Here is a 55,430-nt window from a genome sequence, read left to right as displayed (position 1 = left end):
TGACGTCGGTCTTGACGTCCTCGAGGGCCACTGAATCGTCGCCGCCGAGCAGTCCCGTACAGCCAGCCATCGAGGCCATCGCGCCCGTTGCAGCCCCTGCCTTCATGAAATCCCGCCTGGGAATACGGTCGAACAGCGGGTCACGCTCCGAATCCGCGTCGAGCGTCGATTCGGTGGGGCTGTTCGTCTCGGTCGATCGGTCGTCGGAATCGTTGGGTCGGGTCATTGTCCTGTCGAAGTTCGTCCGCAGTCGCCACGCGACGTGTGATCCGGGATTGCAGGCACCAACCTGCGATCCCGCTCGTTACGATTCGCCCTCGAGGGTCCACCCTAATAGGAGAGAGATGACTTCCTGCGGACTGGAAAGGAGGGTGAACGTGTTCGGCGAAAGCTAGTAACGGACTACTCGACAGGTATGATTCCGTATAGAACAGTAATGAATTTATGTCCCGAAGTCACCGCTCGAGCGGCGATCCGCTCGCGAAGACGGTAGCGCGCGACGGAGACGCGAAAACAGCGACGGTCGAACGCGACGGCTCCCGGATACTACTGGATCGCAGTCGATACGAAGCCGGTCGCGAGTGTAGGGCCGTCACCTGCGGAGACGATCGTCGACATGCGATCGGCTTCACGTCGTTCTGTCCAGCAGTATTACTCCGGACGGAACACGCGATACGCGCCCTGACCGATCGCCACGGGCTTCGTCTCGCCGTCCGGAGCCGTGCTCTCGACGGTGATCTCGCTGACGCCGACGCTGCCGCCGACCCGGATCACGTCCGCGGTCGCCACGAGATCCGCCGTCGCCGGCCGGAGGTAGTTGACGTTCAGGTTGATCGTCGCGATCCGCACGTCGAAGGGGTCGTCCATCGCCGTCCGGAGCACGAGCCCGCCGACGGTGTCGATGAGCGTCGCCGCGACGCCGCCGTGGAGGTCCCCCTGCTCGTCGGCGTCGGCGCTCGGGCGGATGTTCGTCAATTTCTCGTCGTAAGGAATCGACATCGTCATCGTCCCGTCGCCGACGTTGTCGACGTTCGTGCCGAGCCACGAGAGGAACTCCTGGTTCTCCTCGAGGAAATACTGGAGCATGCTCTCGAGGTCGTCGAACTCGTCAACCGCGTCCATCGTCGGCCGCTCCTCGGTCATAGCCACCCGTCTCTCGGCGACGGTCTTGACGGCTGCGTTTCCTGGCGTGTCCGTTGTCAAGCGTTTGTTCGCTCGAAGACGGAGGAGCGAACGGCTCTCTCTTTCCGTGTGAACGTGTCCGATCGGGGATCCCTTCGGAACAGGGCGAATCGGATACCTGATTACGCATCGGACGCCCAGCAGTGGAAATCGACAGTCCGTTCGTCGATGTTCTCTCCATCGACCGTCGTTGCGACGGCCGTATAACGACCGTGTAGCGGCTTTTCTCCGAGGTGGACGCTGTACGTTTCGCGGGTCCCGGTATCGTCGCGCGAGTGGTTTTCGGGGATCGGAACCGAACTAACGAGGTTCCGGTCAGCGTCGTAGAGTCTGACGATATCGACGTTCCTCTCGGTCACGTTCGATCGATAGAGTGTAACGTCGAACACCGCGTCGCCGTCCCCTGTCGGACTCGCACCGATCTCTCCGATGACTGAATGATTACCACCCGATTTGTAAAACATTTCACAATCACCAGCTTTGCCCGATTCCGTGACTCCGGAAGTCATCGAACACCCTGCAAGGGTAGCGAGTACGGCGATCAGTACCACGAGAGAGACGCCCGTTTTATTTCGTGATTCCATTATTGATTTATAGTTTGTTGCCGTTTTCGAGCGGGTCGAGCGCTCCGTTCTACTCATGACCGTATCGTCACGGAAGCCCGATATAGCCGCCATCCAGCGAGCGTCGCCACGTCGCGTCGATCCCTCCTGCGGTCGATACAACGCACGTACCATTGATCTCCTGTGTCCCCTCGTAATCACCGATCCACTCGACCGCAAACGAGTCTATATCGAAACCGGTCTTTTGCCGATGAGGCCGAACCGTGTCTTCGTTCAGGACGAACGACCCGGAGATACCGGCGGACGCACCCGCGCCACCCGACGTTTCACCGCTGACCTGCGCACCGACGTCGACGGTCATTCCATTCTTTGACTTGTCTCCGCCCGGGTCGTAGCTCTCGAGGTCGGCGATTCCCAGATCCATCTGCGACCAAAAGTTCTCGATATTACCCGTACGCTCATCCGTAGGAGATTGTTGATACTGCTGAGCGGTCGCTGTGAAGTCAAAGAGGACAAGGGCACCGCGTCAGCGGTGCCCGACACGAATGATTCCACTCGATGTGTTTGGGTCGGAATCGGTCGCAGCGGACCTGTTGCAGCAGGTTCGCTGGCGTGACGGTGTTACCTGTCCCCGCTGCCGTTCTGACCGTACGGTCAGAAACGGCAGCTACAGAGAGTTCCAACGGTATCTCTGTAAGGATTGCGACCGCACGTTCAACGACAAGACGGGCACGATTTTCGCTCACTCGAAGGTTGCACTCCGCCGGTGGCTGTTCTCGATCTACGCGTTTCTCCGGTTTAACACGAGTCTCCGACAACTCCAGTGCGAAATCGAGGTCACACATAAAACGATGCACCGGCGCATCGAGCGCTTCGCCAGAGCGCTCGATGCGCCCTCTCTCGATCTTGTCGGCCCAGTCGAAATCGATGAAGTGTACGTTTCTGCCGGGAAGAAAGGCCGCGAGCGCGACCAGGAGTCGCGCTCGCGTGGCCTGTCCACGCGTGGGCGAGGTTCATATGACGGCGACAAGCCACCCGTGTTCATTCTCGCTGATCGCGGCACAGGACAGCGGTACGTAATCCCAGCGAAAGCCGCCAACGAGTCGACGATTCGACTCCTCTTGGCAGACCGCCAAGAGGAGTCGTTGACTGTCTATACTGACGGCTTTCGAGCGTACGAGCCACTCGAAGCGGACGACGCATTCACCCGTGAATACGTCGTCCACGGTGACGGTGAATACGCCGACGAAGAGGTCCACGTCAATACCTGCGAGAGCCACGCGTCGCTGACGCGACGGTGGCTCTCGCCGCATCGAGGTATCTCGAAAGATAAGCTGACACAGTATCTCAGAGCGTTCCAGCTTCGCCGAGAACTATATCGAAAACCGGGACGAGACGCACTCAAACACGCTATTCGAGCAACACTCTGAAATCAACAATGAACTACGCAAGAGCGTTACCCGTATAATGAGAGTGGTCTTGCGATCGGGCGGACATCCACATCCAGTACATGTAGTACTCGTCTCCCTCTTCGTTGTAGACTCCAGTTTTATATCGTGCGGCGTAACAATCCGCTTCAACGACGGTCCCGCCGCCCGGACTCTTCACTTTTAACGTGTCCCTATCCGACCACTTGATTTCGCCTGGATCTGTCGCAGGATTCTTCCCCGCTATTTCGACGTCGTCGGACTGCAACGATGCAGGAACGATCGCACTATCTGATCGCGTATTTCGAGGAACGAGGTCGAGAGCTTTTCGATCCCCGTACTTGTCCGCCATTTCGATCATGAATTCCCTGTGTTCCTCGTCGGACATCCCGTCGTCCGTTTCGTCGATCCGTGTCGCCCGTGTTATTGGACCATCATCCGCGGAACCCGCCGCTGGAGCACTGTCGGCAGTCACCGATTGAGAGGTGAGTCCGAACCCACAGAGACCGAGACCCAGAGTTTTGAGAGCGGGACGTCGACCGAGTCCGTTCGGTTTTCCATCAGACATCGCGATAAGATATTAGTCAATTGTAGTATTGATCTTACCTATAGAATTACGAATCAGAATATTCGACGGTACTTTTAATACGGAATCTATCGTGCGAGTGGCTCGGTCGATACTTCCATCTCACGAAACGATACTGGAGGACAGAGAGATCGCATAACAGGGATCAGAAGGGCAGATATCCGGTTATCGGCACCGAAGAAAGAGAGGCACTGGAAGAAGAGATCCGTCTGAGCTACGGTTCCTGTCGAAACGAAAGAACGGGGCTACTCAAAGAGCCTCTATCGAGCGAATCCGCACCCGAACCCCCTCCCCAGGTTCGAACGACCGATCCGGGCAGATCAGTTTCGCGCCGAACTCGCCGTCTCGAGCACAGAACAGCGACAGTCCGGTAATCGGCTCGTCGTTTGCCGTCACGGTCACGTCGTCCCACGCGATCGTTCGGCCGGCCGCGACGCCGAGGCGGTCCCCGTTCAGCGAGACGACGCTCTCGTCGGTGCCCGCCTGCTCGAGGGAACCGTCACGCGCGAGCAATCCGCCACCATCGTAGTGTGGGAGGCCGCCGTCTACGACGCCGCCCCCGTCGGCTCCCACACCGACGAACGCCGCGCCGGGGTTCGGATGTGCCGGTGCGTCGAGTACCGCGTAGGTGTCCCCGGTCGAGACGACGCGGCCGGTGCCGTCCCACTCGAGTGGCCGTATCGACACGCCGAGTTCGATCGGCAGCGAGTCGGACGCGCGGTAGGGGTTCTGATCGGGGCCGCGAACGCCGACGTGGAGGTGATTGTCGACCCAGGGTGCGAAAAAGCCCGCCCGGATAAGCCGGCCCAGCGAGTCACCCCGTTCGACGTGCTCCCCGACCTCGACCGAGGGCTCGACGTGGAGGATCCTGACCGTCAATCCGTCGAGCGGGTCGGGACTCGAGGGCTCGAGCAGGATGAGGTGGTCGTGTTCGGGCGCGTAGGGCTTCGGCGGTGCGCGAACGGTACGGGTTTCGCGGACGATGCCGGAGACCGGGCTCGGCGCGACGGTGGTCCGGCCATCGACGAGGGTGCCCGGATACAGATCGATCGCACAGCCGCCGTCGTGGGCGGGATACGGCGAGTTGTAGAGCGAGAACCGCTCGTAGCGCGCCAGTACGGACTCGGGAAGAGTGACGGCCATCGATTACCGTAGTCTGGGTAGCGAGAGCGTTTAGATGCACTGGGTCGAACGTCCGGTATGCGTGTATTTCGCGGGCGGGCCCCGTCTATCGAGCGCGATCGCGAGGCCAGCCGAACGTTGCTCTCGATCGCCGCCGACGGCGAACCCGCCGTCCGCGTCTGGACGCCACACCGCCAGGTCGCGTTCGGTCGGCGGGACACCCGTCTCGAAGGCTACCACCGCGCCCGCGAGGCCGCACGCGAGCGCGGGTTTCCGCCGATCGAGCGCGACGTCGGCGGTCGAGCGGTCGCCTACGACGGCGAAACGACGCTGGCGTTCGCTCGCGCCGAACCGATAGCGGATCTCCGTACCGGCTCGACCGAACGGTACGAGCGCGCCACGACCGCCCTCGAGGGGGCGCTTCGATCCCTCGGGCTCGAACCGATCCGCGGCGAGCCCGAGGAGGCGTTCTGTCCCGGGACGCACTCGCTGTCGGTGACGGACGCGACCGCCGACGGCGGGCGACGGCGGAAGGTCGTCGGGCTCGCCCAGCGCGTCCGACAGGACGCCGCCCTCGTCGCGGGTATCGTCCTCGTCGCCAACCGCGAGGCGGTGACGGGGGTTCTCGAGGGCGTCTACGATTCGCTCGCGGTGCCACTGGACGCAGCGACGGTCGGCACCGTCGCGGACGCGGGCGGTCCCTCCGAGCCCGCGGCCGTCCGATCGACCATCGAGAACGCCCTGATCGGCGACGCGACCGACGTGTCGGCCGAACGCATCGACGGCGAGTAACGACCGAGAGTGTTTTCGACGCGTGGACCGGTGATGTGGCATGGGAGAGAGATACGACAGCGTCCGGGAACTCGCGACCGTCGCTGACTCCCGCGTCGACGCCGAGCGAGCGCCGGTGGTCGTCATCGCGGGCTGTGGAGCGGGGACGACCGTGGCACAGCTACGCGAGTACGACGTGGACGCGTACGGCTTCGACTCGTCGCCGACGGTTCTGGAGACGGCACCGTCGCCGGTCCGAGAGCGGCTGCTCGAGGCCGATCTCCGCGACGAGGACCTCGTCGCGTCGTTGCGCGAGGCGTTCGGAATCGACGAGATCGACGTCTTCGTGACGGAGAGTCTACTCTCCTTCCTGACAATCGAGGAAGCGACGACGGCACTGGCCCGAATCCGGGAGACGGACGGGGTCGGGACGCTGGTCCACCAGGTCCGGATAGACCCGCCCGTGGCGGCCCAGGAGGGGGAGATCGACGTGACGATCATGCCGCCCGCGGAGTGGCAAGCGGCGTGTGATCCCGACGGCGAAGACGTCTGGCGCGACCCGATGGAACGGCTGGATCTGCCGCCCGACGGGACCGACGTGAGGTAACGTTTTTCCGCTCCGCGCCGTCGGACTCGAGTATGGAACACCGAACGCGACCGGTGCGATCGGAGGCTCGTCGATGACGGCGGACGCCCCGGAGACGACGGACCCGCTCTGGGAGGAACTCCTCGCGGACGCGAGATCGATCGCCGAGGAGTACCGCGAGGACGGCTGGGACGCCGTCGTCCTCGAGCCGACGGCCGTCTCGCCGGTCGAGCAGGACGAACGGGTCGGGCTCGACGTCACAGTCAGTGCAGCGGAGTACGATATCGTCGCGGAGCTCGTCGAAGCGGGCGAGGTCACGATCACGGCAGCCGACGTCTACTACCGCCCGCCCGCCGAAACGGGGAGCGATCGACGGGTCGCGCTGACGGTCGAACGCGACGACGCGGCCGAGACGGCGATCTTCGTTCCGCTCACGTACGATCTGGCGGCGTGTCGATCGGTCTTCGAGACGGCGCTCCTCGAGGAAGAACTCCTGACCCACGTGACGACCCAGTCGACCGACCAGTGGGTGAGTTTCTCCCACGACGATCCGTCTCTGTTCCTCGAGGAGTCGGACGTTCGGGCGTGGGGTCCGGACGACGAGTGAGGCCGGTTACTCGTCGGTCCGGAAGGAGAGATCCAGCGACGGTGCCGAGTGGGTGAGCGACCCCATCGAAATCACGTCGACGCCGGTGGCAGCGTAGTCGGGAACGTCCGCGACGGTGATCCCGCCGCTGGCTTCGACCAGCACGCCCTCGTAGTCGGCGAGCTCGGCGACTGCTCGCCGGGTGTCCCCGGGCGACATGTTATCGAGCAAGACGACGTCGGCACCGGCAGCGGCCGCCCGCGGCGCATCCGCGACGGTCTCGACCTCCACGTCGATCTTCGTCGCGAACGAGGTCCGCTCCTGGAAGCGTTCGATCGCGTCCTCGAGCCCCATCTCGGCGATGTGGTTGTCCTTGACCATCACCATGTGGGAGAGGTCAAGCCGGTGGGTGTCGCCGCCGCCCGCGACGACGGCGCGCTTCTCGAGGCCACGCAGACCCGGGGTAGTCTTCCTGGTCGCGGCGATCGAGACGGCCTCGGATTCGGCCCTGGCCGCGTCGACGGCTGTCCGCGTCCGGGTCGCGATCCCCGACGCGTGGCCCGCGAGATTCACGGCGACGCGCTCGCCGCGGAGGACCTCGCGTGCTGTCCCCTCGACCCGGAGCACGTCGTCGCCGGGTTCGACGGCGGTGCCGTCCTCGAGCCGATCGGTCACGGTCACGTCGAGATACTCGAAGACGGCCGTCGCGGCCTCGAGGCCGGCGACGACCCCCGAGTCCTTCGCGACGAGCCTGCCGGTCGTCTCGCCGGGGACCTGATTCGTCACGTCGTGGTGGCCGACGTCCTCGCGGAGCCAGCGTTCGACCTGTGCGTCGGTGATCATAGCTGTGTCAATCGTCCGCCGGCGATTCGGGCACCGACTCGTCGGCGTCGGTCGCGACGTAGTGACAGCCCACGGACTCGGTGTTCTCGCTGGCCGCCCGCGCGATCAGCAATGCGACGACGCTGGCGTTTCGAAGTTCGTAGAGGTCCCGCGCCGTCCGGGTCCGGATGTAGGCGTCGACCTCGCCCTTGAGCCGCCGGAGGACGCTACTCGCGCGAGCGATCTCCTCGGGATCGCGCTCGAGGCCCAGATACTCGTCCGTCGTTTGCGTGAGTCGGGTGAACTTCTCGGCGGCGAAGCGCTCGGGGAGAGTGGGGTCCCGGTTGGAGAGTTCGGGAGCCTCGACGGCCTCGGCCTCGAAACCGGTCGCATCTTCGCCGGCGCGGAGCCCCCAGACGAGTCCCTCGAGCAGGCTGGTACTGGCCAGTCGGTTCGCGCCGTGGACGCCGGTCCGGGCGCACTCGCCGACGGCGTAGAGCCGATCGAGCGAGGTGCGACCGCGGTCGTCGACGTCGATCCCACCACACAGGAAGTGCTCGCAGGGAGCGACCGGGATCTCGTCGCCCTCGAAACCTCGGTCGCGGCACTTCTCCGCGATGGCGGGATACTCGGCCGCGAACTCGAGGGGACTCACGTCCAGGACGACCTCGCCCGTTTCCTCGCGCTCGGTTTCGACCGCGCGGGCGACGACGTCCCGCGGTGCGAGATCACCCTGTGGGTGATAGTCCGCCATGAACTGTTCGCCGTCGCCGTTTCGCAACACTGCACCCTCCCCGCGGAGGGCTTCCGAGAGCAGGAAGGGATCGTCGCCGGCGTAGGCGGTCGGATGGAACTGGACGTACTCCATGTCCGCGACATCCGCGCCCGCGAGCGCGGCCATGGCGATGCCGTCGCCGGTCGCATCGTCGGGGTTCGTCGATCGCCCGTAGAGCGCGCCGACGCCGCCGGTCGCGAGGACGGTCGCACCCGCGTAGATCGGGTGCCCGTCGGACTCCTCGTCGCTGACGACACCGTGGACGCGTCCCTCCGCCGTGATCAACTCGAGGGCGGCGGTGTCCTGCCGGACCTCGATGCGCTCGTGGTCGTCGACGTAGTTCAGGAACGGCCGCAGGATGTGTGTCCCGGTCGCGGCGTCGACGTGGAGGATTCGGTACTCGGAGTGTGCCGCTTCGCGCGTGTAGTCGAACGCCCCATCGTCGGCCTCGTCGAACCCGACCTCGAGGGTGTCGACGAGCACGTCTTCGACGGCGTCGTCGGCCTCGGCGACGAGGGTATCGACAGCGTCCGGATCGGCAGTGCCGTCGCTGGCGTCGATGATGTCTTCCTTGAGCGACTCCGGATTCCCGCGCGTCGTCGAGATGCCGCCCTGGGCCCAGTCGGTGCTGGCGTCGTCGGGTTTCGTCGCTTTCGTCAGCAAGAGCACGTCTGCACCGTCTCTGGCGGCCGCGAGTGCGGCCGCACAGCCCGCGATGCCGCTGCCGACGACGAGAACGTCTGCGGTCTCGCCGTCGGTCGTCGTCGCCGTGCTGGTGTCTGTTTCGGTCATCGTTAGATCTCGAGCATGCGGTCGAGCGCGACACCCGCGAGTTCCTTCTCCTCGGGTGCGACCTCGATCACGTTGTGTTCGCGTCCCTCCGCGAGTTCCTCGAGCACCCAGGTCAGGTAGTTGGGGTCGATCTGGCGCATGGCGTTGCAGTCCATGCAGGCGTCGCCACAGAGGGGCACGACGTTCACCTCGGGGTGCCAACGCTGGAGGTGGTTCGTGAGGTGGATCTCGGTGCCGATGGCCCACGTTTCGCCGGGGTCGGCGTTTGCGACGGTCTCGCAGATCGTCGCGGTCGAACCCGCCACGTCCGCCGCTTCGACGACCTCGCGACGACACTCGGGGTGGACGATGACGTTCGCATCCGGGTTGTCCGCCCGGACCTGTTCGATGTGGTCCTCGCGGAACCGCTCGTGGACCTGGCAGTAGCCGTCCCAGAGGATGATGTCGCTTTCAGCGACCTCGTCGGCGTCTTTCCCCTCGGGGTCCCACGGGTCCCACTCGGCGATCTCGTCTTCCATCTCGAGCCGGTGGGCCGTGTTCTCCCCGAGGTGCTTGTCGGGGAGAAAGAGGACCTTGTCACCCTCGTCGAAGGCGTACTCGAACGCCTCGTGGGCGTTCGAGGAGGTACAGACGAGCCCGCCCTGGCTCGCACAGAAGGCCTTCAGGTCCGCGTAGGAGTTCATGTAGGTGATCGGGATGATATCGGCGTCGGGCGCGGCCGCCGTGATCTCGGCCCACGCGCTGTCGACCTGCAGGGCCTCGGCCATGCCGGCCATCGGACACGACGCCTCCATGCTCGGGAGGATCACGGACTGGTCGTCGTCCGTAATGATGTCCGCGCTCTCGGCCATGAACGTGACCCCGCCGAAGATCACGTACTCGGCGTCGGCCTCAGCGGCCTCCTTCGAGAGCTGGTAGGAGTCACCGATGAAGTCGGCGTGCTCGACGATCTCCCGTCGCTGGTAGTTGTGCCCCAGGATGACGACGTCGTCGCCGAGTTCCTCGAGCGCCGCCTCGATGCGTTCGGTCCGTTCGTCTTCCTCGAGCTCCCGGTACCTCGATGGGAGTTGCTCGAGGGTGTCGTATTTGAACAGACTCAGATCAGTTTCCAGCTCCGCCGTTTCCATTTTGACCATCTTACGTCACCAGTGGCTGTTTGCATATCAGTGGCGACTATTGAATAACTTTTTCCTTCGAAAAAGGATACTGGGGGAATACCATCGACGTATACAACGACCGAAAACCAATTGTCGGTTGTTCGTCGGAACCGATGAGTTCCGAACACAGACAGTCAGGACTCCGGTCAGTGGAGCCCTTTTCGCTGGGATTCGTAGCAGTAGTATGGCGCTCGAAGAGGCCTTCTCGAACTTCACGCGACGGGACTGGGAGCGCGAATCGATCGCGGGAACGGTTCGACTCGCAATCATCGGGGTCGGCGGCTTCGCATGCCAGCGTGCGCTGCCCGCGATCCACAACGGAAACTACTGCGAGCCGACAGTACTGGTCACGAGCTCCCCCGATCGCGCGACTGACGTCGCCGAGGAGTACGACGTCCCACACGTCATCGATTACGACGCGTTCCTCGCGGGCACCCATACGGACGCCTACGACAGCGTCTACGTCGCGACGCCGAACGCCTTCCACAGCCAGTACGCGACCGCGGCAGCCGACTTCGGAAAACACGTCATCTGCGAAAAACCGCTCGAGACGACCGCCGAGCGCGCTCGGGAGGTCGTCGACGCCTGCACCACGGCCGGCGTGACGCTGATGACCGCCTATCGGCTCCAGACCGAGCCGACGGTTCGCCGGACGCGAGAACTCGTCCGCGAGGGCGCGATCGGTGACGTCGTGCAAGTCCACGGCAGTTTCTCACACCCGCTTCTCGAGACCGCGAGCCCCGACACGTGGCGGCTCGATCCCGACCTCGCCGGTGGCGGCGCACTGGTCGACCTCGGGGTCTATCCCCTCAATACGATTCGCTTCCTCCTCGACTGTGAGCCGACGGGCGTGTACGCGACCACCACCTCGAGTGGCGGTCCCTTCACGGGGATCGACGAGCACGTCGCGTTGCAACTCGAGTACGAGACCGGCGCAACCGCCTCGTGTACGGCCAGTTTCGACGCTCACGCCCGGAGCGCCCTCGAGTTGGTCGGCACCCAGGGCATGATCGACATCGAGTCGCCCTTCGGCGGCGTCGTCCCCCAGGAGATCGTCGTCGAAAGCGGCGACGTCCGGATGGAGTACACCGGCCCGACCATCGACGAGGTCTGCGAGGAGTTCGACTACTTCGGCTACTGCGTGCTCACCGGCACCGACCCCGAGCCCGACGGCGAGGACGGCCTCGCGGACTTACACGCTATCGAAGCCGCATACGAATCGGCCGAGACGAGGTGTCGGGTCGCGCTCGACTGACGTTCGATCCCGTTCGGCCATAGTCTGGGTCCTGAGAATCGTTCCGAGAGACATCTCGAGTGAGTCGATAGAGAGGCGAGAGAACGAAGCGGGCGATCACTCCGGAGACAGTGACAAAACGGGATCAGAGAGTGAAACGCGAGAAAAGCCTAGGCCGGGATTTGAACCCGGGCTCTCGTCCTTACCAAGGACGCGCTTTACCCAAGCACTCTCTGGCCTATTTTCGGGCAGGTATTGCCGGAGAGTGCGCCACTTCGGCCCTTCTTATGATATTATAGTAACTGTACTTTTATAAAATGTGGGGTGGGAGCAGTGTATGTCGAGTCAAGACCAATCCGTTTCCCTAACTTTCAAGATTGATTTGGCCTCGTTCGGCTGTTTCTGGTGATATGACCAGCGCCCACCGTGACTACCTATGTGGTTGCCACCGACGAAAGGGATTCATTCGTTGAGAGTGACGGTCCGTATATGACCGACGGGAATCCCGATATTCGACTACCTGACGACGAGGACGAGGTGATAGAGATTGCGGAAGCAGAGACGGACGAAGAGAAGACGCTGGCTGTCGCACAGGCTCGCCTGATTGGCGACTTGTAGCAGGTAGACACTCGAGTTCACCTACTTCAATTATTTAAACACGGTACCAATATCTCGGTTAGATTTGGCCCCGAAAATCGGACATTCAGAGAGAGCGCGAGAGGGGGTCAGGGGGTCCGGGTTCATCAGGAGGCTATCCCATCTACGACTCGAGTGGTCCCATTCGACCGCCCACGATAACCCCCTGATCCCCCACCCCGGCCAGACCCCCGCCTCTCCTACCCCTATCAGCCTACCCGATCCCCGAGGGGTACCCATTGGCCCTGCTTCTGTAGAGCGCTCACAGGGTGCTGGTACGAGTGTGTAGATAGATAAGTTCGGGTCGGCTGACCCCAACCCGACTAACGCCGACCCCCGTCCTCACCGAGAGCCAGTCCCAACTACCAGTTACCCCATTGGACACCCCGGCAGACCCACTCCCCCACCCCTACGGGGTCCCCCCTGTCCCACGACGGCGTCAGCAGTCACAGGGATACAGTAAGATGATCCCTATGATGGGCAAACGTGTAAGACGACCAAGTCCCTTGCCGGGACGGCACCCACTACAGAGGTTGTGCTAACAAACGTTGCTGACTATTAGCGATGGGAGGGGTCGAAGAACCAGAAAGCTCCTGCTCGGCGGGTGGGTTTCGAGCGGAGAATATCCGCAGAGAGTGCCAAACCAATTTTACCAATTCGGGGTTTAGAGGTTGACTGACTCGACACTTTCGCGGTCAGCTTGGTCGAGACGATGTTTCCCTCCCGATGGTGGGGAAAGGTTCATCAGCATAGTTCCAGTCAACGTGTCTGACCTACAGCGGCATTTGTGCTACCTCGAGCGGACCCTCATTCGTAGTTAGTAGTGGTCGCGGTCTTCAAGCGGGACGCTATGTGGATGATCTATCCTTGTGTTAGTGGTAGGTCGTCGTTTGTGTAGTCTCTATAACGTTATAGACGTAGTATGAGGGACGACCCTCGACACTACGTAGGACAACAGTGAGATAGTACGATAGGGTCGTCTGTCGTCCCTATACTATATGAAGAGTAGAACGAACGATACTCTTCGTTCTATAGACTGTATAGGACGAACAACTACGACTACTGTAGAAGAGAGAAAGGGAAAACATACGAAAGGGATAGAGTGTTGCTGTAGTTGTTCTAAACGAACAGCAGAGAAAGACGAGATAGATAGAAGACAAGGGCACTACCAGTCTAACGGGTTAGTAGTATCCCCGGCGTCACCGTCGTCGGCGTCCGAATCAGTATCTTCACCGTCAGTTCCGTCTTGACTCTTGTTCTTCGATGGTTCAGAAGATTCACCAGAGGATGACACAGAACTATTGGACTCCGACCAGTCATTAGAGACGACGCTGGCATGGGTAGAGTCGGAGCGAATCGAACCCTGTAGTTTCAGGGACCCTCTTGGGATGTATCCGCCGACCCCGGTGATACGTTCGCCAGAGAAGTTGTGTGGCGCTACCTTTCTGCCACCTTCAACACGGAGTTCCGTCGGCCAGAAATTGCTCCGTCGCAGGAGACGCCGACATGGTCCACGAATCTCCGAATAGACCCACACGACAGGGTCGTCGTATGGAACTGACTCCGGTAGTGGTTCACCGGCTTTCGACCAGCGAATCTGCATTTCCTTTTCGAGCGGCTCGAGGTCGTTGTCTTCGCCAACAGCCGCACACAGTTCGTCTCGATTGAACTCTTCGTCACTCATTGGTATGATTCGTCGTTGGGGTCGTTCGAGCGCTCGATTCTGGTAGGGATCGCTTGGCTGTACCTGCTTGACTTCCGCGAGGTGTTCTGTATTTCATTGTGTGAACATGGAAACTGCCGAGAGCCGTCCCCAACGGTTTTGATTCCCTACCCGGTAGAACCAGATAGAGAGTCCGGGGGAACTCGGCTCTCACTTGCTCGACGCCGAAACCGGGACCGTCCCCTGTAAGGTTGGCCCGGCGGCGTCGTCCTTTGCTGTCGAATCTCTCGATTAGTAGCTCACATAGCAATTAAGACTATGGAGACACGGGCACATAAGTATTATCAATATACTGATATGTATATCAGCGGAATTTCCGGGGATTCTTTCTGATAGGGATATTGGCGTGACCGCCGCTAATTTGTCTCTTCCTGTACCGCAGACTGGCCAATAGGGGTATTGAGAGTGGGGCACCAGCCAAGTCAAAACACTCACAGATCTAACCTTGCAGTCCTATAGATTCACGTTCAGTCGTGCTATCGCTATTACTCGTTTCCCAATCTTTAACGTGGTTTGATTGGTTGGCTTGAAACATCCCTTCGGAGAACATCATATGCCACCTGCTACAACATCTACCCCGCAAACCGAGTTCGTTCAGGAAGCCTTCGAGACGACGGTCGAAGACGAAGACGAGATACGGCTTCTCGAGGCTATTGATGACGCTGTATCCCGTCTTCGGGAACAGATAGACGACGATACGCTGGAAAACATCCTACGGGCCGACGCCGGATCGTATCGCCTTCGGAGCGACATGACTCGAGACGGGCTTCAACCCGAACCCTTCACCCAACAGGCGGTTATCGAACCACTGCTTTCGGAGTTGGGGGCTGCGTTGAATCACTAGACGGCGTCGGGGAAGGTCAGTAAATCGAAGGAGTTGAAGCGGGAAAATTTGGTTGTCCATGACACAAATCTCCCGCTTCACCGAGCGTTGCGTCTCGATTGCACAAAGAGTTACGGGTGAACGAGGCGAATCCGCTGCCCCAACTGGTGGCGGCGGATTCGCCGACTATGCCCTCATTTCGCTGCATTGCCTCCGGATTTACCTCGATACGTCCTACCGGATGACGATCGATCTGTTGAAGGAAATGCCGCAAATAACAGGGGAGATCGGCCTTGACGTGGCCGATCTCCCCGCTCCATCTACGCTGTGTAAGGCGTTTGATCGGATCGAAATGGGTGTCTGTCGAGTGCTACTGCGCCAGTCGGCGCAGTTGCACGACACCTCTGAACACGCTGCTATCGACGCAACATTCTACGAACGTGATCGTGCGAGCCGCCACTACTGCCACCGAACAAATTACCGCGTTCAAACGCTCAAAGTCACAAAACTCGTCGATACAGCAACGCAAGCTGTTCTCGATCTTCACTGCTCGACGACGTTAGAAGGAAGCGACGCAGACCTCGCCGAGCAGATCGCCCGCCGGAACGCGGGCGATCTGCGATCCCTTGCCGCTGACAAGGGCTACGATAAGCAAGCGCTCCGCGACCAGCTCCGCAAACTCGACATTCGCCCGCTGATCAAACACCGGATCTTCGCTCCCTACGATCACGCTCACAACGCCCGTATTGACGACGATCGGTACGCTCAGCGGTCAATGACTGAAACAGTGAACTCCGCAATCAAGCGCTCGCTCGGCTACGCCGTGCGAGCGCGTACTTGGTATCGAGAGTTCCGTGAAATTACCCTGATGTGTGTCGTCTATAACATCAAGCGGGCCGTCAAACAGTGAAATCCACCGCTGTATGGCGATTCAACACAGCCGAGTTGGGCCACTCGTTCGACACCGAAGCAGGCGGTCTTTCTGGTGGGCGGACGATGGTCGCGGACTACACTGTCTCCCTACGCGACTACGATACCGATTCGACTCGGCTCCTTATCGAAGCCGAGCCGGTCAACAAGGATCTGGACAGCCGTGAACACGGTATCGGACAGGTTCGTGACTGGTTGAGTCAGCGCGAGTTCGAGTCCGACTTTGGATTCGCTACCGATGGTCTTCGGTGGGCGTTCGTCCGGTACGATCCTGATTCGTACAGCCACAACGTTATCGAAGAAGTAGACCTTCAGCCTGTCTTTCTCGCGCTCTTCGAGAATCAGGTCGGGACGCGGGACCCCGTCGAGGAAGCCGTCTTCGACGCTGATCGAGAACGAGTCGCTCGGCTTCTACGTACCTTCGAGTTCGGGAACTTCGTTTCCATCGCTGTCGAGGCTCGGCAGGTAATCAAGCGGACTCAAGAGGAAATCACTGACGAGTTCTACGACGACTACATTCGCTACGTCTTCGGGATCGTAGACGAGAACGAAGAGACGCCGCGCTCGCTGATTGGCGATGGCGTGGTCAAACCCGACGGTGCCACCGAAGACGACGCTCGATTGTTCGCCGTCGAGTTGATGAATCGTCTCGTGTTCATCAAGTTCCTCGAAGACAAGGAACTCGTTGACCCCGATCTTCTGCTGACGCTCAAGGATACCTACGAGGACGGGATGTACACCGGGTCGCTCTACGACGAGTTCGTCAAGCCGCTGTTCTACGACGTGATGAACGAGAAGCCCGACCAGCGGCCCTCGACGGTCCAAAACATCGACGTTTTCGAGGACATTCCGTACCTTAACGGTGGGCTGTTCCGTCCGTCTCTTGGCGACGACGAGTTCGATGAAGAGGACTTCGACGTGCGGAACTCGGTACTGAAATCCATCATCGACCTGCTGGAACGCTACAGTTTCTCCGCAGGTGGCTCTCCGACCGATCTTGACCCGAGTGTCCTCGGGAACGTCTTCGAGAAGACTATCAACTACATCACCAGCGACAACGCGGACAACAACAAGGAACTCGGAGCCTACTACACACCGAGCGAAATAACACGATTCAGCGCCGAAGAGACGGTTCGACCGGCGCTTCTGGATCGCTTCGGTCGCGTGCTGGTCGAAGAGCGTGGGTGGCCCGAGCCGGAAGTCGAGAACTATGATTCGGTGTATTCGCTCATTGAGGATCTGCCGGGCAACTGGAGCCTGATTAGTACCCTTCTCGCAGAGGTAGACGAGTTCCGTGTCGTGGACCCTGCCTGCGGGAGTGGACACTTCCTCACGTCGGTCCTCGAAGAAATCGTCAACGTCCGCAAGGCGTTGTACGCACAGAACGAGAACTACCCACAGGAGTACCGGCTGAAGAAGACGACGGTACTGAACAACATCTACGGTGTGGACCTGATGGGATCTGCCGTCGAAATCGGGAAACTCCGGCTGTGGCTTTCCATCATTTCCGAGTTAGACGAGGATGTAGTGGACGATCTTGACGACGACGAGCTTGCTCTACCAAACATCGTCTTCAACCTGCGGGAAGGGAACAGCCTCATTGGCTACACTGGCTTCCCCGAGACGACTGACGACGGAGAATACACACTCGGGAGTTTCACCGAAGACAGTGTTCGGGACCGGTATCAGGGGATCATAGACGAAATCGAAAACCACGAACAAGCGCTGGACACCGAAGTTGCCGAAGAACACCGACAGAAGGCATTCGAGAAACTACGCGAGGCCCGTGAAGACCTGATAGATGACATTCACCGTGATTTCCAAGAAGCGGGTGTGGACGAAATCACTCCACAGGAGGTCGCGGAGATGAACCCCTTCAATTGGGTGTTGGAGTTTGCAGAGGTATATGCTGAAGGCGGATTTGATGTGGTTGTCGGGAATCCTCCGTGGGACCGACTGAAACCTCTTCGAGATGATTATTTCGCACGGTATTACCCTACTTTCCGAACTCTGCCACCAGATGAGAAAGACCAGAAGCAGGAAGAGTTATTGAATGATGATAGGATTGCGGAGGGATGGAATGAATATCTTGAGAACATGGAAAAAAGATCGGAATACTTCAAAAATAGTTCCGAGTATTCACTTCAGAGGCCAGAGATTGACGGCCGGGTGAAGCCAAATCCGAATGATCTCTCGGCATTATTTTTAGAACGGGTTTTCAATATTGCAGACAGTAGTTCACATATAGCACAGGTTCTCCCCGGCGCAGTGTTCAACGGAGCATCATGCAAAGACTTACGGAGTCATCTCCTTGACAACACACGACTCAAAGCGTTACCCATCTTCGAGAATCACGGTATCTTTGACCAGATTCATGGACAATACAAATTTGGAGTTCCCGTCTTTGAGAATCAAGGTTCAACTGATGACGTAACCGGAATCTATCAGGAGGGGAATGTTGAGATACTCCAGACATTTGAGAGAGACGCGATCGACATTCCGAAGAAAGTTCTCGAATCATATTCACCGGAAGCTCGTATCTTCCCATATATCGAGTCAGAGGAGAAATTGGAAGTTATCAAGACCCTAATTGAAAAACCGCCTTTAGGAGATAAGACTGCCTCAAATTGGTATATGGAGCCGTATCAAGGGCTTCGTCGGACAAGCGATTCTGACAGATTTGTTGATGAATCAGAGGGCGAATATCCCGTCTACGGTGGTAGCAATATATATCAATTCTCATATAATAATAAATTCTTTGAAGATATAGATTCACCTGAATTCTGGAGCGTTGAAGAGGAGACTAACCCGGAAAAGAGCGCCAAGCAACGTATGCGTGAAAAGACAGTAGGGGACCTAAAGAAAGCTATTTATGAAGAATTTGATGGATCTGGTTCGCAGAAAAGCTTTGTCAATAACTTACTGGAAGAACATCGTGGAAGATCCTTGAGTAAAAAAGACGTTCTCCTTGATAGTACAGAAGCTCGAATTGTATTGCGAGATATTACAAATTCCACAAACGAGCGGACACTCATTTCTACAGTTCTTCCTGAAGGAATTGTCTGTCATAATACCCTCCGAACAGTTCGCAATTATCAGATTGAACCCTTTGAGGAAGGACTAACAGAAGATCCATTACACAGCTTCTACCAGCGGATATTCACAGATAAAGAGCTATTTGTCGGGGTTGGTCTGCTTAATTCTCTTCCCTTTGACTATCTTATCCGAACCAAGGTGGACACCCATATTGTCACCTACAAGTTTAAAGAAACGCAAATGCCTCACCTTTCAGAGGGGGATGAGTGGTTTGACTATATCTGGAAGCGAGCCGCTCGACTCAACTGCTACGGTGAGCAGTTCGAGGAAATTCGCGACCGGCTCGGTGGTATCGACCCGGCAACTGACATGGACGAACGGCGGGAAGTTCAAGCTGAACTCGACGCCGCCGCGTTCCATGCCTATGGACTCGACCGCGACCAGACCGAGTTCGTCCTCGACGACTTCCACCGAGTACAGAACCCGCGCCTGATGGACGAAGATTACTTCGAGACAGTCTTGGAGAAGTACGACGAGTTGTCGTAACGTTATAGCTGCTGAATCCGGTCGTAGAAGACCTCGTGGAACTTCTCACCGTGTTCAACCATCCAATCGAGGTATTCATCCCATTGGTCTTGGTCCGTCACATCAGCGGACTTCGTGACCACAATCCGACTTCGCTTCTTCCCTGAACGTGTTTCCTCTGGTTCGTTCCACGTTAGTTCTCGGTCAAATTCGGACTCGATCTGTTGGGATTGCTCGATCAACTCTCGATACGCTTCGGCGTCGTCTCGGATCACAAGCCCGGTCCCGAGTTCGTTGTCGCGCGAGTTGATGGTGAACTGAAGTTCGAAGCCCGCTTTTCCAATCGGGTTGTTGTAGTAGTATTCCGGGTACGGTTTCCGTGCGCTCAAGGGAGTATCGCGGTCCTCGATCCGATCCCGAAACTCGGTCCAAAACTCTTCCTGCAATGTCTCCGTCTCGGTCAGCTCACCCTCTGATCGTTTGGCCTTCTCCTTCCACTCGCTCGGTTCTGCAACAGGATTGAGCCGGACAGCAGGATCGGAATTACCTATTTTCCATACTTCGAGGCGGATAGCAAACAGGTCTACGCCCTCACGACTGTTCTCGTTGAGCCATTGCATCGCATCTCGGTGTTCGTCGTAGAATCGAGGCGCTATCCACACGATAATGTCCGCGTCAACACCGGAGGCGTAGGCAATAGACTTCCCCAAGTGGTCATGATCCGAGGGGTTCAGTTGATTCTCGATAACGACGTTTCGGTTATCGTCTACGACCTCTGCGAGAATATCGACGTTGTAACGTCCAACGCTCTTCTCTTCCTCGATTATCTCGAGGTCCAACCCTAACGAGTCTTCCAACTTGGAAACGCCCTCTGCGCGGATTTCATCTGCTATCCACGGAGTGAACTCTTGCGCCTCATGCTCCCAATACTCGCGTGCTTCTTGGGCTTCAAGCGAAGCAAATTCGGGCATACCGGGAACCAATAACCGGTCTGTCAAAAAACTGCCTACTATTCTTCGGGCCGACTTCGATCCACCGTAGTCACACCGACGAGTCGATTACGCCAGACAACTGCCTCGATGACGACTTCATCGGCTCCGTCAGTCGGTAGATCGATACTCGTCTGGCCGCAGTCGGTACACGATACCCGCCGGACGATCCACCCGTCGCCATCGTAGTGCGTGGCGTAGGCGACCGCTTTGTCACCCGTTCGGATTCCTTTGTTGCACGAGTCGCAGGTGGTACCCGTCTTCTCTCCGTTGAGTGCTTTTGCCGGAGGAAGTTTCGTCATTCGGAATCACCCGGAAGATCGCGCTGACCATCCCGATAGCAGTCGAAGCACGGGAAGTCGTGGTCGTCACACCAGCACTCGTTCTCGTTGGTGTCCTCGGTAGCGAACGAGTCGAGCGTCACACCACCGTCGGCGCGAACGGACCGCTCCCGGCTGGCCGCTTCGAGGACTGGTTCTCGAATAGCGACCGCGATCATGTGCTTGCACGGACCCGACTGGTATTCGAAGGCCGGACAGGTGCAATCGCTCGGTATACCGCCCTCGACATGGACGGTATAGGTGTGGTCGTCAGCGTCCTCGTGGGAGCCGTTGACTACCTCTACGTCGCCGTCTCCGAGCAGCGCAAACGAGAACGCTTCCCACTGCGCTCGCTTCTCGACTGCCACGTCGGCGTCAAGTACGTCCACCACATTGGTAGGGGAAATCGCCGCCATCGTTATCCCTCGATGTAGGTGACGAACTCGTTCCCGCACTCGGTACAACGATGGGTGTACGTCACGAACTCGCTGTAGCCGACCGACTTGCTCGTCTGAATGGCTTCGACGCCACAGGCACACGGCGATCCGGAATCCAGATGGAATCCCGGTAGTTCTCGAAGTGTCTGCTGTTCGGTACGCTCTTGACTCTCGGCGTGCGTAGTTGGCATTGGTCTTCCCTCTGAAGGCCACCGCTCGCGTGTCTCCAGCACGCGGGCTTTTCGACGCGAGTTAAGCCCGAGAAGCGGTTGCCCTCTATTGTATAATAGGGGCTGTAGCATTATTATTTTTAGGAATTATAGTTCTATAGATAATGCATGGGGAGTATTCTATTTGTCTCATATAGCCGCTCAATGCCGTTGAGGCGGATCAGGAAATCCGATGATCAAGACACTCGCTTGAACGGCAACCGCACTCACGAGCCACTCACATCGCTCTCGCGGTCGTTGGCGACAAGGACACCTCCGGAAGTTGCAGTAGAAGAGTTCTCTTTCCGGTTTAGGGAACGAACATGGTCAGTCCTCGTCCGGCTCGAGTTCTGCGGCGTCAAGATCGCCGTCGAGATACTGTTGGCCTCGTTCCGAAAGTGTGTACACTCCGTTTCCGAGGTGCCGAACCAGTCCGTAGTTCAGGAGGATCTTGGCTCGTTGTGTGATATACGACCGACTGAACCGCACAAGGCCGCTGTCAGCCATTTCCTTCGGCGTTCCTGTCTCATTCTCCGCGAGGTATTCGAGGATTCGGTCATCACAGATTACCATGAAGTCACCCGATAATCGCATAAGAGGATGAAACGCGCCGTTGAGTGGTGATACCGCCGAATAGTGTAGTTTCAAACTCAAAGTTGGATACCAAACTTTGATAATCCAATAACTCACTACTACGAACTGGTATGGAACTAAATCGAAGACGATACCTCGGGAGTCTCGGAACGACTGCTACCGTCCTCGCCCTCGCGGGCTGTACCAGCGACGAAAGTGATTCAGACGAAGGAAACGCCAACGGAAACAGCGGTGACAGCGATACCAGCGACTCCGGAAACAATAACGGAGACAACAACGGCGGCGACACCAACACCGGAGACAACGGTGACGACAACCAGTCGGACGTAGAGATTCTCGACCACGAGTTCTACGAGGAAGAATTTCAGTCGGGTGTCCGTGGCACTGCTATCAACAACGCTGGCAGGGAACTCTCATACGTCGAAGCGACCGCGACGTTCCTCGACGCCGATGGGACGCAGATCGGTGAAGGACTCGACAACGTGAACGACCTCGCGGCTGGTCGTGAATGGGAGTTCGACTGTATGTACACGAGCCAAGACGCGAGCCGTATCGAAGAGTACGAAGTCGAAGTCTCGGTCGGGTTCTGACCACCAATTCCAATTAGAGAAATGAAGCGGACGAAAGCGCTCGGGATGTTCGTCGGTGTTTCGCTCCCGAGTCTGTTCATGTTGCTCGTCTCGTTCGACGCGCCGCTCGTCACCGGAACAGATGTGTTTCTCATTTCGTTCCTACAGGTGGTATTCGTCGGCGCGTTCATCGGGTATGCCTACCGACAGGCGTCGTGATTGATAGTAGAACGCTCGAGCGAAACGTATCGGCTTTCGAAATAGAGACGACTACCCACTACGGGCTGACTCGTGGAACGAGCGCCCTGACTGGAACTCGGTGAGTTCGGAAATTCGCTCTTCGAGTGCCTCGATTTCTTCGCGGAGTTCCTCGGCCTCTTCTCCCTCGGTCGCCGCGAGTTGATCCTTGAGGCCCTGTAGGCGCGTCTCTTTCCGGTCCTCGTCCACGTCAGCCTTCCGAACGTATTCACTCTCTTCGACCTCATACACATCGCTCTCGGACAGTTCAGTCACCTCGAGTGCTTCGTCTACCTTGTTCGAATCCACAGTGGTCAGCCGCTCGCGCTCGATACCAGCGGACTCGAAGGCGTTCAGTACCGTCTCGTCGTCCTTGAGCGACCGGTTCCGACGACTCGTCCGTTGGACTGACCCGAACTGTCCGGATACCGGCTGGTCATGGTGGAGTCGGTCGAGAAGGACACTACGCACCTCTTGGCGTAGATCGTTGGCGTTCCGCTGTACGTCCGACAAGAGCGTGTAGAGGTTCACCAGTGCGGGCGTTTCCACGTCTTCGAGCGTGGTCACGTCGTGGCGCTCGAGGGCGTCTATCAGCAACAGAGCGTCCGCATACACGTCTACATCCGGCTCTTCCCGCTCTTGATCGCCGTCGTCGGTGTTCTCGGTCGCGTCCACCAGTGGCGAGCCTGTCAGCGTTTCACTCTCTGTAAGCGTTCCCACACGGTCGTCTACCTCGAAGCGTGGGTGTAGGGACAGCACGGTCGCGTAGGGTTCGGCGTCCGGGGGAAGCCGATCAAGGTCGAACTCACCATGTGCGTTTTGAATACGCCGATGGAGCGTCTCGAACTGGTCGCGCTGTAGAGGAATCGTCTCGTCATCGTGCCGGTACTGAATCAGGACACGAGGTTCCTGTACGTCAGTGACGCCGAAGGCCTTGCGCGAGAGTGGGGTGACGAGGGTCGCATCAGAGGGGAGTTCTTCGACGTTCTCGAGAAGGTTGTGCCACGTCGTGCCGAAGGTCATACAAGTGAGTACGGACGAGCGGAATAAAACGTTCAGGTGGGTGATTCCGTCTACCAGATTTGCTCTACAGCACTATTCCGCGTCTCTGCATCCGAATGAAGATACTTCATAGTCGTGTTCAGACTCTTGTGGCGCAGTTGCTCTTTTGCGTGGTGAGGACCCACGTGGTTCGCCCAATAGGTCGCCACACCGTGCCGGATAGAGTACCACGAAATCTCCTTATGCTCGGGGATCGGAACGTTCCCACTCTCGATCACTCGATGAAGGAGCGCATTGCAGGACTTGGAACTGTACGGTGACGATTTCTGCGTCAGCCACAACTCGTCCCTGTCCTCGTACTTGTCCAGCGACGCCCGTTCATCGAGCCATCGCTTCAGAGCCTTCGCAGTTCGACCCTTGATCGCACAGTTCCAGTGTGCCTCATTCTTCGTAGACTCGTCCTTGGGGATGTTCAACTCGTTGTCTTCGAGGTTCACCCACGACACCTTTGCCCGCCCAACCTCAATGGGACGTAATCCAGTGTCGAGAGTGACCGCAATCATAGACGGGTACTTCCACGAGTTCGCTTCTTTGAACTCCGCCGGACCGACCTTCTCTTTCGGGATACCAAGCCGCTGTGCGACGAAGGCCTTCAGTTGACTACGTTCATCAGGCGAGACGGAGTGGTAACTTTTGACTGACGAGTGTTCGAGCGCCGCTTGATACAGCGGCTCGAACGTACTACGACGAAGGTAGTCTCGTTCGTCTCCGTTGGACTGCGAGAGTTCTACGTCGAGTTCCCACTCGTAATCCGTTCCCCGGACGTGGTTACTGAAGCGGAAGTACCGCTTAATGTCCTTGGCGTGGTGGAGAACGGTCGAGTCGATCATCCCGTCCGACTGGTCGAGGACTCGAACGAACTTGTCTGCGTGGTCGGGCGTGAACTGCGTGGTGTACTGGTTCTCGTACCGCCAGAGCCAGCGGAAGGCCGTTTCGAGTTTGTAGTGGGTGGATTCGAGCGTGGAGCGAGCAAGTCCCTCGTGCTTCTCGGGGTTCTTCCCGTAGTTAGCGAGCCACGACAGCAGTTCACGCTTGAAGTCACGGTAGTCGTCTACCATGTTCAGCCCGAACTCTTGCAGGTCGCGCTTCGAGCGCTCGCTAACCAACGGATAATCGAACTCGCAGTCCTCGGGCGCGGGCGGAACCTCCGTGGACATGGTATCACCACTGCCGAGGTTATCGAGTGGGTCAGTCCGGTTCATCGAGAACGCTCACCCCCCGAATCGCCGGACGGCGTAACGTCTGACGTTATGGTGTCCTGACAGCTATACGAATCGCAAGACGGCGACGGGGTTCCCGTGTAGTGAAACGTAACGTTCCTGCGTTTCATTTGTTCTCTCCAAAGAAGGGCGTAAAATGGACGGAGAGGCGCTGAAACGCGCGGAAGCCTAGGCCGGGATTTGAACCCGGGCTCTCGTCCTTACCAAGGACGCGCTTTACCGCTAAGCTACCCAGGCGCGTACTTCTTCGTTGACCGGAGATGTCTTTATGGGTTTCGATTCGAGTGGGCCATGCGTCGGTCTGTCGCGGTCCCCTCCCGCGGTCGTCGCGGCCGGTCAGGGATCCGTCGCCGACGTCGCCCGATCGGTCGGTTGCTCCTCGAGGGACTGCTCTCGGATCGAGGGCTCGAGGTCGACGAGCGAGCCTTCGACTGGCGGGAACGAGGTGCCAACGGTCTCGGCGAGGGCCTCGGCGATGGCGAGCAGCCGTGGCGAGGGGGTTTCGCCGACGGCGACGGCCCCGGTGAGGACGGCGAGTTCGATCACGTCGCGCTCGAGGTTGGCGTCGAGCGACCCGGGCTCGACGCTGTCGGCCCCGATTCCGGTTGCGGATTCGGTTTCGCCGTCGTAGTCGGCAGGATCCGTCTCGAGCCCGCTGTCGGCGGCGTGTTCGCTGCGACGGGTCTGATCGCGACCGAACGACTGGACGGTGCGGACGGCTTTGTCGGCGGCGTCAGTACGGGCCAGCAGGTAGAACCCACGAGCCACGAGGATGTCGGCGGCGAGGATCGCGAGATCGCCGTCGCTGGCGTCGGCATCGGTCGCCGACCAGGGCTCGTCGTGGGCGAGCGACCGCGTCAGTCGCAACCCCTCGTAGATGAGCTGGACGCCAGCCGCGTGGGTGGCGATCTCGTCTGCCCCGCGACCGACGTCGTCGTCGCGATCGGCGGCCGTCTGCGTTCGATCCGGATCGACATCGAAGTCGTCGTCAAGTAACTGATCGTCCTCGAGCACCCGTCGCTCGGCTGCCATCATCGCAGCGCTCTCGAGCGTGAGCGTGGCGGGGACCATCGATGCCCGATCGAGGGTAGATTCGATATAGTCGTGTAGCTGTGGTGGTTCGACGTCCGCGACGGCCTCGGCGGCGGCACGCCGACAACTGTCGGCCTTCTCCATTAGCGGGGGGTTACGACGGGGGAGGCAAAGACCTTTGGAAACGCCCGGTCGACTGCTGACATGATCGACGTCGACGCCGACGGACCGATTCGCACCGTGACGATGGACCGCCCCGACGCGCGCAACGCGCTGACGGTCGACGGACTCGGGGCCCTCGAGCGGGCGGTCGACGACGCCGAGGAGCCCGTGATCTATCTTCGTGGCCGTGGCCCGGCGTTCTCCGCGGGTGCCGATCTGAACGCGGTCGCAGCGCTCGAGGGGGATCGCGACCGCGCTGCGGAGTTCGCGCGCCTGGGCCAGCGCGTGGCTCGAACGATCGAAGACTCGCCGGCGGTCGTCGTGGCGGGGATCGACGGCCCCGCACGCGGGGGCGGCCTCGAACTCGCGCTGGCCTGTGACGTGCGGGTCGGAACGCCCGAGTCGACCTACGGCGAACCGGGAGTTAGCTTCGGCCTGTTCGGTGCCTGGGGCGGAACCGCTCGGTTGCCGCGCGTGCTGGGCGAGGGCGACGCCCTCGAGTTCGCGCTGTCGGGACGGTCGATCGACGCCGAGGAAGCGCTTCGGATCGGGCTGATTTCGCGTCTCGAGGACGACCCACGGTCCGTCGCCGAGGAGATCGCGGGGAACGCTGCGGATACACTCGGCGTCCTGAAACACCGGATCCGTGACGGAAGCGAGCGCGCCATCCAGGAACGACGCGAAGCAGCCGCCTTCGCCGACCTCGTCGCCGCTCACGCCGACGATATCGACGCGTTGCTCGAGTAAGCGACATCGCTCGAGTACCCGTCCCGGAATGGTTTTTGAAAAGTAATTTATTGAATGACAGCTACGGGGTGGGTATGCCCGGCCCAGTGTTTCTGGACGCCGACCGCGTAACGCTCCGACCGGTCGAGGAGGAGGATCTCGAATTCCTGCAAGCGCGGGTCAACGATCCGACGATCTGGCGGTCGATCGGACGATCCAGACCCCTCAACGGCGAGCAGGAACGCGAGTTCTTCGAGAACGTGATCTGTGGCGACGACACTGTAGATCTGCTGATCGTCGCCGATTCGACGCCGATCGGAACGATCGGTCTCTTCGAATTCGACTGGGAGGCCCGGACCGCCGAGATCGGGTACTGGATCGCACCCGACCACCACGAACAGGGGTACGGCACCGAAGCGACGGAACGTGTCGTCCGGTACGCCTTCGACCAGCTCGGTCTCCATCGGATCTCTGCCCACGTGTTCGAGTTCAACGAGCCGTCACAGCGGCTTCTCGAGGCACTCGGGTTCACGCGAGAGGGCGTTCATCGCGATAGCGAGTTCGTCGATGGCGAGTACCAGGACGTCTACTGGTACGGCCTGCTCGAGGACGAGTGGCGAGAACGAGCGGATTGACGCGAGGGTGGCGATTACTCGAGCGACGGCGGTGCCGGCGGGACCGTTCGTTTGTGTTCGCTTCGCTCGTACATGCCGCGGACCCGTTCGACGGTCGCTTCGTCGACCTCGAGTAGCCGGCAGGTCGCGGCGACCGAGAGCGGGCCGTCGATGTGGGCGGCCAGGATCGAGTCGAGGGTGTCGTAGCTGATCCCCAGTTCGTCCTCGTCGGTCTGGTCGGCCCACAGCTCCGCAGTCGCGGTTTTGGCTGCCAACTCCTCGGGAACGCCGACGTGACGGGCGAGCTGGCGGACCTGCCCCTTGTAGAGGTTCCCGATCGGGTGGCAGTCGACGGCTCCGTCGCCGTACTTGGTGAAGTAGCCAACCGCAGCCTCGCTGCGGTTGCCGGTTCCCAGAACCAGTCGCTGTTCGTGGTTGGCGACGAGATAGTTCAGCACGGCCCGGAGGCGAGCGCGTGCGTTGCCGACCGCCTCGCGGTCGCCCTCGGCCTCCGGATACGCCGCCAGCAGCGAATCCACGAGCGGTTCGATCTCGATCACGTCGTAGCCAATCTCGAGGTCCTGGGCGACCCGCTCGGCGTCGCTCATGTTCCCCTCGCTGCTGACGGTCGCCGGCAGGACGAGGCCGTGGAGGTTCTCGGCCCCGAGAGCCTCGACGGCGAGGGTCGCGGTCAGCGTGCTGTCGATCCCTCCAGAGAGGCCGAGAACGGCACCCTCGGCACCCGCGGCGTCGATCTGTTCGCGAATGAAGCCGGTAATGTGTTCGCGCCGCTGCTCGAGTTCCGCCTCCGAAAACCGAAGGTCGATCATGGAGGCTACTAGGGGCGGCGAGACCTAATAGCCTCCCCTCACCGGAAAAAACTGACCGGACGGTCGATTTGGGCGGTCGTTCGCGGACGGAGGGGAAGCCACCCGTCTCAATCGACGACTCGCAGGCGAGTTCCGATCGCCGGGACGTGGGCGAACTCGAGAGCGCTACGTTCAAGTGCAATCGGGAGGTATGCACGACTGTCGACGTGCGCCGGTGGTGAGCGAATCGAGGGGATTTGCGAACGACGGCGCGAGCGAACGCAGTAGGTGTGCGCCGGTGGTGAACAAATCCGACGGATTTGCGAACGACGGCGCGAGCGAACGCAGTAGGTGTGCGCCGGTGGTGAACAAATCCGACGGATTTGTGAACGACGGCGCGAGCGAACGCAGTGAGTGAGCGCCGGTGGTCTAGTGGTAGGACATGAGCTTCCCAAGCTCATAGCCCGGGTTCAATTCCCGGCCGGCGCATTCCGGAGTCGTTCTTCCAGTGAGAGTCGTCCCTGACGGCAGAGGTCCCAGACGCAGACCGTTCGTAGTCGTGGATCCCGCCGAGACGAGGATTCGACGTGGAGCGTCCTCGCAGCGGCGTTCATCAACCGTTATACGGTGATCGTCTGTAGTGGACGAAAATGGGAGCCACATCCGGGAGCGACACGGGCCTATTACGGCGACTGTTTCTGTCGTTGAGTCTCGCCCTCGCCTGTATCCACCTGTATCTGGCCGTTTTCGTGTCGCCGATGGCGACCGGATCCGCGCTCCAGTTTGGCCTCATCGGAGTGGCCCTCCTCGTTGGCCCAGTCGTCTCCAGGACGCGATACTGGCATCCGATTCTCTATCTTCTCGGGACGGGCTTTGCGTTCTATCTCGGTGTGTTGTGGCTGTTGGGTGGAATGGCATACCCCCTCATCGGCGCGATTACTGGCGTGACGGCAACAGCGTTCGCTCTCCTCGGACTGTTCCTGTTCGTCCGCACGGAGGCGCGTCTCGCTTCGCCGTAGCGTGCGGTCTCGAACAGCTAGTTCTCACTACTCACCGGAAAAGAACGACGGGAAAAGATACCGGCGATGAATCCGGATCGGGCCCGGTCAGTGCCCCTGATCGTGGGGGTTCAGTGCCGTCCCGTAGTTCTCGGCGTGGTCGGTGTACTCGATGAACCGCGGGGCGTCGGGATCGAAGGGCCGCTCGAGGCTCTCGAAGGCCTTCTTCTTGTCCCAGCCCTGGAGTTTGCCGACCGCCGACTTGTCCTCTAAGTCGTGGTAGTCGAGGTTCGGCTCGGTGAGTTCCCAGGCCTTCATCCCCTGCTCGGTCCGGATAATGACGCTCGAGTACTCGTCGCTCGAGCCGACGGAGCCGACGGTGATGTCCGAACAGAAGCCGGTGAAGTCGGCACACTCGTCACAGCCCTTGAGCGCGGCGTCGTGGAAGTTCTCGATGTCCTCCTCGACGATCATCTCGCCGTCGTGGTCGTAGACCATCATCTTGCCGTCGAGGACGTCCATCTTGCCGATCTCCGCGGGTGAGATGCCACGTTGCTCCTCTAGCTGCTCGCCCATGAGGCTGTGGTAGTTGAAGTTCTTGGTACACATCAGCGCGATCGTGTAATCGACCGCGCGGATACCCTCGTCCTGGGCCTGGTAGTCCCACTCGAAGTCCTGCAGGGCGCGGATGCCCTCGATCTCACAGGGCGTGCCGACGATGGCCAGTGAGAGGTCCTCCCAGTCCTTGTCGGGGAGTTTGTGTTCCCACTGTTCGAGGTCGAGGTTGCCCAGCGCGAGCGTCTGGTTGTAGACGGTGCCGGCGTTTGCGATGAGGTCCTCGGTCGTCGTGGCGAGGTAGCTCTCGGCCTTCCAGGCTTCGTCTTCGCTCTCGGTCGCGACAAGCGCGCCGTCGATCTCGCCTTCCTCGAGCAGCGTCGCGAGGACGCCGGTGACGACGCCGCCGTCCTGGGCCTCGTCGGTCCAGTCGTCCTCGACCTTCGCGGAGAACTCCGTGATCGGGTCGCCCGCGCCCTTGACGTTGTCCTCGCCGCCGGTGATCTTCCACTGGCGCTCGTAGCGCATCCCGCCGCGGGGACAGAAGTCCCAACACATCGAACAGCCGGTACACATCTTGACCAGTTCCGGCAGGCCGTCGTCGCCGACGCCGATCGAGTCCGACGGACAGGCGGCGACGCAGGTCCCACACTGGATACACCGTCCCTCGTCGATGACCGCCTCGTCCAGTTCCATGAACCAGGTCTTCTCATCCGGCGTCTCGATGTCGTTCATCCGCGAGCGGATCGAGTACTCGGGCGTCTCGAGGTCGACCCCGTCCGGAATTCCGACGCGAGTGTCGGGGGCGTCGTCGTAGACGTCCTGACTGACGTTCTCGGCGGGCTCGGTGAACTCGAGGTCGCCGAGTTCGCCCATCTCGTCGACGTTGGCGACGCCGGCACCGTCCGTGGCGACGGGCTTCGTTTCCGGTTCGGCGTCGGTACCGGTCTGCTCGCCGCAGGTGCAGGTGTTCGGCGAGCAGCTATCGCCCTCGGCGTTCGCGCCGCCGTCGGTCGCGATAGCGCCCTCTCGAGCGTGGTCCGTGTTCTCCCGGGAACGGGACGCGCCGCCCTCGGCGTCGGGGACGACGACGGCGTCGTCATCGTCGTCCGACGACGGCACGTGGGGGAAACGCTGTTCGTCCTCGCCGTTAATCCCCATGGGCAACACCCCGTGCGACCGGCGCGTCGGCCCCTTGCATGATCGATCGCAGCTCGGCGTTGTCGACGCCACGACACCACTCGTAGAACTTCTCGCCCTCGTCGCGATCCTCGCTGTAGGCCTCGAACAACTGCTCTAAGGCCGGGATCACGGAATCGGCGGGGACGGCGCTCTCGACCCAGTCGAGGAACTCGTTGTCGGCACCCAGCGAGCCGCCGAGACCGAAGTCCATTCCCTCGACGATGTCGTCGCCGTCCTCGAGCTTGACCGTCTCGCCGCGGAAGCCGATGTCGGCGATCTGGGGCTGGGCACACGACGCGGAGCAGCCGGACATGTGCATCCGGATGGCCTCGATGTCGTCGGGGACGTCGATGCGGTCGTCGAGTTCGCGAGCCCAGCGCTTGGTTCGCTTTTTCGTCTCGATGATGGCGTAGTTACAGAACTCGTTGCCGGTACAGCCGACTGCGCCCCGCGAGAACGGCCCCGGATCGGGGCTGTACTCCTGAGCGAACGGCTCCGCCAGCAGGTCGTCGACGTTCTCGTCGGGGATGTGGGTGATGAGGAAGTTCTGGTCCGTCGCGAGGCGGACGGAAGCGTCCTCGGTCCCGTACGTCTCGGCAGCGCGGGCCGCCGCGGCGAACTCGTCGCCGCCCATGCGGCCGGCGATCACGTTGAAGCCGACGTAGTTGAGCCCGTCCTGTTTCTGCTCGTGGACGCCGACGTGGTCGCCCTGATAGCCGACGGTCAGGTTCTGGCCGCCGGTCGGCAGGTCGACGGTACAGCGGTCGCGGACGGCCTCCTCGAACTTCTCGGCCCCCAGCTGCTCGACGAGATACCGCATGCGACAGACGCCGCGGTTGTTCCGGTCACCCAGTTCCTTGAACGTCTGGGCGACGGCGCGACAGAACTCGACGGCGTCCTCGGGCCTGATGAAGGCGTCGAGTTCGGAGCCCATCCGCGGGCCGTCGGAGAGGCCGCCGCCGACGCGGGCGTGGAAGCCGTAGAGGGACTCGCCACCGTCGGACGAGTCCGACGAGCCTCCGGCTTCGCCGGAGACGCCGATCTCCTTTTTTGCGGGGACGAGTCCAACGTCGTTGATCTGGGACTGGGCGCAGTCGTGGGCACAGCCCGTGATCGTGATCTTGAACTTCCGGGGGAGGTTGGCGTACTCGCGGTTCTCGGTGAAGAAGTCCGAGACCGCCTCGATGACCGGCTGCGCGTTGAAACACTCGTGGTCGTCGAGGCCGGCCGCGGGGCAGCCGAGGACGTTTCGGGCCGAGTCACCGCAGCCCTGGACCGTCGTCAGGCCGACCTCGTCGTAGCGGTCCCACATCTCGGGCACGTCCTCGACGCGGATCCAGTGTTTCTGGATGTCCTGTCGGGTCGTGATGTCGAGGTAGGCGTCGCCCCAGAGTTCGTTCTGTTCCTCGCCGCCGTACTCCTCGGGGGCGACCGCGAGGTCGTCGGTGACCTCGCCGATCACTTCGGCCTGCTCGGGCGTGAGCTTCCCGCCCGGCACCTTGGTCCGGATCATGAAGTAGCCCTCCTGCTTCTGGGCGTACATGCCGGCCCACTTCAGCCGCTCCCACTCGCCGCCGCCGGCACGATCCTCGATTTCCTCGAAGGAGAGTTCCTCGTCGGCGTAGTCGTAGACGTCGTCGACGACGTCGAGGGGATGTTTCTCCTGTTTGTGTTCTTCGACTGTATTCACACGAACCACCTCTGCGTTCGGACGGCAGCGAACGAACCGACACGTGCCGTCTGTCGCAGATGCTTTTGAAGAGCCATTGTTTAACGGGTAATGCAACCCCACACCTATACGCCTCCGTAACTCGGCGAATCATGACGTGGGTCGGCCCCACCAGTAAATATTGCCACAAGGTTCGGCGACCGATCACGAAACCAGTCGGGAATCGTCGACGGGACGCCATTAGACGCCGGTTACGGTCGAGACCGACGATCGAAGCGTCGGTAATGAAGGCAATTATACCCGGTACCGAGTGACCGACGCGAGTCCACGACGGGCCAGTGCTTCGAGACGGGTGGACGACCAGAGACCGGCGGCCACCAACAGCGCCCACGGGAAACGTTAGCCGAAACAGGCGACGAGTTCCCCCCGCGTTCGCGGATCGGGAACGAACGTCAGCTCCTCGGCGACGCCGCTGTATCGAGCCCGAAAAACCGACCGGTCATCGACGTAGTAGGTCGTACGGATGTCCCACTGCACACGTGAGTCCCGGGGGGACTGTCGTGTGCCGGTCGTCAGATCGTAGCGGAGTGCCACCAGGACGGCATCGGCGTTGGCGGTCGAGCCGACCGCAGCCGTTCGATAGTCGACCCGTCGAAGCTCGACGATTCGCGCCGCGGACCGATACCGCTCGATGAACGCGTTCCGTCGATACGCCCGCTCGAACGCGAGAACGTACTGGCTCGCAGCCGAGACCTGCACCGACGCTGGTGAACAGTCCGGCCGATCGGAGTCCCCATCCGAGCGCGTCGCCGACGAACGGTTCGATGGGGGACGCTGTCCCTCGAAACAGGACTGCGACGGCGGTGTGGGATACTCCAGGGGCTCGAGTGCGTCCGCATCGTCCGGTGGGTCCGGCTCGGGCCGAGTGACATCGCGACACTCGTACCAGTCCGCAGGGACGGTCCCCGACTCGAGGAGCCGCTCGCTCGGATCGCTCGCACCGTACTCGAAACCGCCCGTCGTGACCGCGATAGACGTCGCAATAGAGGCGAGGAGGGCGCGTCGGGAACGAAGGCGGCTCATACGCAAACGTCTCAAAGAAACAATAAGTGTCTTCTGCAATAATTGGAAATCCGACGTGGCGACGGCCGCCTACTCGTCGGCCAACAGCCGCTCGACCATCTCGTCGGGATCGAACCGCTCGAGGTCGTCGTACCCCTGCCCGACACCGAGAAACAGGATCGGCTTCCCGGTGACGTGAGCGACCGAGATCGCCGCACCGCCGTTGGAGTCGGCGTCGGCTTTCGTCAGGATGGCACCGTCGATTTCCGCGGCCTCGTCGAACTCGCGGGCGCGGTTGACCGCGTCCTGTCCGGCCACGGCCTCGTCGACGAACAGCGTCATGTCGGGATCGACGACGCGACCGATCTTCTCGAGTTGGTCCATCAACCCCTCGTTGGTGTGGAGTCGGCCCGCCGTATCGCCGAGGACGATATCGACGTCGTTTGCCTCCGCGTACTCGACGGCATCGTACAACACCGCAGCGGGATCGCCACCCTGTTCGTGGCTGATACACTTCGTTCCCAGGGCGTCGGCGTGTTCCTGGATCTGCTCGTTGGCACCCGCACGGTACGTATCGCCGTTTGCCATCACCGTCGAGTAGCCCCGTTCCTCGAAGTAGCGGCTCATCTTGGCGATCGAGGTGGTCTTCCCGACCCCGTTGACACCGGTGAAGATAATGGTGACCGGCCTGTCCTCGACGGCGATGCGCTCGTCGAAGTCGAACTGGCCGACGCTGATCACGTCGTAGATCGCGTTGTGTAGCGCCTCCTCGACGACCTCGCCGGTCGAGGTCGTGAAGGTCCGCGTCTCGCCGACCAGTTCGTCGCGGATGTTGTCGAGGATCTCCTCGGCGACGCCCATCTCGACATCGCTCGAGAGCAACGCCATCTCGAGTTCGTGGAGGGGCCCCTCGAGGTCCTCCTCCTCGATGACGAACTTCCCTTTGACGAGGGACTTGGCCTTCGTGCCGAACCCGGTCGAGTTGCCGTCGTCGGCGTCGTCTCCCTCGTCCTCGTCGACGGGCGATTCCTCGGTACCGGCCGCCACGTCGACCGGTTCCTCGCCCGGAGTTGCCTCAGGGGCCTGCGCTTCCTCGGGAGTCGTCTCGTCCGAGTCCGACTCGGGGTCGTCCGAGGACCCCGTAAAGAGGGATCTGGCCTTGGCTCCGAAGCCGGTCCGTCCGCCGTCGTCGGCGTCGTCTCCCTCGTCCTCGTCGGCAGGCGATTCCTCGTCACCGGCCGCCGTCTCGGTCGGCTCCTCGGCGGACCTCGGTTCGTCCGTGACCGAATCGGCGTCGTCGGAGTCGGAATCGGTCGCCGGCTCCTGTCCGGCGGCGTCGGCCGCGTCCGCAGTGGCGGACTCGGTCGTTGCCCCTTGCTTCGATTCCGCGTCCGGCTCTCGGTCCGCGTCCGGCTCCACCGCAGCGGACGCCGAGGCTGCCGTCTCGGCGGCCGCCGTTTCGGGGGTAGTATCGGTTGCTTCCGCAGCCGTCGCCTCCGTCGGCGTTGCGTCGGGGTCGACCGCCTCCATCTCTTCGTCCTCGAGTTCGTCCTCGTCGACCTCCTCGACGTTCTCTTCGGCGGCCTCTTCGGCGTCTTTCCGGAAGCTCCCGAGCTTATCCTTCAGGTTGTCGAACATGGTATCGATAAGACTGCCTGCGCCGCGTTACTCGTCGGGCTGACCCTGACCCATCCCCTGCATCTGCTGTTGCATCGCCTGCTGTTGGAGCTGCTGGGCCTGCTGCTCGAGTTCGCTGCTCTCGGTCTCGAGTTCGGCGATCTCCTCGTTGAGCTCGTCGATCTGGTCGTCGAGGTGCTCTTTCTTGTTCTCGAGGGCATCGACGGCGTCGTCCTCCTCGAACTCCGCGGCGTAGTCGGCACCGAGGTCGACGATCACTTCGTCGATGTTCTCGATCGTCGTTCGGAGATACGCGCCGCCGCCAAGCGGCATCTGGACGGTCGAGCCGGTCTCGAGCGTGTCGAGGGCTTCGATGGCCTCGTCGACCTCGGTCTTTTCCTGCTGGATTGCCTCGACGTTCGTCTGCAGGGCCTCGATCTGTTCTTCGATCTCCTGGAGTTCCTGGGAGAGCTGCTGGAGTTGCTGTTGACTCATTGCTGGGATACCTCCTCGAGTTCGATCTCGCTGCGCTTGAGCCCGTGCTGGCTGCCGAACTGGCAGAAGGTGTGTTCGCGGGCGACGTTCTCGTTTTCGGCGTCGATCGTCGTCTCGAACTCCGCGAACCCGTCGCGGCTCTTGAACCGACCACTGACCGTAAATTGACTCATACCTCTCCATCCGGCAGGCAGTCGGAAGAATCTTCCCTTCCCATTCGAGCGGGTGCAACCGCCGGGACGGACGACGAGACGTGCTGTCACCCTCGAATCACCCACCGAGCGGAGGGTCAAGGATTTTACTCCGCCGGACCGAACCCGCTCCCATGAGCGAACTCGATCCCGGCGAACTGTTGCCCAGCGAGCGAATGCAAACCCAGGCCCTCGAGGGTGAGGTCACACAGATCCACCGCGGCCACCAGTACGCCGCGGAAGGGGACACGTTCACGATCGAGGACGCGACCTTCGAGGTGACCGCCATCCGAGAGCGCACGCTCGGGGACCTGACCGACGAGGATGCCCGGGCCGAAGGGATGGAGGATCTCGAGGGGTACCGTCGCCTGCTCGAGCGCGCCCACGAGAACTTCGAGTGGGACGACGACAGCGATGTCGTGTTACATCGGTTCGAACGTCGGTGAGACGCGATCGAACTCGAGTCCGTGAGTTCGATCGAGATGGTGAAAAACGAACGTGGCCCTCGAAGGGGCCCTCATACGGATTGCTGTAACGATGTACCGGCGCAACCGCGACCCGGGCAGCGGTTGTGCCGGCAATGACTTACAGCAAACCGTATCAGTCGAGATAGCCGAGCGCGTCCTCGATCCGGCCCAGTTCGGGGCCGGTCGTCTCCTCGCCGACGACGTAGCCGGCTTCGTTGGCGATCAGACCCGAGCCGACCAGCGGCGCGCCGTAGTTGACCGTGCCGACGTCGGCCCGGACGTCCAGGGCGTCCTCGAGCCCATCGAGTTCCGCGTCGGTCGCCTTCGGGTGGCAGAGCACGCCGGTGTTCGTCGCCACCGCGGCCGTCCCGACGGTCCGGACGCCCGCGAGGTCGCCGCGTTGGACGGGGACCTCGAGGGTGTCTTTGACGATCTGAACCGCATCGCGGGGCAGGTCCGGATGGACGTAGGCACCGTAATCGTTCGCGAGGACGACGTTGCCGGCAGCGTTGATACTGCCCGGTAGTTCCGCGACCGGGAGATCGACCGTCTCCTCGAGCGTCTCGCGTTCGTACTCGAGGACGCGGGAGCTGACGAGCAATCCGTTTTCGTTACCCGTCGCTAGCGCGCCGACCGTCGAGGACCCGCCGACGGTCGTCCGGATCGTCGGGACCTCGAGTTCGTCGGTCAGGTCGGCAGCAACGTCGTCGTCGACGTCGTGGCGAACGAGTACGCACGAGTCGGTCGCACGGGCGAAGACGCCGACGTAGGCCGACCCGGCGAAGGCGAGGCGTTGCAAGTTTAGTCGGCGACCTCGGCTTCGACGACGGCGTCGCCCTCCTCGTCGAAGCGGGCTGCGCGAACGCGCAGCTTGCGTGGCGGGTTCGAGCGGCCGTTCGACCAGACTTTCTCGTTGATCGAGGGATCGAGTCGGATGGCCTCCTCGTCGACTGCGAAGTGTTTCGCGAGGTGTTCGCGGACCAGTCGCATCGCGTAGTCGGCGGCCTCGTGGTTGGCTCCCTTCTTGACGTCGCGCAGCGGAACGGTGACGACACGTTCCTCGAAATCACTTGCACTCATCGTTACTCGTCAGTGTCGTTGCGCCGCCAGTTGCGTCGCTTGGGGTTGCGCTGGACTTCCATGTCCGTCTTCATCATGACCCAGGCCGGCACGCGGCTGTTCTGGTTCTCGAGTTTGGCAAGTCGCTTCTTCTTGCCCTTCGATTTCTTACCCATAGTAGCCGGACGTAGCCCGCGGTGGCTTAAAATCTTGTCCATCTTGCAGGGGCGAGGACTGCGCTGCCGGATCCGCTCGTCGCCGTCGCCTACAGTGGAAACGATTCGACCGTCGAGTAGACCGGCCCGTCGTCCGTGAGCGTGCTCTCGGTCAGCCGGATTTCGTCGACGCGATCCTCGCCGATCGTCGGCTCGCGCTCCCGCACGAGGTCCTGGACCAGTTCCTTCCCGCCGGCGTGTTCCATTCGGGCGAGCGTAACGTGGGGGGTGAAGTCGTGGTCCTCGGCGTCGAAACCCATCGCCGTCGTGCGGTCCTCGATGGCCTCGTGGAGCCGAGTGAGTTCGTCGCCGCCCCGCTCGACCCCCAGCCAGACGACGCTGATGTACTCGAGGCTCGGAAAGACGCCCAATCCGCCGTATCTGACGGGGAACGGATCGACGCCGGCATCGTCGACCGCGGCCTCGAGTGCACGCTCGAGGGCGGGGAGCCGATCCGCGTTGACATCTCCGAGGAACTTCAGCGTCACGTGGGCCTGCTCGGGGTCGGTGAAATCGAGCCCGCTCGCGTCGGCGAACTCGGCTTGCAGGTCGGCGACCGGGTCGGCGAGATCGTCGGGGAGGTCGACGCTGACGAACAGCCGCATACTCGGGTCCTCGTGGTCGCCGTACTCAATAGTGACGGTGGCGGGGCCGGCAACGATAAGGACCGTCTCGAGGGATTCGTAGTTAGGGACGCCCGTTATGTCGATCGCTGCCCCAGGAACGCTAATGACTGATGTTGCCGTACTCGGTGGCGGGATCGGCGGTCTCACGGCGGCCCACGAACTCGCCGAGCGCGGGTACGACGTGACCGTCGTCGAGGCAAACGACCGCTTCGGCGGGAAGGCACGATCGATGCCGATCGCGGACGACCCGGCGGCGCTCCACGGCGAGCACGGCTTCCGGTTCTTCCCGGCGTTTTACCGACACGTCGTCGACACGATGGCCCGGATCCCCGACGGTGCCGGCACCGTCGAAGACAATCTCGTCGAGACCGAAGCGACGCTGATCGCGAGTACCACGGATTCGGGCCGGATCGCCGAGACGCGTACGCCCGATTCGCTGCGTGGCTGGCTCGAGGCGCTCCGGCCCGCCTTCGCCGAGGACCTGCCCCGCGAGGACGTTCGCTTCCTGCTCGAGCGGTTGCTGTACCTGTTGACCGCCTGCGAGGAGCGACGCGAGGGGGAACTCGACGACGTCTCCTGGTGGGAGTTCATCGACGCCGAGAACCGCTCGCCGGAGTTCCGGGATCGGCTCGCCTACGCCACGCAGGCGCTCGTCGCGCTCCGACCGCAGGTCGGCAGCGCCCGGACCGTCGGCACCATCTACCTGCAGTTGCTGTTCGGCCAGCTCGATCCGACCGAGCCGACCGAACGGATCCTGAACGCACCGACGAACGAGGCCTGGATCGATCCCTGGCTCGCCCACCTCGAGACGCTGGGCGTCGAGTTCCGGCCGAACACCCCCGTGCAGGGCCTCGAGTTCGACGGGCAGCGCGTCACCGGTGCCGAACTGGCGGATGGGGAGACGGTTACGGCCGACGAGTTCGTCCTGGCCGTTCCGGTCGAGGTCGCCCCGCAGTTCGTCACGCCGGAACTGCGACGGGCCGCGCCGGCACTGGGACGGATCGACCGGCTCGATACCGCCTGGATGAACGGGATCCAGTTCTACCTCACCGAGGACGTCGAACTGACGCGGGGTCACCAGGTCTACGCGGACGCCCCGTGGGCGCTGACCTCGATCTCCCAGCGCCAGTTCTGGACGGGCTACGATCTCGAGGACCGTGGCCCCGAGGAGGTCGAGGGCGTCCTGTCGGTGATCGCCTCCGACTGGGACACACCGGGGATCTACCACGAAAAACCCGCGAGAGCGTGTACGCGCGAGGAGATCGCCGAGGAGATCTGGGCGCAGTTGAAGACCCACCTGAACAGGCCCACCCAGCGGCTGCGGGACGACATGCTGGTCGACTGGTTCCTCGATCCGTCGATCGTCGAAACGGATACCGGAGTCGAGAACCGATCGCCGCTGTTGATCAACACCGTGGGATCGCTTCGGAACCGGCCGCCGGCCGACGTGAGCGTCCGGAACCTCACGCTGGCAAGCGACTACGTCCGAACGAACTCCGATCTGGCTTCGATGGAGTCGGCCAACGAGGCCGGGCGTCGAGCGGCGAACGCGATCTTCGATCGACACGGCGCTCGAGGCCGTGCGGAACTCTGGGAACTCAAAGAGCCCGCGGTGTTCGAGCCGTTCAAAGGGCAAGACCGGCTCCGATACCGGCTCGGATTGCCACACCCGGCCGAGGTGACACAGTCCCTTCGGGGGATCACCAGTCGTCTCGGCAAGCGGGTCTGAGAAGCGGGGGTCGAACGCCGATCCAACGCCGCCGCTACCTGGGTCGCAGCCCTTAACAGTCGTCACCGCCAACTTCTGACAATGACTGACCGAGACGACGATCGCGACCACCAGTTCTCCGAGGGGGAGGGCTTTGGCGATCCCTACGAGGAGTTCGATCTGGACCCGCCGGAGCTCGGCGTCGACCCCTCGAAGGTCGACCCCGTCGACTCCCGCGTCGTCACCGACACGCTCGACACGCACAACATCGATCAGGACGACGTCGACGCGAGCGAACTGCTCGACGTCGGCCTGAACTACATGCAGATCAACCGCTACGAACAGGCCACCGACGCCTTCGAGCGGACCGCCCGCTTCGCCGAGGACGACAAGCTCGCACAGGAGGCGTGGGTGAACAAGGGCGTCGCCCACGCCGAACTCGAGGAGTACGACGAGGCGATCGGGGCCCACCGCGAGGCCCTGCGGATCGACGAGGAGAGCGAACACGCCGCCACGGCCGAGACGAACCTCGCGTACGCGCTCTGGGAGTTCGGCGAGACGAGCGAGGCCCTAGAGCACGCCGAACGCGCCATCGAGATCGACGAGCGCTTCGCCGCGGGCTGGTTCAACCGCGCCTTTTTCCTCTCGGAGCGGGGACTGGCAGAAGAGGCGCTCAACTGCGTCGACAACGCCATCCGGCTGGGCCTGCGCAACGCCAAGGTGCTCGAGACGAAAGCCGAGATCCTCGAGGAGCTCGGCGAGTTCGACCAGGCCGAGGAGATCGCCGACGAGGCAAACCAGATGCGCGAACGGGCCGAACAGGAGATGATGGACGACCGCGAGGAGCTGCTCGGACAGGGCGGCGGTCAGGGTGCCGGACGCGGCGGTGCGGGAGGCCGACCGGGCGGTGCCGGAGGGGGGCTCGGCGGTCGCGGCGCGAACCGCCAGTCGCCCGGGCGAGGGGGCGACGTCGGGCTGGACGACCTCGGCGTCGCCGATCTCGGCGTCGGTGACGAGGAGGAGGAAGACGACCGCGAGTGGGAACTCGAGTGATCGGATGATCGTCAACGAACGGGAGACGCCGGAGGGATTGCTGGTCGCCGTCTGCGACGAGGACGTTCTCGGCGAAACGTTCGAGGAGGGCGACCTCTCCCTGACGGTCACCGAGGAGTTCTACGGCGGCGACGCGGTCGACGAGAGCGCGGCGATCGACAGCCTCGCACAGGCGTCCGTCGCCAACATCGTCGGCACCCGCGCCGTCGAACTCGCCGTCGAAGCGGGCTTCGTCGACGAGGCGAACGTCCTCGAGGTCGGGGCGACCCTGCACGCACAGTTGCTGCGAATGCAGTGAGGCGGGCTCCCGCCGCTCAGTGCCGGCCCGTCGTCGTCCGGAACGCGATCGGGACGCGGCCCGGACCGGCCGACCGAGTGCTTCAGTAACGTTAACGGCTGTGAGGGGGTATCCTCGAGCAACAGCGATGTCATTTGCCGACGAGAACGCGGACAACCCCTACCTCCGAGACCCGCCGACCGACTTCGCGCCGGTCGCGGAGCTCTCGGAGGAGGAGGCCAGGCGACAGGTCGAACAGCTACGCGAGGCCGTCCGCGAACACGACCGCCGGTACTACGCCGAGAGCGCTCCCGTGATCGCCGATCGGACCTACGACACGCTCTTCGCCCGGCTGGAGGAACTCGAGCGGGAGTTCGAGCTCGCGCATCCGGACAGCCCGACGCGGCGCGTCGGCGGCGAGCCACTCGAGGAGTTCGACACGGTCGAACACGTCGCGCCGATGCTCTCGATCGACAACAGCGGAGCCGAAACGGACGTCCGCGAGTTCGACGAGCGCGTTCGTCGAGCGGTGGGCGACGTCCGATACGTCTGCGAACCCAAGTTCGACGGCGTCTCGATGGAGTTCGTCTACGACGCGGGCCGTCTCGAGCGTGCGGTTACCCGCGGTGACGGCCACGAAGGGGACGACGTGACCCGCAACGCGCGAACGATCGGCTCCGTCCCACAGCACCTCCACGGCGACTATCCCGAGTTCCTCGCGGTGCGGGGCGAGGTCTACATGCCGAAGGACGCGTTTCAGGCACACAACCGCGAGCGCATCGAGCGCGGCGAGGACCCCTTCGCCAACCCCCGAAACGCCACCGCCGGGACCATCCGCCAACTCGACCCCGCGGTCGTCGCCGAGCGCCCGCTCGCGGTCTTCTTCTTCGACGTCCTCGAGGCCAGCGACCTCGCGGACAGCCACCGCGCGGAGCTCGAGCGCCTCCCCGAGTTCGGGCTCCGGACGAACGATCGCGTCGAGGTAGTCGACGACATCGACGGCGCGATCGACTACCGCGACCGCCTGCTCGAGGCCCGCGACGACCTGGACTACGAGATCGACGGCGTCGTCATCAAGGTCGACTCCCGAGACGCGCGCGAGGAACTCGGGCGAACGGCGCGCCACGACCGCTGGGCGTTCGCCTACAAGTTCCCGGCCCGCGCCGAGGTGACGACCATCGCCGACGTGGCGGTACAGGTCGGCCGGACGGGGCGGCTGACGCCCGTCGCACTGCTCGAGCCCGTCGACGTCGGCGGCGTCACCGTGTCCCGGGCGAGCCTGCACAACCCCGAGGAGATCGCCGCGAAGAACGTCAACGTCGGTGACACCGTTCGCGTCCAGCGCGCCGGCGACGTGATCCCCTACGTCGAGGAGGTCGTCGAGAAGGGCAGCGAGGGCCACTACGAACTCCCCGACCGCTGTCCCGTCTGTGACAGTCCCGTCGAGCGCGACGGCCCCATGGCCTTCTGTACCGGCGGGCTGGGCTGTGACGCTCAGCTCCGGCGCTCGATCGAGTACTACGCGGGCGACGACGGCCTCGACCTCGAGGGGCTGGGCGAGAAAAGCGTCCGCCAACTCGTCGACGCCGGCCTGCTCGAGTCCGTCGCGGATCTGTACGACCTCGAGCGAGCGGCGCTACTGGCACTCGAAGGATGGGGCGAGCAAAGCGCCGAAAACCTGCTCGAGGAGATCGAAAACAGCCGCGAGCCGCCGCTTGCCGATTTCATCTCGGCGCTTGGCATCCCGCTCGTGGGCCCCACGACGGCCCGCGAACTCGCCCGCGAGTGTGGCAGTTTCGAGGCGTTCCGCGAGGCCGCCGAAACCGACCCCGAGCGACTCGAGGGCGTCGACGACGTCGGCGAGACGGTCGCCGAGACGATCCACGAGTTCTTCGCGAGCGAGGCCAACGCCGCGGTCGTAGACGACGTGCTCGAGCACGTCTCCCCACGGACAGTCGAGACGGCCGCCACCGGTGACGAACTCGCGGGGAAGACCTTCGTCTTTACCGGCTCGCTCGACGAACTGACCAGAGACGAGGCACAGGAACTCGTCGAAGCACACGGCGCGAACGCGACGAGCAGCGTCTCGGGCAACACGGACTTCCTCGTGGCCGGCACGAACCCGGGGGCGACGAAACAGGCGGACGCACGGGACAACGACGTGCCGATCCTCGAGGAAGACGCGTTCCGGTCGCTACTCGCCGAGACGGGAGTCGACCTCGAGTGACGAACGCGGTCGGGAACGCCGCTCGAGCCGCCGGTTGGAGCAGCCGCTCAATACCACGCCCCGCCCGACGAGACGTTGATGTCCTGTCCCGTCACGTGACGCGAGTCCGAATCCGCGAGGTGGACCGCGAGTTCGGCGACTTCCTCGGGCGGGACCAGTTCGTCGATCATGAGCGTCTCGAGGACCTCGCCCTCGACCGCCTCGACGGGGACGCCGGCCTCCTCGGCCTGCTTCTCGAAGACGGTCCGAATCCGATCGCCCTCGACCGGGCCGGGGCAGATCGCGTTGACCGTCACGCCGTCGTCGCCGAACTCGGCGGCCAGCGCGCGAGTGAGTCCGATGACACCCATCTTCGAGGCTGCGTAGGGCGTCCGGTTGGCGTAGGGCCGCTTGCCGCCGATCGACGAGATGTTGATGATACTCCCGTCCGCCCCGTCACGAAGGTGCGGAGCCGCTTCTCTCGTGGTTCGGGCGATCCCGACGACGTTGACGTCCAGCGTCTCGAGCCACTCGCCGTCCTCGGTCTCCTCGATCGGCGCGGTGGGGCCGGCGATGCCGGCGTTGTTGACGAGACAGTCCAGCCCGCCGAAGGTCGCGACCGTTTCGTCGATCGCGTCGGCCACCGAGTCCGAATCGGTCACGTCGGTCTCGACCGCCAGCGTTCGGTCGGGTGCGTCGATCAGTTGTGCGGTCTCGTCGATCCCGTCGCTCCGGGCCGCGAGCGCGACGTTCGCACCCGCGTCCGCGAACGCGATCGCGATTTCCCGGCCGAGTCCCTGGCTCGCTCCCGTGACGAAGACAGTGTCGTCTGCTACCATGACTCTGATGGGACGAGCCGAGAATAAAACACCTCGCTTCCCGGCACCGTCGGACCGGATCCGCCGGCGCTGGACTCGAGGAGTCCCACCAGCGACTCGTCGGTCCGGTGACGCCGATCGGTATTCCGGCGATTCGGCGCTCGACTCCCCACTCGAGTCGGGCCAGTCGCGGGCACGTTGCGCTCGAACGGTGATCGCGAGATGCGATCGAGGGTCGGCGGGCTATAGGAGCCACTGCGACGATCTACACACCGATCACATAGCTGTCGTGCGATCAGGTGTGTAGCGACTTGCAGTGGCTACTGTAGTGTATGGAAAGGTATAGGGCGGCGTCTCACGCTATACGTATATAAGCAAATGAGTGACGCGGGATACGACCACGCGACGGTCGAACGGCGCTGGCAAGCGGCGTGGGACGAAGCGGACGTCTACCGGACGCCGGACGACGTCGAGGATCCGACGTACGTCCTGGGGATGTACCCGTATCCATCAGGCAAACTCCACATGGGTCACGTCCGTAATTACACGATCACGGACGCGTACGCCCGCTACCGGCGGATGCACGGCGACGACGTCCTCCATCCGATGGGGTGGGATGCTTTCGGCCTCCCCGCGGAGAACGCGGCCAAAGAGCGCGACACGAACCCGCGCGACTGGACGTTCGACTGCATCGAGACGATGACGGACCAGATGGAGGCGATGGGCTTTGGCTACGACTGGGACCGGGAGATCACCACCTGCACGCCCGACTACTACCAGTGGAACCAGTGGCTCTTCTCCCGGTTCCACGAGGAAGGACTGGTCGAACGACGCGACGCCGACGTCAACTGGTGTCCCCACTGCGAAACCGTCCTCGCCGACGAACAGGTCGAAGGCGAGGCGGAACTGTGCTGGCGCTGTGACACGCCCGTCGAACAGCGCGAACTCGAGCAGTGGTTCCTGAAGATCACCGAGTACGCCGACGAGTTGCTCGAGGCGATCGACGACCTCGAGGGGTGGCCAAACTCCGTGCGCCAGATGCAGCGCAACTGGATCGGCCGCCAGTACGGGACCGAATTGGACTTCGAAATCGAGGGGCACGGACCGGTCGAAGCGTTCACCACCCGCGTCGACACCATCTACGGTGCGACCTTCTTCGCGCTCGCGCCCGACCACCCGATCAGCGAGGAACTCGCCGAGGAGGACGAGGACGTCCGCCGCTTCGTCGAGGAGGAGGCCGATCCCGACGGCGACGAACCCAACGGCGTCGAGACCGGCCTGACCGCGACCAACCCCGTCACCGGCGAGGAGATCCCGGTCTACGTTGCGGACTTCGTCCTCTCGGACGTCGGGACCGGCGCACTGATGGCCGTCCCCGGCCACGACGAGCGCGACCACGCCTTCGCGGAGAAGAAGGGACTGGACATCGTCCCCGTCATCGCCCCCGAACCCGAGGACGGCGAAGAGCCCGAGGCCCCCGATGTCGAGGAAGCGGCGTTCACCGAGGACGGCGTGCTGATCAACTCCGGGGAGTACTCGGGTCTGGACAGCGAGACCGCACGCGAGCGGTTGACCGAAGGGATCGACAGCGCCGAGGAGGCCAAACAGTACCAGCTGCGCGACTGGGGAATCTCCCGCCAGCGCTACTGGGGCACGCCGATCCCGGTCGTCCACTGCGACGACTGTGGGCCCGTGATGGTTCCCGAAGACGACCTGCCGGTCGAACTCCCCGAGTTCATCAACACGACCGGGAACCCGCTCGACGCCGCCGAGGAGTGGAAGCAGACGAGCTGTCCGGAGTGTGGAGCCGACGCAACCCGAGAGACCGACACGATGGACACCTTCGTCGACTCCTCGTGGTACTTCCTGCGGTACGTCTCTCCCGACCTCGCGGACGCCCCCTTCGACCGCGAGCAGGCAAACGACTGGATGCCCGTCGACCAGTACGTCGGCGGCATCGAACACGCCGTGATGCACCTGCTGTACTCCCGATTCTTCACCAAGGTGCTGGCCGACCACGAGGGCCTCGAGCACCGCGAACCCTTCGAGAACCTGCTGGCACAGGGGATGGTGCAACTCGAGGGCGAGAAGATGTCCAAGTCGAAGGGCAACGTCGTCTCGCCCCAGCGGATCGTCGAGGAGTACGGAGCCGACACCGCGCGCCTGTTCATAATGCAGGCTGCACAGCCGGACACGGCTTTCGACTGGAGCGAGGAAGGGGTCCAGTCGACCTACGCCTTCCTCACACGGCTCAAGGGGATGGTCGAGGAGTTCGCGGCCGAGGCACCCGAGGGTGACGACGACGCGATCGCCAGCTACGTCGACGCGGAGATCGACGCGACGATCGCCATCGCCAGCGCGGAGTACGACGACCTGACGTTCAACAAGGCGCTGCGCGAGACGCAGGATCTGGTGCGGACGCTCCGACAGTATTCGGACTACACCGAACCCCACGCCGAGACCTACGAGCGCGGGCTGTCGGCCGTCGTTCGGCTGCTCGCGCCGGTCGCACCGCACCTCACCGAGGAGTTGTACGACGAGCTGGGCGGCGACGGGCTCGTCGCGGAGGCCGCGTGGCCGACCGCCCAGGTCGACCGTGACCACGTCGCCAAACGCCGCCGACTGGTCGAGAACACCCGCGAGGACATCCGCGACATCGTCGAGGTCGCCGGGATCGAGGATCCGAAGGCGATCGACGTCGTCATCGCCCCCGAGTGGAAGTACGACGCCCTCGAGATCGCGATCGAAAGCGACGCCGACAACCTGATCGGCGAACTCATGGGGCATACACACATTCGCGAGGAGGGCGACGCCGCCGCCGATTACGGCCAGGATCTCCAGGCCGAACGGGAAGCCCTCTCGATGACGCTCGATCCGGACGACGAGCATGCGGCACTCGAGTCGGCCGCCTGGCTGATCGAACGCGAGTTCGAGGCCCCGGTTCGCGTCGTCGGGTCCGAGGAAGTCGACGACGCAACCCTGAAAAACGCCGAACCCGGTCGACCGGCGATCGAAATCGACGACTGAGACGGGCTACCGTCCGTCACTACCGGCGCGACCGCGAACCACCGTGTGATTGCGCCGGTTCGGTACAGCCGACCGTACGAGACGGTCGACTGGAACGATTTACCACTGTAACCGCACTGTCTTTCGGGGACACCGTCGCTGACGCACGACGGACCGTACGACTGTCGGTATCCGGAGAGGTTCTATAAATTCAACTATGTGCACTATTAATCTTCTTCATCGACCACCAATGGACGATACGGGACTTCTACGGACATAATCTTCTTGAAACTGAATTCACGTTTATCCTACATATTCTGTCTCGAGGCGGATGCCGTTCAAACCCCCTCTAGCCCGCGCCCGTGTGAGGTTTCGACTGGTCGCACTCCGAGACAATCAATCCGACCGATACATTCAATGGGGATGGGTGAACAGTGGTAAGGAAGACACCGGGCAGCAACGCGCTGCTCGAATAACTTGTGTGACAATATGGCATTCGAGGACTATCTCCCCGATCGAATCAGAGAAACGTACAGTACAAAAATCGGGCTCATTTTCGTGTTAGTCGTCGTGATGACGATCCTCGTCTCAGCGCTCTTTTTCGGCCACGTCACCGGCTCCATCGGTCCGGCGGCCGAGGAACACTTCAGCGACCGGACGGACGACCGCAGCGACGTTGCGGCCGGGTGGCTCGAGACGAACGTCGAAACGGCGAACGGCCTCGCAACGGACGCGACCGTGCGGACGGGTACCGACGACGAGATCGGCCAACGACTCGAGACGGCACAGTCCACTCGCGGGGATCGAGTCGCCGAGATACACTACGTCGACGGCGACGGCGAGGTACTCGCGAGCAGCGCGGACGGTGCTACCGGCCAGAACTTCTTCGAGACGGCCGACGTTCAGGGTCCCACTAACGGCCCCAGTGCCCCCCACGAGGGAGTGGCGACCAACGACTCCGTCCTCTCGTTCGTCACGAGCGTGGCAGGCGAGGATCAGCGATACGTCGCCGTCTCCGCGCCGACCGACGCGTTCGCGTCGGCCCTCGAGACGGAGGGACGGACCGTCGTCACGAACGGCGACGGCGAGACGATCGCGACAGTCGGCGAGGAGCCGGCAGCTGGCGACGAAGCCGTCCTCGGCGCGCTCTCGACTGAGGGAAGCGACGTCGTCACCGGTACCCCCGACGGTTCCGAGACCGAGTTTGCGGCGACGGCGGCATCGATCGACGTGGGCGACGCATCGCTGACGGTTACGACCTACGACACCGCAGCGTCCGTCTACGGCCCACAGAAGACCGCAACCTCGTCACTGTTGGCAGTACTCTTCGTCTTCGTCCTCCATCTCGGACTCGTCGGCGTGATTCTCGGCGGGAACACCTCGCTGTACCTCCGTCGGCTCGGGAGCAAAGCCGAACGGATGGGAGCGGGCGACCTCGAGGTCGACCTCGAGACCGATCGGGTCGACGAGGTCGGAATCCTCTACGACTCGTTCTCGTCGATGCGGGACTCGCTGAAGGAGACCTTATCCGACCTCGAGGACCAGCGCGAACGCGCCCGCGAGGCCCAGCAACGGACCGAAGAACGCAACCGAGAGCTCGAGGCCGAGGCGGAACGCTACAGCGAGGTCATGGCGGCGTGTGCCGACGGCGACCTCGAGGGACGCCTCGACCCCGAGACGGACCACGAGGCGATGGTGTCGATCGCCGAGGCGTTCAACGAGATGATCGCCGATCTGGAGCGGGCAGTCGCACAGGTCAAGACGATCTCGGCGGAGGTCGCCCGAACGAGTACCGAGGTCCAGACCAGTTCCGACGAGATTCGGCGGGCCAGCGAGGAGGTCAGCACGTCGGTCCAGGAGATTTCGGACGGCTCCTCGAAACAGGCCGAGGACCTGGCGGTCGCGACGACCGAGGTCAAGGAGATGTCCGCGACCGTCGAGGAGGTCGCTGCGGCCACGAGTACCATCGCCGATCAGTCCGGACAGGTCGACGAACTGGCGACGGAGGGCCGGTCCGCCGCCGAGGAGACGACCGCCGAGATGCACGCGGCCAGCGACCGAACGGAAGCCGTCGCCGAGACGATCCGATCGCTGGACGAGGAGGCCGAACAGATCCAGGACATCGTCGAACTGATCGACGAAATCGCCGGCCAGACCAACATGCTGGCGTTGAACGCGGCCATCGAATCGGCCCGCTCCGAGAGCGCCTCGAGCGAGAGCGGCGGCTTCCAGGCCGTCGCCGACGAGGTCAAGGAACTCGCAGAGCAGACCCAGGCCGCAGTCGAAGACGTCGAAACCATGATCGAATCGATACAGCAGCGAGCGACGAAAAGTGCAACGCAGATCGAGGAGGCCGAATCGACGATCGGATCGGCGACCCAACGGGTCGACTCCCTCTCGAACAAGCTCGACCGGATCGCCATGGAGATCGAACAGGTGACCACTGGCGTCCAGGAGATCGATCAGGCGACCGACGAGCAGGCCAGTTCCGCCGAGGAACTCGCGACGATCGTCCAGGACGTCGCAAGCGTCGCCAACGAGACGACGTCGCAAGCCCAGCAGGCCGCGGCGGCCGCCGAGGAGACGACCGCGACGATTACCGACGTTTCCGCGGAGGCGACGCGACTCGACGAGCGGGCGGCCGAACTCGCGGACGCCGTCGACGAGTTCACCGTCTCGAATACGATCGATTCGACTGCACCCGTCGCGGGGCACGGAGGTGAGTCCCGATGATATCCGAACTCCGACTCTATCGGATCACGTGTTACGTGATGGCAGCGGCAACCGTGTTCTTCCTGCTCTGGGTGAGCCGGTTTCCAAAGGGGAAGCGGCGCTACTACCTCCCGATTCCGGTCCTCTGTGGGATCCTGTCGCTGGCGTACTTCGGCATGTCGATCGAGTTCTACCAGGTGACGACGCCGACGGGGCAACCGATTCAGACGAGTCGGTACGTCGACTACTTCATCACGGGCCCGCTGATGGTTACCATCGCGGGCATCGTTGCCGGTGCATCACGTCGACAGTTGGTCGCGCTCAACGTCGTCATGGTCGGCTGGACGGGTGCCACGCTCGCCGGCTACTTCCTCACGGAGCCGACGGTGTACGTGGCCAACATCGCCAATTTCGTCTTGCTCGGTGCGGTCGCCTACATGTTGATCTGGCCGATCACGCGACGCTCCGGCGAGAAAAGCGGCGAGCGCGTCCTGCTCTACGGCAAGCTCCGGAACCTGCTGTTGATACTGTTCGGAGCGTACCTCGTCATCGGCCTCATGTCGCGGCAGGGCTTTGGACTCCTCGACGCCTTCGGCGGGATCTTCATCGGGAGCTACATCGACTTCCTTACGCGGACCGGGTTCTGTCTGCTGGTACTCCGGGCGACCGGCGCTACCGACCAGATCATCGGGGAGATCAAATCGGGCGGCGCAGGTGAGGGCGGATCGGACGACGTCGCCCTCGAGCAGTCGGACGACGCCGCGGTCGAGCCGGCCGACTGACGGTGCCACGGCCGGACCGCCATCGGATCTGACAGCAGGCGATCCGTTTTATACGCCGGTCCGTCGTAGGGTCGGGACAGCAACTGTTGGCTTCGAGGATGAACGCACAACGGACGGACCCCTTTCGATGGCCCTTCGCGGACGAGTCGTTCCCGAAAACACCACACGTCGCTTCGATGACCTGGCGCGACGGGCTCTTCGCCCACTGGCCGATCGACCCCGACGCCCTTCGCCCGCACGTCCCGGAGCAAGTGAGCCTCGAGACACGGGACGGCCACGCCTGGGTGAGCGTGCTCCCGTTCGTGCTCACGGACGTCGGACTCCGCGGAGCGCCGTCGATAACACGGCTGGCCTTCCCCGAACTCAACGTCCGGACGTACGTCCGGTATCGGGGCGATCCCGGCCTGTTTTTCTTCAGTATCGACATCGGGAACTCGCTGGTCGCGGCGACCGTCCGCCGGACGACTCGACTGCCCGTCTGCCACGCCCGGATACGGGTCAGCGCCACCGAGGAAAACCACGTCGCCTTCGAAAGCGAGCGGCGGAAGGGTGAACCCGCTCGATTCGCTGCGACCTATCGCCCGAACGGTCAGGTATTCACCGCCGATCCGGGGACCATCGAATACTGGCTCACGGCGCGACGCCGGTTCTACGCGTCGGAAGCCGCCGGTGTGCTGACCGGCGAGATCGCACACGATCCGTGGCCGCTCCAGCCGGCCGACGTGACGATCTACGAGAACACGATGCTCGAGGCCAACGGCCTGCCGACGCCGACCGGCGACCCGATCGTCCACTACGCCGACGAGTTGTCGATGACGGGCGCGATCCCCCGACGAATCGGCACCTGACCGAGTGCGCAGACGGGACGATCCGAGAGGGGGGGGAACTGAAACGGGGCACACACCGGTCACCGTTCGAAGCGCTGATAGAGACCGCGTAACAGGGAGAGTCGACTCCGTACCACTGTAGAAGCACGCATCGTTGGGTTTGTTAACTATGGCGTGAAACAACTTTCAGACACAGGGCAGATCTCAATGGAGAATACAGAATTGGCCGGCAACGACCGGAATTCGTTCATCTACGTCGTCGCGGCGTTGGCCGCGCTCAACGGGTTACTGTTCGGGTTCGACACTGGCGTCATCTCCGGCGCGATGTTGTACATTCGAAACACGTTCGAACTGGCGACCGTCTTCGGGTATTCGATGAACACCTCGCTAGTCGAGGGGGTCATCGTCAGCGGGGCGATGATCGGCGCGATCATCGGGGCGGCGCTGGGCGGCCGACTCGCGGATCGACTCGGTCGACGACGGCTCATCCTCGTGGGTGCCGTCGTCTTCTTCGTCGGGTCGCTCATCATGGCGATCGCGCCGACCGTCGAGATACTGATCGTCGGTCGAATCGTCGACGGGATCGGCGTCGGGTTCGCCTCGGTCGTCGGTCCGCTGTACATCTCCGAGATCTCACCGCCGAAGATCCGCGGGTCGTTGGTTTCGCTCAATCAACTGACGATCACGAGCGGCATCCTCATCGCCTACCTCGTGAACTTCGCGTTCGCCGGCGGCGGCGAGTGGCGCTGGATGCTCGGCCTCGGCATGGTCCCCGCCGCGGTCCTGTTCGTCGGCATGCTGTTCATGCCCGAGAGCCCCCGCTGGCTCTACGAACACGGCCGCGAGAGCGACGCTCGCGAGGTGCTCGCCAGGACCCGCGTCGAGACCCAGGTCGAGGGCGAACTGCGCGAGATCAAAGAGACCATCCGCACCGAGTCCGGGACGCTCCGCGACCTCTTCGAGCCGTGGGTGCGACCGATGCTGATCGTCGGCGTCGGCCTGGCGGCGTTCCAGCAGGTGACCGGCATCAACACGGTCATGTACTACGCGCCGACGATCCTCGAGTCGACCGGCTTCGCGGACACCGCCTCGATCCTCGCGACCGTCGGTATCGGCGTCGTCAACGTCGTCATGACCGTCGTCGCGGTGCTGTTGATCGACCGCACCGGCCGCCGGCCGCTGTTGCTCTCGGGATTGGCCGGGATGACCGTCATGCTCGCCGTCCTCGGGGTCGCGTTCTACCTGCCCGGCCTCTCGGGCGCGATCGGCTGGATCGCGACCGGGAGCCTGATGTTGTACGTCGCGTTCTTCGCGATCGGCCTCGGACCGGTCTTCTGGCTGCTGATCTCCGAGATTTACCCGATGGAGGTCCGCGGCACGGCGATGGGCGTCGTCACTGTCGTCAACTGGGCCGGCAACCTGCTCGTGTCGCTGACCTTCCTCCGATTGATCGACATCGTCGGTCAGGCGGGAACGTTCTGGCTGTACGGCGCGCTCTCGGTGCTCGCGTTGCTCTTCTGTTATCTGCTCGTGCCCGAGACGAAGGGCCGCACGCTCGAGGCGATCGAAGCCGACCTCCGCGAAACGGCGTTCGGACGCGACGCCGGCGAGCAGCCCCGAGTGACGGAGATAGACGATTAACGGTCGAGAATCGGCCGGTCGAGTCACGTCGTCGGTTCGACGGCTACGAACGGACTGCCTACTGGCCGGTCTCGATCATCCCGAAGTCGTAGCCGGCATCGTTCTCGCGGGCGGTCTCGTAGACGACTCGCGCGGCCGCAACGTCCTGAATCGCGAGCCCGGTCGAATCGAAAACGGTGACGCCGGTCTCCTCGGTCCGTCCCGCCTTCGAACCGACGACGAGTTCGCCGATCTCCCCGTGGATGTCCGCGTCGGTCAGGACACCCTCGCCGTAAGGGACGTTGATTTCCCCGGAGTGGGTACACTGCTCGTGGTCGTCGATGACGATCCGCGCCGCCTGCAGGAGGTCGTCGCTCAACTCGTGTTTCCCCTCAGCGTCGGCCCCGATCGCGTTGACGTGGGTCCGCTCGCCGACGTCCTCAAGTCCCACGATCGGCTCTTCGACGGGGGTCACGGTCGAGAGGATATCACAGTGGCCCGCCTCGGAAATCGACCCCGCGCGAACGTCGAACCGGTCCTCGTAGCTGTCGACGAACCGCTGGACGCGTTCCTCGTCGGGGTCGGAGACGACGACTTCCTCGATCGATCGGACTTCGCTGATCGCCTCGAGTTGCGTGTACGACTGGACGCCGGCCCCGACGATACCCAGACTCGAGGCGTCGTCGACGGCGAGGTAGTCGGTGGCGACGGCCGCGGCCGCGCCGGTGCGTTTCATCGTGAGCGTCGTCCCGTCCATGATCGCCAGCGGGAACGCGGTCTCGGGGTCGGAGTAGATCATCGTCCCCAGAACCGTCGGCAGGTCGTGATCCTCGGGGTTGTCCGGGTGGACGTTGACCCACTTCAGCCCGGCGGCGTCCCACTCGTCGGTCTCGAGGTAGGCGGGCATCGACCGGAAGTCGCCGTTGTACTGGGGCAGGTCGATGTAGGACTTCGCCGGCATTTGCGTGTCTCCGCGCTCGAATGCCCCGAAGGCCCGCTCGACCGCGTCGATGACCTCGGACAGTCGCGCGAACTCGTCGACATCGTTGCTGTCCAACAGAAGCGTGTTCATACCCGCGAATATTGCTGGCTCGTACTTAGTTCGTCGTGACTCGAGGCCGCCGTGTCAGACGGGACCGCCCGGTATGCACCCTGATTCCACCAGCTGTGGTGACCGTTCCCGGTTCGGGGGTCGTCAGACCGTCGCTCGGAACAACACGACGCCGGTCCGATACGACGCCAGTCGCTCGCCGCCGTCCCCAGCAGGTTCGTGCTGGAACTCGAATACAGCCTCGAGGGCGTCCGGCGCGTCTACCAGCAACGCTCTGATCCGCCGGCGGTCGTCGGCCGGGACGTCGATCGAGCCAGGCGTCGATCTCGAGACGCCCGTCTCAGACAGCGAACCGGCGACGTGCCCGCCCAGTTACGACGTCGAGTGCGCACGTCGCGTCGGAACACCTGCTCGACGAGTCGCTCGAGGTCCGCGCCCTGCTAGAGGACGGTCCCCTCCAGATAGCCGTCCGCGGCCCCGCCAAAGGCGTTCGCGACGTCCCGTTTTCTGTCGGTGTCGTCCGTCACGGACGTCTCTTGTGGTGAAAATACATGAGCGTTGCGTGAGCGCGAGTCGCGAACGACTGACCGGCCGCGACGTCGAGGACTGCGAGAAGGGGATTCGGACGCGACGACGAAACGGCAAAGAAGATGAAGCGATTCGGAACGGCAGAGACGGCAGTCGAAGGGCGACATCTCCCACCGCGAGGGCCGACGACCGACCCGTCGGAGAGGGAGGGGCGCTTAAATTTCGGTTTGGCTCGCGGGTCGCATTCGCTCCCCGCTCGCATTTACGAGGTTCTCACTCGCTTCGCTCGTTCCGAACCTCGCCTACATCATGCCGCCCATGCCGCCGCCCATACCGCCCATGCCGCCGCCCATGCCACCGGGGCCGCCGGCGGGCATGTCTTCGTCGTCGTCGTCGTGGGAGACCGCGAGGTCGCCCGCGGCGATGACGTCGTCGATGCGCAGCAGCATG

General features: G+C 62.5%; 57 protein-coding genes and 2 tRNA genes (2 of these 59 only partly in view). 25 read left to right on the top strand and 34 right to left on the bottom strand.

Annotated features, from left to right (window positions below):
* The 4 genes from nosZ to J0X27_RS10505 form a co-directional block, all read right to left on the bottom strand.
* A protein-coding gene (gene nosZ / locus J0X27_RS10520; protein ID WP_207269150.1) for a TAT-dependent nitrous-oxide reductase crosses the window boundary here: on the bottom strand, positions 1–226 show its beginning. The gene continues 1,688 nt to the left of window position 1, outside the view; the window shows 226 of its 1,914 coding nt (coding positions 1–226); the start codon lies at positions 224–226; the stop codon falls past the left edge of the window.
* A gap of 425 nt (positions 227–651) precedes the next feature.
* Positions 652–1,143: a PaaI family thioesterase gene (locus J0X27_RS10515; protein ID WP_207269148.1), complete on the bottom strand. Its 492-nt coding sequence runs from the start codon at positions 1,141–1,143 to the stop codon at positions 652–654.
* 161 nt (positions 1,144–1,304) lie between these two features.
* Positions 1,305–1,646, bottom strand: a complete 342-nt coding sequence (locus tag J0X27_RS10510; RefSeq protein ID WP_207269147.1) for a hypothetical protein — start codon at positions 1,644–1,646, stop codon at positions 1,305–1,307.
* Positions 1,647–1,833: 187 nt separating this feature from the next.
* Positions 1,834–2,169 (bottom strand): hypothetical protein, encoded by a 336-nt coding sequence (locus tag J0X27_RS10505; protein ID WP_207269145.1) that lies wholly within the window; start codon positions 2,167–2,169, stop codon positions 1,834–1,836.
* 121 nt (positions 2,170–2,290) lie between these two features.
* On the opposite strand from J0X27_RS10505, the gene J0X27_RS10500 reads away from it, so the two are divergent.
* Positions 2,291–3,175, top strand: a complete 885-nt coding sequence (locus J0X27_RS10500; protein ID WP_207269143.1) for an IS1595 family transposase — start codon at positions 2,291–2,293, stop codon at positions 3,173–3,175.
* A 13-nt stretch (positions 3,176–3,188) separates the two neighbouring features.
* Here the strand turns inward: J0X27_RS10500 and J0X27_RS10495 are convergent, their stop codons facing one another.
* Positions 3,189–3,560 (bottom strand): hypothetical protein, encoded by a 372-nt coding sequence (locus tag J0X27_RS10495; protein WP_207269141.1) that lies wholly within the window; start codon positions 3,558–3,560, stop codon positions 3,189–3,191.
* A gap of 447 nt (positions 3,561–4,007) precedes the next feature.
* Positions 4,008–4,901: a DUF8155 domain-containing protein gene (locus J0X27_RS10490; RefSeq protein WP_207269140.1), complete on the bottom strand. Its 894-nt coding sequence runs from the start codon at positions 4,899–4,901 to the stop codon at positions 4,008–4,010.
* Positions 4,902–4,958: 57 nt separating this feature from the next.
* Here J0X27_RS10490 and J0X27_RS10485 point away from each other — a divergent pair, with 57 nt between their 5' ends.
* The 3 genes from J0X27_RS10485 to J0X27_RS10475 all read left to right on the top strand — a co-directional run bounded on the left by J0X27_RS10485 (position 4,959) and on the right by J0X27_RS10475 (position 6,844).
* On the top strand, positions 4,959–5,672 hold the full coding sequence (locus J0X27_RS10485; RefSeq protein WP_207269138.1) for a lipoate--protein ligase family protein: 714 nt from the start codon (positions 4,959–4,961) through the stop codon (positions 5,670–5,672).
* 40 nt (positions 5,673–5,712) lie between these two features.
* Positions 5,713–6,258, top strand: coding sequence for a class I SAM-dependent methyltransferase (locus J0X27_RS10480; protein ID WP_207269136.1), 546 nt, complete (start codon positions 5,713–5,715; stop codon positions 6,256–6,258).
* 73 nt (positions 6,259–6,331) lie between these two features.
* A complete protein-coding gene (locus J0X27_RS10475) occupies positions 6,332–6,844 on the top strand; it encodes a DUF7529 family protein (protein ID WP_207269135.1) in 513 nt (170 codons plus the stop codon).
* Positions 6,845–6,850: 6 nt separating this feature from the next.
* Here the strand turns inward: J0X27_RS10475 and nadC are convergent, their stop codons facing one another.
* From nadC to nadA, 3 genes are read right to left on the bottom strand one after another with little or no spacing between them, the layout of a single operon-like run.
* Positions 6,851–7,666 (bottom strand): carboxylating nicotinate-nucleotide diphosphorylase, encoded by an 816-nt coding sequence (nadC, locus tag J0X27_RS10470; protein WP_207269134.1) that lies wholly within the window; start codon positions 7,664–7,666, stop codon positions 6,851–6,853.
* 7 nt (positions 7,667–7,673) lie between these two features.
* Entirely contained in the window at positions 7,674–9,212 is a 1,539-nt protein-coding gene (locus J0X27_RS10465) for an L-aspartate oxidase (protein WP_207269133.1), read from the bottom strand.
* 2 nt (positions 9,213–9,214) lie between these two features.
* Positions 9,215–10,348 (bottom strand): quinolinate synthase NadA, encoded by a 1,134-nt coding sequence (nadA, locus tag J0X27_RS10460; RefSeq protein ID WP_207269132.1) that lies wholly within the window; start codon positions 10,346–10,348, stop codon positions 9,215–9,217.
* A 205-nt stretch (positions 10,349–10,553) separates the two neighbouring features.
* Here nadA and gfo6 point away from each other — a divergent pair, with 205 nt between their 5' ends.
* Together gfo6 and J0X27_RS18090 are read left to right on the top strand one after the other, a co-directional pair.
* Positions 10,554–11,624, top strand: a complete 1,071-nt coding sequence (gene gfo6, locus J0X27_RS10455; protein ID WP_207269131.1) for a D-xylose 1-dehydrogenase Gfo6 — start codon at positions 10,554–10,556, stop codon at positions 11,622–11,624.
* Between the two features lie 468 nt (positions 11,625–12,092).
* Positions 12,093–12,221, top strand: coding sequence for a hypothetical protein (locus tag J0X27_RS18090; protein WP_277410057.1), 129 nt, complete (start codon positions 12,093–12,095; stop codon positions 12,219–12,221).
* 1,183 nt (positions 12,222–13,404) lie between these two features.
* On the opposite strand, the gene J0X27_RS10450 is transcribed toward J0X27_RS18090, so the two are convergent.
* Positions 13,405–13,923, bottom strand: coding sequence for a hypothetical protein (locus J0X27_RS10450; RefSeq protein ID WP_207269130.1), 519 nt, complete (start codon positions 13,921–13,923; stop codon positions 13,405–13,407).
* 592 nt (positions 13,924–14,515) lie between these two features.
* On the opposite strand from J0X27_RS10450, the gene J0X27_RS10445 reads away from it, so the two are divergent.
* From J0X27_RS10445 to J0X27_RS17910, 3 genes are all read left to right on the top strand, one after another.
* Positions 14,516–14,806 (top strand): hypothetical protein, encoded by a 291-nt coding sequence (locus tag J0X27_RS10445; RefSeq protein ID WP_207269129.1) that lies wholly within the window; start codon positions 14,516–14,518, stop codon positions 14,804–14,806.
* Between the two features lie 58 nt (positions 14,807–14,864).
* Complete coding sequence (locus J0X27_RS10440; RefSeq protein WP_207268959.1) at positions 14,865–15,695, top strand: IS5 family transposase; 831 nt, start codon at positions 14,865–14,867, stop codon at positions 15,693–15,695.
* 86 nt (positions 15,696–15,781) lie between these two features.
* Positions 15,782–19,297 (top strand): Eco57I restriction-modification methylase domain-containing protein, encoded by a 3,516-nt coding sequence (locus tag J0X27_RS17910; protein WP_224214598.1) that lies wholly within the window; start codon positions 15,782–15,784, stop codon positions 19,295–19,297.
* A gap of 2 nt (positions 19,298–19,299) precedes the next feature.
* On the opposite strand, the gene J0X27_RS17905 is transcribed toward J0X27_RS17910, so the two are convergent.
* The 5 genes from J0X27_RS17905 to J0X27_RS10415 all read right to left on the bottom strand — a co-directional run bounded on the left by J0X27_RS17905 (position 19,300) and on the right by J0X27_RS10415 (position 21,825).
* Entirely contained in the window at positions 19,300–20,247 is a 948-nt protein-coding gene (locus J0X27_RS17905; RefSeq protein ID WP_224214599.1) for a DUF4268 domain-containing protein, read from the bottom strand.
* 38 nt (positions 20,248–20,285) lie between these two features.
* Positions 20,286–20,567 (bottom strand): DUF8112 family protein, encoded by a 282-nt coding sequence (locus tag J0X27_RS18260; protein WP_484549476.1) that lies wholly within the window; start codon positions 20,565–20,567, stop codon positions 20,286–20,288.
* Positions 20,564–20,974 carry an SWIM zinc finger family protein gene (locus J0X27_RS10425; RefSeq protein ID WP_207269128.1) on the bottom strand — a complete coding sequence of 137 codons (411 nt, stop codon included), beginning with the start codon at positions 20,972–20,974 and terminating at the stop codon, positions 20,564–20,566. The genes J0X27_RS18260 and J0X27_RS10425 overlap by 4 nt, the downstream gene beginning before the upstream one ends.
* 29 nt (positions 20,975–21,003) lie before the next feature.
* The gene (locus J0X27_RS10420) at positions 21,004–21,213 is read right to left on the bottom strand and encodes a hypothetical protein (RefSeq protein WP_207269127.1); all 210 of its coding nucleotides are present in this window, start codon (positions 21,211–21,213) and stop codon (positions 21,004–21,006) included.
* Positions 21,214–21,558: 345 nt separating this feature from the next.
* Positions 21,559–21,825 (bottom strand): MarR family transcriptional regulator, encoded by a 267-nt coding sequence (locus tag J0X27_RS10415; RefSeq protein ID WP_207272072.1) that lies wholly within the window; start codon positions 21,823–21,825, stop codon positions 21,559–21,561.
* Between the two features lie 110 nt (positions 21,826–21,935).
* Here J0X27_RS10415 and J0X27_RS10410 point away from each other — a divergent pair, with 110 nt between their 5' ends.
* Both J0X27_RS10410 and J0X27_RS10405 read left to right on the top strand, forming a co-directional pair.
* Positions 21,936–22,415 (top strand): FxLYD domain-containing protein, encoded by a 480-nt coding sequence (locus J0X27_RS10410; RefSeq protein WP_207269126.1) that lies wholly within the window; start codon positions 21,936–21,938, stop codon positions 22,413–22,415.
* 21 nt (positions 22,416–22,436) lie between these two features.
* Positions 22,437–22,613: a hypothetical protein gene (locus J0X27_RS10405; RefSeq protein WP_160163699.1), complete on the top strand. Its 177-nt coding sequence runs from the start codon at positions 22,437–22,439 to the stop codon at positions 22,611–22,613.
* A gap of 51 nt (positions 22,614–22,664) precedes the next feature.
* Here J0X27_RS10405 and J0X27_RS10400 read toward each other — a convergent pair whose 3' ends face one another.
* The 4 genes from J0X27_RS10400 to J0X27_RS10385 form a co-directional block, all read right to left on the bottom strand.
* A complete protein-coding gene (locus J0X27_RS10400) occupies positions 22,665–23,654 on the bottom strand; it encodes a DUF7983 family protein (protein WP_207269125.1) in 990 nt (329 codons plus the stop codon).
* Positions 23,655–23,704: 50 nt separating this feature from the next.
* Positions 23,705–24,895 (bottom strand): tyrosine-type recombinase/integrase, encoded by a 1,191-nt coding sequence (locus J0X27_RS10395; protein ID WP_224214600.1) that lies wholly within the window; start codon positions 24,893–24,895, stop codon positions 23,705–23,707.
* A 183-nt stretch (positions 24,896–25,078) separates the two neighbouring features.
* Positions 25,079–25,150: transfer RNA gene (locus tag J0X27_RS10390), tRNA-Thr, on the bottom strand.
* A 99-nt stretch (positions 25,151–25,249) separates the two neighbouring features.
* A complete protein-coding gene (locus J0X27_RS10385; RefSeq protein ID WP_207269122.1) occupies positions 25,250–26,089 on the bottom strand; it encodes a DUF7114 family protein in 840 nt (279 codons plus the stop codon).
* A gap of 60 nt (positions 26,090–26,149) precedes the next feature.
* Between J0X27_RS10385 and J0X27_RS10380 the strand changes: the two genes are divergently transcribed.
* Together J0X27_RS10380 and J0X27_RS10375 are read left to right on the top strand one after the other, a co-directional pair.
* Entirely contained in the window at positions 26,150–26,854 is a 705-nt protein-coding gene (locus tag J0X27_RS10380; protein ID WP_207269121.1) for an enoyl-CoA hydratase/isomerase family protein, read from the top strand.
* Positions 26,855–26,928: 74 nt separating this feature from the next.
* The gene (locus J0X27_RS10375) at positions 26,929–27,468 is read left to right on the top strand and encodes a GNAT family N-acetyltransferase (RefSeq protein ID WP_207269120.1); all 540 of its coding nucleotides are present in this window, start codon (positions 26,929–26,931) and stop codon (positions 27,466–27,468) included.
* A gap of 14 nt (positions 27,469–27,482) precedes the next feature.
* Here J0X27_RS10375 and J0X27_RS10370 read toward each other — a convergent pair whose 3' ends face one another.
* Positions 27,483–28,277, bottom strand: a complete 795-nt coding sequence (locus J0X27_RS10370; protein ID WP_207269119.1) for an NAD+ synthase — start codon at positions 28,275–28,277, stop codon at positions 27,483–27,485.
* A gap of 397 nt (positions 28,278–28,674) precedes the next feature.
* Here J0X27_RS10370 and J0X27_RS10365 point away from each other — a divergent pair.
* Together J0X27_RS10365 and J0X27_RS10360 are read left to right on the top strand one after the other, a co-directional pair.
* Positions 28,675–28,745 (top strand) — tRNA-Gly (locus tag J0X27_RS10365).
* Between the two features lie 161 nt (positions 28,746–28,906).
* A complete protein-coding gene (locus J0X27_RS10360; protein ID WP_207269118.1) occupies positions 28,907–29,275 on the top strand; it encodes a hypothetical protein in 369 nt (122 codons plus the stop codon).
* A gap of 87 nt (positions 29,276–29,362) precedes the next feature.
* Here J0X27_RS10360 and J0X27_RS10355 read toward each other — a convergent pair whose 3' ends face one another.
* The 6 genes from J0X27_RS10355 to rpl18a all read right to left on the bottom strand — a co-directional run bounded on the left by J0X27_RS10355 (position 29,363) and on the right by rpl18a (position 36,007).
* Complete coding sequence (locus J0X27_RS10355; RefSeq protein ID WP_207269117.1) at positions 29,363–30,970, bottom strand: Coenzyme F420 hydrogenase/dehydrogenase, beta subunit C-terminal domain; 1,608 nt, start codon at positions 30,968–30,970, stop codon at positions 29,363–29,365.
* Entirely contained in the window at positions 30,960–32,681 is a 1,722-nt protein-coding gene (locus J0X27_RS10350) for a nitrite/sulfite reductase (RefSeq protein WP_207269114.1), read from the bottom strand. Before J0X27_RS10350 ends, J0X27_RS10355 begins: the two co-directional genes overlap by 11 nt.
* A 378-nt stretch (positions 32,682–33,059) precedes the next feature.
* Complete coding sequence (locus J0X27_RS10345; protein ID WP_207269112.1) at positions 33,060–33,743, bottom strand: hypothetical protein; 684 nt, start codon at positions 33,741–33,743, stop codon at positions 33,060–33,062.
* 69 nt (positions 33,744–33,812) lie between these two features.
* Entirely contained in the window at positions 33,813–35,360 is a 1,548-nt protein-coding gene (gene ftsY / locus J0X27_RS10340) for a signal recognition particle-docking protein FtsY (RefSeq protein WP_207269111.1), read from the bottom strand.
* Between the two features lie 27 nt (positions 35,361–35,387).
* Entirely contained in the window at positions 35,388–35,834 is a 447-nt protein-coding gene (gene pfdA / locus J0X27_RS10335) for a prefoldin subunit alpha (protein WP_097380696.1), read from the bottom strand.
* On the bottom strand, positions 35,831–36,007 hold the full coding sequence (gene rpl18a / locus J0X27_RS10330) for a 50S ribosomal protein L18Ae (protein WP_097380697.1): 177 nt from the start codon (positions 36,005–36,007) through the stop codon (positions 35,831–35,833). The genes pfdA and rpl18a overlap by 4 nt, the downstream gene beginning before the upstream one ends.
* A gap of 152 nt (positions 36,008–36,159) precedes the next feature.
* Here rpl18a and J0X27_RS10325 point away from each other — a divergent pair, with 152 nt between their 5' ends.
* A complete protein-coding gene (locus J0X27_RS10325) occupies positions 36,160–36,471 on the top strand; it encodes an ASCH domain-containing protein (protein WP_207269110.1) in 312 nt (103 codons plus the stop codon).
* Positions 36,472–36,625: 154 nt separating this feature from the next.
* On the opposite strand, the gene J0X27_RS10320 is transcribed toward J0X27_RS10325, so the two are convergent.
* The 4 genes from J0X27_RS10320 to thpR all read right to left on the bottom strand — a co-directional run bounded on the left by J0X27_RS10320 (position 36,626) and on the right by thpR (position 38,371).
* Complete coding sequence (locus J0X27_RS10320; protein WP_207269109.1) at positions 36,626–37,291, bottom strand: translation initiation factor IF-6; 666 nt, start codon at positions 37,289–37,291, stop codon at positions 36,626–36,628.
* Positions 37,292–37,293: 2 nt separating this feature from the next.
* The gene (locus J0X27_RS10315; RefSeq protein ID WP_097380700.1) at positions 37,294–37,572 is read right to left on the bottom strand and encodes a 50S ribosomal protein L31e; all 279 of its coding nucleotides are present in this window, start codon (positions 37,570–37,572) and stop codon (positions 37,294–37,296) included.
* Between the two features lie 2 nt (positions 37,573–37,574).
* Positions 37,575–37,727: a 50S ribosomal protein L39e gene (locus tag J0X27_RS10310; protein WP_004267621.1), complete on the bottom strand. Its 153-nt coding sequence runs from the start codon at positions 37,725–37,727 to the stop codon at positions 37,575–37,577.
* Positions 37,728–37,816: 89 nt separating this feature from the next.
* Positions 37,817–38,371, bottom strand: a complete 555-nt coding sequence (thpR, locus tag J0X27_RS10305) for an RNA 2',3'-cyclic phosphodiesterase (protein WP_207269106.1) — start codon at positions 38,369–38,371, stop codon at positions 37,817–37,819.
* Between the two features lie 124 nt (positions 38,372–38,495).
* On the opposite strand from thpR, the gene J0X27_RS10300 reads away from it, so the two are divergent.
* The 4 genes from J0X27_RS10300 (at position 38,496) to ligA (ending at position 43,657) form a co-directional block, all read left to right on the top strand.
* Positions 38,496–40,121: a hydroxysqualene dehydroxylase gene (locus J0X27_RS10300; protein ID WP_207269105.1), complete on the top strand. Its 1,626-nt coding sequence runs from the start codon at positions 38,496–38,498 to the stop codon at positions 40,119–40,121.
* 81 nt (positions 40,122–40,202) lie between these two features.
* Complete coding sequence (locus J0X27_RS10295; RefSeq protein ID WP_207269104.1) at positions 40,203–41,153, top strand: tetratricopeptide repeat protein; 951 nt, start codon at positions 40,203–40,205, stop codon at positions 41,151–41,153.
* A gap of 4 nt (positions 41,154–41,157) precedes the next feature.
* Complete coding sequence (locus J0X27_RS10290; RefSeq protein ID WP_207269103.1) at positions 41,158–41,451, top strand: DUF424 domain-containing protein; 294 nt, start codon at positions 41,158–41,160, stop codon at positions 41,449–41,451.
* A gap of 127 nt (positions 41,452–41,578) precedes the next feature.
* Positions 41,579–43,657 (top strand): NAD-dependent DNA ligase LigA, encoded by a 2,079-nt coding sequence (gene ligA, locus J0X27_RS10285; RefSeq protein WP_207269101.1) that lies wholly within the window; start codon positions 41,579–41,581, stop codon positions 43,655–43,657.
* 47 nt (positions 43,658–43,704) lie between these two features.
* Here the strand turns inward: ligA and J0X27_RS10280 are convergent, their stop codons facing one another.
* A complete protein-coding gene (locus J0X27_RS10280; protein ID WP_207269100.1) occupies positions 43,705–44,475 on the bottom strand; it encodes an SDR family NAD(P)-dependent oxidoreductase in 771 nt (256 codons plus the stop codon).
* Between the two features lie 357 nt (positions 44,476–44,832).
* On the opposite strand from J0X27_RS10280, the gene leuS reads away from it, so the two are divergent.
* The 5 genes from leuS to J0X27_RS10255 all read left to right on the top strand — a co-directional run bounded on the left by leuS (position 44,833) and on the right by J0X27_RS10255 (position 53,422).
* On the top strand, positions 44,833–47,481 hold the full coding sequence (gene leuS, locus J0X27_RS10275) for a leucine--tRNA ligase (RefSeq protein ID WP_207269099.1): 2,649 nt from the start codon (positions 44,833–44,835) through the stop codon (positions 47,479–47,481).
* Between the two features lie 468 nt (positions 47,482–47,949).
* Positions 47,950–50,193 carry a methyl-accepting chemotaxis protein gene (locus J0X27_RS10270; RefSeq protein WP_207269095.1) on the top strand — a complete coding sequence of 748 codons (2,244 nt, stop codon included), beginning with the start codon at positions 47,950–47,952 and terminating at the stop codon, positions 50,191–50,193.
* Complete coding sequence (locus tag J0X27_RS10265) at positions 50,190–50,954, top strand: bacteriorhodopsin (protein WP_207269094.1); 765 nt, start codon at positions 50,190–50,192, stop codon at positions 50,952–50,954. Before J0X27_RS10270 ends, J0X27_RS10265 begins: the two co-directional genes overlap by 4 nt.
* A 98-nt stretch (positions 50,955–51,052) precedes the next feature.
* Positions 51,053–51,802, top strand: coding sequence for a YqjF family protein (locus J0X27_RS10260; protein WP_207269093.1), 750 nt, complete (start codon positions 51,053–51,055; stop codon positions 51,800–51,802).
* A 186-nt stretch (positions 51,803–51,988) separates the two neighbouring features.
* Entirely contained in the window at positions 51,989–53,422 is a 1,434-nt protein-coding gene (locus J0X27_RS10255; protein WP_207269091.1) for a sugar porter family MFS transporter, read from the top strand.
* Positions 53,423–53,480: 58 nt separating this feature from the next.
* Here the strand turns inward: J0X27_RS10255 and J0X27_RS10250 are convergent, their stop codons facing one another.
* The 3 genes from J0X27_RS10250 to thsA all read right to left on the bottom strand — a co-directional run.
* Positions 53,481–54,473 (bottom strand): ornithine cyclodeaminase family protein, encoded by a 993-nt coding sequence (locus tag J0X27_RS10250; protein WP_207269089.1) that lies wholly within the window; start codon positions 54,471–54,473, stop codon positions 53,481–53,483.
* A gap of 123 nt (positions 54,474–54,596) precedes the next feature.
* On the bottom strand, positions 54,597–54,722 hold the full coding sequence (locus J0X27_RS18085) for a hypothetical protein (RefSeq protein ID WP_277410059.1): 126 nt from the start codon (positions 54,720–54,722) through the stop codon (positions 54,597–54,599).
* Between the two features lie 560 nt (positions 54,723–55,282).
* A protein-coding gene (gene thsA, locus J0X27_RS10245) for a thermosome subunit alpha (protein WP_207272070.1) crosses the window boundary here: on the bottom strand, positions 55,283–55,430 show its 3' end. Its footprint extends 1,517 nt past the window's final position; the window shows 148 of its 1,665 coding nt (coding positions 1,518–1,665); its start codon lies beyond the right edge, outside the window; the stop codon is at positions 55,283–55,285.

This window comes from Natrinema longum (assembly GCF_017352095.1).
GTDB classification, from domain to species: Archaea; Halobacteriota; Halobacteria; order Halobacteriales; family Natrialbaceae; genus Natrinema; species Natrinema longum.
Note: the sequence above shows the minus strand (reverse complement) of the source record. Positions and strands in the feature narration are given on the sequence as shown.

What these genes read in the sequence shown, in the direction of transcription:
- J0X27_RS10515 (WP_207269148.1), bottom strand. Translation starts at nt 1,143, where the DNA reads ATGACCGAGGAGCGGCCGACGATGGACGCGGTTGACGAGTTCGACGAC.
- J0X27_RS10510 (WP_207269147.1), bottom strand. Translation starts at nt 1,646, where the DNA reads ATGTTTTACAAATCGGGTGGTAATCATTCAGTCATCGGAGAGATCGGT.
- J0X27_RS10505 (WP_207269145.1), bottom strand. Translation starts at nt 2,169, where the DNA reads ATGGATCTGGGAATCGCCGACCTCGAGAGCTACGACCCGGGCGGAGAC.
- J0X27_RS10500 (WP_207269143.1), top strand. Translation starts at nt 2,291, where the DNA reads ATGATTCCACTCGATGTGTTTGGGTCGGAATCGGTCGCAGCGGACCTG.
- J0X27_RS10495 (WP_207269141.1), bottom strand. Translation starts at nt 3,560, where the DNA reads ATGTCCGACGAGGAACACAGGGAATTCATGATCGAAATGGCGGACAAG.
- J0X27_RS10490 (WP_207269140.1), bottom strand. Translation starts at nt 4,901, where the DNA reads ATGGCCGTCACTCTTCCCGAGTCCGTACTGGCGCGCTACGAGCGGTTC.
- J0X27_RS10485 (WP_207269138.1), top strand. Translation starts at nt 4,959, where the DNA reads ATGCGTGTATTTCGCGGGCGGGCCCCGTCTATCGAGCGCGATCGCGAG.
- J0X27_RS10480 (WP_207269136.1), top strand. Translation starts at nt 5,713, where the DNA reads ATGGGAGAGAGATACGACAGCGTCCGGGAACTCGCGACCGTCGCTGAC.
- J0X27_RS10475 (WP_207269135.1), top strand. Translation starts at nt 6,332, where the DNA reads ATGACGGCGGACGCCCCGGAGACGACGGACCCGCTCTGGGAGGAACTC.
- nadC (WP_207269134.1), bottom strand. Translation starts at nt 7,666, where the DNA reads ATGATCACCGACGCACAGGTCGAACGCTGGCTCCGCGAGGACGTCGGC.
- J0X27_RS10465 (WP_207269133.1), bottom strand. Translation starts at nt 9,212, where the DNA reads ATGACCGAAACAGACACCAGCACGGCGACGACGACCGACGGCGAGACC.
- nadA (WP_207269132.1), bottom strand. Translation starts at nt 10,348, where the DNA reads ATGGTCAAAATGGAAACGGCGGAGCTGGAAACTGATCTGAGTCTGTTC.
- gfo6 (WP_207269131.1), top strand. Translation starts at nt 10,554, where the DNA reads ATGGCGCTCGAAGAGGCCTTCTCGAACTTCACGCGACGGGACTGGGAG.
- J0X27_RS18090 (WP_277410057.1), top strand. Translation starts at nt 12,093, where the DNA reads ATGACCGACGGGAATCCCGATATTCGACTACCTGACGACGAGGACGAG.
- J0X27_RS10450 (WP_207269130.1), bottom strand. Translation starts at nt 13,923, where the DNA reads ATGAGTGACGAAGAGTTCAATCGAGACGAACTGTGTGCGGCTGTTGGC.
- J0X27_RS10445 (WP_207269129.1), top strand. Translation starts at nt 14,516, where the DNA reads ATGCCACCTGCTACAACATCTACCCCGCAAACCGAGTTCGTTCAGGAA.
- J0X27_RS10440 (WP_207268959.1), top strand. Translation starts at nt 14,865, where the DNA reads ATGACACAAATCTCCCGCTTCACCGAGCGTTGCGTCTCGATTGCACAA.
- J0X27_RS17910 (WP_224214598.1), top strand. Translation starts at nt 15,782, where the DNA reads ATGGTCGCGGACTACACTGTCTCCCTACGCGACTACGATACCGATTCG.
- J0X27_RS17905 (WP_224214599.1), bottom strand. Translation starts at nt 20,247, where the DNA reads ATGCCCGAATTTGCTTCGCTTGAAGCCCAAGAAGCACGCGAGTATTGG.
- J0X27_RS18260 (WP_484549476.1), bottom strand. Translation starts at nt 20,567, where the DNA reads ATGACGAAACTTCCTCCGGCAAAAGCACTCAACGGAGAGAAGACGGGT.
- J0X27_RS10420 (WP_207269127.1), bottom strand. Translation starts at nt 21,213, where the DNA reads ATGCCAACTACGCACGCCGAGAGTCAAGAGCGTACCGAACAGCAGACA.
- J0X27_RS10415 (WP_207272072.1), bottom strand. Translation starts at nt 21,825, where the DNA reads ATGCGATTATCGGGTGACTTCATGGTAATCTGTGATGACCGAATCCTC.
- J0X27_RS10410 (WP_207269126.1), top strand. Translation starts at nt 21,936, where the DNA reads ATGGAACTAAATCGAAGACGATACCTCGGGAGTCTCGGAACGACTGCT.
- J0X27_RS10405 (WP_160163699.1), top strand. Translation starts at nt 22,437, where the DNA reads ATGAAGCGGACGAAAGCGCTCGGGATGTTCGTCGGTGTTTCGCTCCCG.
- J0X27_RS10400 (WP_207269125.1), bottom strand. Translation starts at nt 23,654, where the DNA reads ATGACCTTCGGCACGACGTGGCACAACCTTCTCGAGAACGTCGAAGAA.
- J0X27_RS10395 (WP_224214600.1), bottom strand. Translation starts at nt 24,895, where the DNA reads ATGAACCGGACTGACCCACTCGATAACCTCGGCAGTGGTGATACCATG.
- J0X27_RS10385 (WP_207269122.1), bottom strand. Translation starts at nt 26,089, where the DNA reads ATGGAGAAGGCCGACAGTTGTCGGCGTGCCGCCGCCGAGGCCGTCGCG.
- J0X27_RS10380 (WP_207269121.1), top strand. Translation starts at nt 26,150, where the DNA reads ATGATCGACGTCGACGCCGACGGACCGATTCGCACCGTGACGATGGAC.
- J0X27_RS10375 (WP_207269120.1), top strand. Translation starts at nt 26,929, where the DNA reads ATGCCCGGCCCAGTGTTTCTGGACGCCGACCGCGTAACGCTCCGACCG.
- J0X27_RS10370 (WP_207269119.1), bottom strand. Translation starts at nt 28,277, where the DNA reads ATGATCGACCTTCGGTTTTCGGAGGCGGAACTCGAGCAGCGGCGCGAA.
- J0X27_RS10360 (WP_207269118.1), top strand. Translation starts at nt 28,907, where the DNA reads ATGGGAGCCACATCCGGGAGCGACACGGGCCTATTACGGCGACTGTTT.
- J0X27_RS10355 (WP_207269117.1), bottom strand. Translation starts at nt 30,970, where the DNA reads ATGGGGATTAACGGCGAGGACGAACAGCGTTTCCCCCACGTGCCGTCG.
- J0X27_RS10345 (WP_207269112.1), bottom strand. Translation starts at nt 33,743, where the DNA reads ATGAGCCGCCTTCGTTCCCGACGCGCCCTCCTCGCCTCTATTGCGACG.
- ftsY (WP_207269111.1), bottom strand. Translation starts at nt 35,360, where the DNA reads ATGTTCGACAACCTGAAGGATAAGCTCGGGAGCTTCCGGAAAGACGCC.
- pfdA (WP_097380696.1), bottom strand. Translation starts at nt 35,834, where the DNA reads ATGAGTCAACAGCAACTCCAGCAGCTCTCCCAGGAACTCCAGGAGATC.
- rpl18a (WP_097380697.1), bottom strand. Translation starts at nt 36,007, where the DNA reads ATGAGTCAATTTACGGTCAGTGGTCGGTTCAAGAGCCGCGACGGGTTC.
- J0X27_RS10325 (WP_207269110.1), top strand. Translation starts at nt 36,160, where the DNA reads ATGAGCGAACTCGATCCCGGCGAACTGTTGCCCAGCGAGCGAATGCAA.
- J0X27_RS10315 (WP_097380700.1), bottom strand. Translation starts at nt 37,572, where the DNA reads ATGAGTGCAAGTGATTTCGAGGAACGTGTCGTCACCGTTCCGCTGCGC.
- J0X27_RS10310 (WP_004267621.1), bottom strand. Translation starts at nt 37,727, where the DNA reads ATGGGTAAGAAATCGAAGGGCAAGAAGAAGCGACTTGCCAAACTCGAG.
- thpR (WP_207269106.1), bottom strand. Translation starts at nt 38,371, where the DNA reads ATGCGGCTGTTCGTCAGCGTCGACCTCCCCGACGATCTCGCCGACCCG.
- J0X27_RS10300 (WP_207269105.1), top strand. Translation starts at nt 38,496, where the DNA reads ATGACTGATGTTGCCGTACTCGGTGGCGGGATCGGCGGTCTCACGGCG.
- J0X27_RS10295 (WP_207269104.1), top strand. Translation starts at nt 40,203, where the DNA reads ATGACTGACCGAGACGACGATCGCGACCACCAGTTCTCCGAGGGGGAG.
- J0X27_RS10290 (WP_207269103.1), top strand. Translation starts at nt 41,158, where the DNA reads ATGATCGTCAACGAACGGGAGACGCCGGAGGGATTGCTGGTCGCCGTC.
- ligA (WP_207269101.1), top strand. Translation starts at nt 41,579, where the DNA reads ATGTCATTTGCCGACGAGAACGCGGACAACCCCTACCTCCGAGACCCG.
- J0X27_RS10280 (WP_207269100.1), bottom strand. Translation starts at nt 44,475, where the DNA reads ATGGTAGCAGACGACACTGTCTTCGTCACGGGAGCGAGCCAGGGACTC.
- leuS (WP_207269099.1), top strand. Translation starts at nt 44,833, where the DNA reads ATGAGTGACGCGGGATACGACCACGCGACGGTCGAACGGCGCTGGCAA.
- J0X27_RS10270 (WP_207269095.1), top strand. Translation starts at nt 47,950, where the DNA reads ATGGCATTCGAGGACTATCTCCCCGATCGAATCAGAGAAACGTACAGT.
- J0X27_RS10265 (WP_207269094.1), top strand. Translation starts at nt 50,190, where the DNA reads ATGATATCCGAACTCCGACTCTATCGGATCACGTGTTACGTGATGGCA.
- J0X27_RS10260 (WP_207269093.1), top strand. Translation starts at nt 51,053, where the DNA reads ATGAACGCACAACGGACGGACCCCTTTCGATGGCCCTTCGCGGACGAG.
- J0X27_RS10255 (WP_207269091.1), top strand. Translation starts at nt 51,989, where the DNA reads ATGGAGAATACAGAATTGGCCGGCAACGACCGGAATTCGTTCATCTAC.
- J0X27_RS10250 (WP_207269089.1), bottom strand. Translation starts at nt 54,473, where the DNA reads ATGAACACGCTTCTGTTGGACAGCAACGATGTCGACGAGTTCGCGCGA.